The following is a 57671-nucleotide window of genomic DNA, read 5'->3' as shown; positions in this document are numbered from 1 at the left end:
GAACAAAGTTTCATTGAATCGGAACAAGCTTTAATTTTAGGGCACAGCATGCATCCTGCACCGAAAAGTCGGGTCGGTTTTGTGCATGAAGATTGGGAAAGGTATTCGCCAGAAGCCAAAGGTCTCAGCCAACTGCATTATTGGTTGGTGGCTCCAGAATATATTCAAGAAGGTTCAGCTTTAGATCAAGCTGTATCAGCGCAATTGAAAAGCGAATTGCAATGGCATTTATCAGAAACAGATCAAGCACTACTGAATGCTTATTCGCATTATAAGTTATTGCCTTTGCATCCTTGGCAAGCACGTTATTTACAGTCAAAAGCATGGTTTAAAAGTTTAAAAACCAAATTAAAAATTATCGATTTTGGCGAGAAAGGTTGGGCATTTTCCCCAACAACTTCGGTACGCACTATGGCAAGTTTTGCAGCGCCGTGGATGTTGAAACCATCACTTTCCGTGATGATCACCAATTCAATCCGAGTCAATCTTGCCAAAGAATGTCACCGTGGCGAAATGACCCATCGACTTTGGCATTCAAGCCTCGGTGAACATATTTTACAACAATGCCCAACGCTCAAAGCGGTGAATGATCCTGCTTGGATGGCATTGAGCATAGATGATGAAATCGTCGATGAAACTATTTGCATCTTCCGTGATCAGCCTTTTAGTGAAAAGCAGCAGGTGTGTTGTATTGCGTCATTGTGCCAAGATCATCCTGCACAGCCGAAAAGCCGTTTTAATGCCTTATTTGAACAAATCGCAAAACAACAACCTGAACTTGATCAAAGCGCCATTGCGATCAATTGGTTTAAACAATTCTTAGCTATCAGTCTAAAACCATTAATGTATTTGTACCATCAATACGGAATGGCCTTTGAATCACATCAGCAAAATGTCTTACTTGAGCTGGAACATGCAATGCCTAAATATCTATGGCTGCGTGACAATCAAGGCTTTTACTATATCGAAGAACTTGCAGGTGAGGTCTTAAGCGCATTTCCAGAGTTGCAAGAAAAAGCGCATGCCGTGGGTTCTAAAGCCTTTGTCGATGAGCGCTTTAGCTATTATTTCTTTGGTAATACTTTATTCGGCATCATCAATGCAATTGGTGCAACTGGATATGTCACAGAGCAAGTGTTGATATCGATATTGCAAAATGAACTGTTGGACTTACATCAGGCTTATCCAGAGAGTTCATTGATTCATTCATTACTGTATCAGCCGACCTTGCCGTATAAGGGCAATCTGTTGACACGCTTGTATGAGCTGGATGAATTGATTGCCCCAGTCGATCAGCAATCGGTTTATGTACCGTTGCCAAATCCTTTATGTGTGGAACAGAAGGATGTGCAATATGCTTGATTTTATTGGGATAGGCTTAGGGCCATTTAACCTTAGTTTGGCGAGTTTGCTACATAAGCAAAATCATTTGCAGTATCAATTTTTTGAAAAGAAACCACAGTTTGACTGGCATGCGGGTATGCAATTGCCCAATACCGTGCTGCAAGTGCCGTTTATGGCCGATCTGGTTTCCATGGTCGATCCAACCAGTCCTTTTAGTTTTTTAAACTATTTAAAGACACAGCAACGATTATATAAATTCTATTTTTTAGAACAAGCACAGATTCCTAGACGTGAATATAACCATTATTGTCAGTGGGTTGCAGACCAACTAGAGCATATTCAATATCAATCAACCGTAAAAGCCATTTATGCCCAAGAGCAAGGCTTTGAAGTCATGGTTGAGCAAGATGGACGTTTTAGACGTTATCAATGCCGAAATCTGGTCATTGGTTCGGGGAATGTTCCGCATTTACCACAGTGTCTAAAAGACATACAGCAGCAATATCCTGAGCGCTGCTTACATTCTGCAAATTATTGCAATGCAGCGTTAAATCACTTGAAAGGTAATGTGGTTGTACTGGGTTCAGGCCAGTCTTCGGCCGAAGTCTTTATGGATCTGTTTGATCGTCAATATTTGCAGGATCAGACCACAACAGCACAGTTTAAGTTACATTGGCTGACACGCTCGAGTGGGTTTTTCCCGATGGAATATGCACCACTTGGATTGGAGCATTTTAGTCCTGATTATACTGCACATTTTTATCAACTGAGCCCTGAAAATAAAGCCGAACTATTGAAGCAACAAGGCTTGTTATATAAGGGTATCAGTGCAAAAACCATCCGTGATATTTATCAAAAACTGTATCACCGGAGCATTGGGCAAAATATTCAACAGACGCATTTACATGCTCAGGTGGGTTTGGTTGCTGCTGAGCCGCATGGTGCGGGCATCCGTTTGCAGTTTCAGCATAAAGTCACGGCAGAACAATTCTATCTGGATGCGGACTTTGTCGTGGCTTCAACGGGATATCACAGTCCCGAGTGGCAATATCTCAAATATCTAAAACCACTGATTCAGTGTGATGAATTCGGTCATTGGAAAATCAGCCAGGACTACCGAGTACAGCATGACGCTGTCGGTGAAATTTTTGTTCAAAATCAGGAAATGCACAGTCACGGTGTCGGTACACCAGATTTAGGACTTGGTGCTCACCGTGCAGCGGTCATTGCCAATCAATTATTGGGTTTTAACTTATACGATTTAGGTGATCAAGCGCAAAGTTTCCAACATTTTTCACCCATTGAAAATGCTGAAATGCACAGTATGGGCATTGTAAAGAAATCAGCGCCAACCAATATCCAAAGACCATTTTTCCGTAAAAAAAACCATTGCCAACTATGCAATGAACCGCAATACAACAATGCCGAATAAGCAAGAACAGAATGCGGTTAAACTCGAGAAATTATAATGACATTTGCAAAATTACAGATAAATCAAACGCAGTGGCGCCGTGCAGGGCAAAGACTGATTGAAATGGCGATTGCTGAATTTTTATATGAAGAAATTATTCAGATTCAGCCAGTGGAAAATAACACATGGCAACTCAATCTGGATGACAAAACGTATCAATTTGAAGCGACACAGTTTCTGCTTGGGCATTGGCGTATTGTTGAAGGGAGCGTTCGCGATTTAAGTGAATCGACAGCACAGCCCGCATGGAATCTGCATGAATTTATTCGTGCTTTTTCAACTCAAGCTGAGGTGAAGCCATTTACCAAGGCTTATTTGATTAAAGAAATGAACAATACATGGTTGGCTGAAGCACATGTTTTTGATGAACAGAGATTGCTAAGTCAGGCTGTGCTGTCAGCACCGCACTATCAAATTGAAGGCATGTTGCGTGGACACCCATGGCTCATTATGAGTAAAGGCCGTATGGGTTTTGGCTATGATGATTATTTAAGCTCAGCACCAGAGGTCTCTCCAACAGTCAAAGTCTTGTGGTTAGCTGTTCATCGTGATTTAGCTGAGTTTCGTTCGACCGAGGCTTGGGATGCGCAAAGCTTATATCGCCATGAGTTGAACTCTGCCCAATTACACGATTTTCAACAGCAATTAGCGGACAATGCCTTAGATGCTGCTGAGTATTTCTTTATTCCTGTACATGCATGGCAGTGGCATCAGTGGTTAATCCCGACCTATGCCAATGAAATCGTCGATCAGCGCATTGTAGAGCTGGACATTGGACAAGATGATTATGTGCCAATGCAATCAATTCGTACCTTATGCAATACCAGTCATCCTGAACGGCATTATGTGAAGTTACCCGTCAGTATCTTTAATACGGCGGTCTATAGAGGTCTGCCTTCAAAACGAAATTTGGCTGCACCTGCGGTGACCGCTTGGCTGAAGGACATTCAACATCAAGATGTAGACCTGCAAAAAACACAGGTAGTATTTTTGGGCGAAGTTGCAAGTTTAACTTTGCAACAGCCATGTTTTGATCAGATAGACGGTGCGCCTTACCAATTTAAAGAATTGTTTGGTTGCTTATGGCGTGAAAGTGTAGAGCCTTACATCGGTGAACATCAGTTAGCGCTTTCCCAAGCAGCATTGTTGCATCGAGATCTAAATGGTCAGTCTATTTTATCCGTGTTGATTCAGGCTTCAGGTTTGACGCCTTTGCAATGGTTGAAGCGTTTTGCCGAAGTTTGTGTAACACCGTTACTGATTTGCTTATACAAATATGGTTTGGCTTTTTCTCCACACGGTGAAAACACCATGTTGATCCATGAAAATGGTTTACCGAAAAAAATGGTGCTGAAGGACTTTATTGATGATGTCAATTTAGTTGATGAAGATTTTCCAGAACTCGAAAATTTACCACCTGAAGGGCAAATTTTACTGCGTCATCCTGCTGAAGAACTTAGTCACTTTATCTTTACAGGTTTGTTCATGGTGCATTACCGCTATATCTCTAATGTCTTCCTTGAAGATTATCCACAGCATACAGAACTTGAGTTTTGGCAAACCATCTCCACCGTGATTGACGAATTTCATCAGGCACATCCTGAATTGGCAGATCGTATTGAAAAATTCAGTATGTTCCGTCCACGTTTCGAGAAAATTTGTCTGAACCGTGTTCGACTGTTTACCACCAGTTATAACGACGAAGCAGAACGACCAGTACCTGTATTTTTAGATCCTATTGCAAACCCTGTGAGTCCAAGCACTTTAAATCAGTGGGCGAAACAACAGCATACCGCCGAACAGAAAACGACAACTAATCGTATTGCGTCATAAACAGATTTTTGAGCTAAGAACAGAAAAGATTAAACAAATTTAAAGGACGACATCATGACAACGTTATCACGACAACTACCTGATTTTTATGAATACCATGAGAATGAGACGCAATACTACTTACGACAAATGCAATATCCAGAAGATATGGCTTTGGTTCATAAATGGATGCATGAACCGCATGTTATTCCACAGTGGCAGCTCAATAAGTCAGAAACTGAACTAAAAGTGTATTACGAAAAAATGCTGGCAGATGATCATCACCGAATTTTGATTGTGGGGGTAAATGGTGAAGATGTGGGCTACACAGAGATCTACGAAGGAAAACGGGATCGATTAGGTTTGTACTACGACGGTGATGAGCTTGATCTAGGTTGGCATTTGTTATTTGGTGAAAAGTCCGTTTTTGGTAAAGGCTATTTACGTCCCGTCATGCGTTTATTGAGTTTTTATATCTTTGAAAATGCTGCATCAGCCAAGATTGTGGGAGAGCCTGATCATAGTGTGAAGCCTTATGCCGTCGTAGTTGAAGACATGTGCTATGAAGCGCAGCGCCTAATCCCAATGCCTGAAAAGACCGCCATGTTGTATTACTGCTTTAGAGAAACATTTTATTCAAAATTTGGTCATTACTTAAACGACTCCAAGGCATTTCAGCATCAGCAACTAGCTAAGGCGGTGTCATGAGTTATCGCTGCACCCACATGCACATACTGGACATGCGCTTTTCAGCGCATGTTTCAGTGGAAGAGTTTGAACAATGGTTGACTCAAGTTGAGCGCTTTTTTCTGAAAAGTCAGCCCTTTGTTTTGGTTATGCAAACGGCTGAGGGAACGACTTTTCCTGAAGAATATCGGCAAATACAGGCCGTTTGGTACAAGAAGTTTAAACATCTCTTTTTTCAATATTGTTTGGGTCTGGTGCGTATTGCGCAAGATCCAGATGACTTCAAACGTTTAAATACACCCGCGCTGCATGCAGCGTGGAGTGTGCCTTATTACGTTTCATTAGAACAGTCTGATGCGCTGCAATGGGCAGTGCAGAGGTGGATATGCAACAACACTCAAGAAAATTAAATCATGCAATTTCACCATCTCAAATTTCAGTCCTGAGCTTGAGCGTCGTGATCATTTTGTACTTAGCACATGCATTGCCTTTGTATTTTTACAATGTGGCTTTGCCTGCCATTTTACGACATCAAGGGGTAGATTTACGCTGGATCGGCATGTTATCGCTGCTTTACATTCCATGGGTATTCAAGTTTTTTTGGGCGCCTTGGATCGATCAGCTCTATGTCAAAAAACTCGGTAAACGCAAAACATGGCTGTTGTTTACGCAAATCGCATTGGTACTGGGGGTACTGGTTTTAGCCTTTACGCAGTTTTCTTATGGGTTGACTTTATTTGTCATCATTGGTTTATGGATTTCAACGTTTGCGGCAACGCAAGATATTGCGATTGATGGTTATACCGTAGAGAAATTTACCGAAGGCAATTACCGTTTGGGCAGTATGGCACAAAGTATTGGGGTGGCCGTCGGGAGCATGCTCGGTGGCGCTGCGACTTTATGGATTTACCAATATTGGGGTTGGCAGTCAGCGCTCACAGCTTTAGCGCTGCTGACATTTTTAACCATGTTTGCTGTGTTTTTTATTCAAGAAGAACCACAAACTCAAATTGCCAAAGCCAAACCAAGCCTACGACAAGCGTTTAAACGACCTGCGATTCGTTGGGCCTTGCTGCTCATCGTTTGTTATCGCGTGGTGGAAGCACCCGCTATGGCAATGCTGAATCCCATGTTGATCGATCAAAAATGGTCACTGTCTCAGATCGGGGTGTTGATGTCTGTGGTCGGTGCCGGTGTCGGTCTGATTGCAGCTGTTAGTGCAGCTGTATTGCTGAAAAAAATCAAAGCGACGCAATTGTTGGTCTGGGCAGGATGGTTACGTACATTGCTATATGCCGTCATTGGGGCAGCCGTTGTATTGGAGTGGTTGAATCAATGGCATCTGCTTTTAGGTCTATTTGTCGTGTTGATGCTAGCCATTCGTTATATCGCCATGACATCACTCTATGCCTATTTCATGCAGACCAGTTCTAAAGAACAGGCAGGTACCGATTTCACCATATTAGTTTGCTTTGAATTGCTCGTCTACTTTATTGGCGGCGCATTTTCAGGCTTTCTCGCAAAATCATTAGGCTATGGACATTTTTACTTGGTATTGGCAATTGGCTCAGTAATCAGCGTCTTAATTAGTCAGCGCATTGTTTTAAAAACACAAAATTTTAAAACTCAAACACTTCCGACTCAATCGGAACTCTAAGAAATGGAAAAGAATATGAAACGTTTAGCTCTACCGATGCAACTGACGTGTCTCAGCCTTGCAATTTGCACTCAGCTTTATGCACAAGACGTCACAACGGACACAGCACAAAATACTGCAGTTGAAACACAAACTGCAGTAGCTACTAAAATGGCACCGATTGTTGTGACGGCAACTCGTTCTGCGAAAAGCATTGCAGATATTGCGGGTACGGTGTACAGCATTCCTAAAGAAGAAATTGAAAAACAAGCCAATGCAGGTAAAAGCACAGCTGATATTGTTGGTTTATTGGTGCCATCACTGACTCCATCGAGTGGTACAACGTCTAACTATGGGATGACCATGCGTGGACGTGTGGTGCAATACATGATCGATGGTGTGCCGCAAACGGGATATCGTGATGGATCTCGACAACTGGCGAGTATTAGCCCGTCGATGATTGAACGAATTGAAGTGGTCTCTGGCGCAAGTAGTATTTATGGTTCAGGTGCGACAGGCGGTATTATCAATATCATCACCAAACGAGGTGGATCTGAACCGCTGAGTTTTGAAACGAAAGTCGGTGTTACTTCTGGTAATAACTTTAAGTCTGATGCTCTGGCTTATGAAGCTGCACAAACCATGAACTTTAATCAAGGCAATTTACGCGGAACTTTAGGTGCAAGCTATACCAAACGTGGTGAAATACAAGATAGTCATGGCAACCGTATTGGACCTGAAATTGCACAAACAGACCGTCAAGATACCGACACTTTAGATCTAAATGGTCGTGTCAGTTGGAAAATTGCCGATGGTCAAACGCTGAGTTTTGGCGCGCAATATTATAATGATGAGCAAGATAGTGACTATGGCCCTGACTATGGTCCAAATTTAAATGCGCTGCGCTCACAGCCCGTGGGTGGCAAGCTGCCGTTGTCATTAAATGCGGTAAAAGGCTTACAACTTGCTGAACAACCACAAACTGAACGTTATAGCGTCAATGCACAATATGAAAATCAAGATATTTTAGGCCACCGTCTAAACGCTGAAACCTATTATCGAAATGAAAAAGCACGGTGGTTCCCATCTGCACGTCAAATGGCACCTGAACTCTTCTTGGTGTATCAGTCAGAAACCGATATCGATGTTTTAGGCGCGCGTGTTGCTCTACAAAAAGATCTTAACTTAAATGGTCGTGAACTGGGTTTAACCTATGGTGTGGACTATGAAAATGAAAAAGATCAACAAAATATCCAAATGTATGACAGCGCAACGTTTATTCAAAGTAATGGTTTGAGTTATCAGCCGTTTAACTACTATGCCTTTGGCCCAGATGTTGAAACAGAAAAACTTGGCGTATTTGCCCAAGCGCAATATGAATTAACCGACCGACTTGGCTTACAAGCAGGCATTCGCCATGAACGTGTAGAAAGCGATGTCGATTCATCTGTGCCTTATATGGAAGCAATTACTGCAGATTTAACCCCAGGTTATGTGGCGAAAACACTGAATGGCGGCAAAGTAAAACATGATGCAACGCTGTTTAATGTTGGCGCGGTGTATCACTTAACAGATGCACAGCAAGTGTTTGCTAATTTCTCACAAGGTTCAAACTTGCCCGATGTGCAACGTATGCTGCGCGATGTGCCGGCAAATTCTGTGATTAATAGCCAAACCATTGACCCGATTAAAGTCAATAACTATGAACTCGGTTGGCGTGTACAAAATGCCGGTGGTTTAAATGCAGGAGTGACAGCTTTTTATAATGACTCAGATAAAAGCCTGAAATTTGGTGCGCCGAATTACACCATTGATGTTATTGATACCGATGAACGTATCTATGGTGTCGAAGCCAATGCCAGTTATGAAGTTCAACCAAATTGGACGGTTGGCGGCACAGTTGCATATACCACGGGCCAATTTAAAAATACCCAAGGTGACTGGCAAGAATTGGATGCCATTCGTGTGGCACCTTTAAAAGGAACAGCATTTTCAGAATGGCAGTTTGATAATGACATGAGCCTACGTGTTCAAGCTTTAGCGATTGGCGGTACAGACAAAGCCCAAAAAGATGCTATGAAATATGGATCTGCTCCAGCAGCGGCAATTAAAGGCTTTGCAACGATGGACGTGATTGCCAATGCAAAAGTAGGACCGGGTAATGTGGGCTTTGGTGTCTACAACGTGTGGAATACGGATTATAAGTCGGTGTACAGCCAGTCGGTTGAAACTGTCTATGGCCCAATTTCTAGCCTAGCTGCACAAGGTCGTACCTACGGTTTAAGTTATACAGTGAAATACTGATTTAAATCCTGAATCGTGTTTAAAGCACGGTATCGTGACTTACAAAATAGAGGTGGCTTAAGTCACCTCTATTGTTTATAACGTAGCCATTAAAAATGGATAACAAAAATAATGGATCGAAATAACAAACTGTTTATTGCTGCCAGTCTTGCCAATGGTGCAAGTTTCTCGATGATATTGCCGCTGTTGGCGCCATTGGTTCGTGAGTTAAAACTTACTGAGCTACAAGGTGGCGCGATGGTTTCCGTCGGTGCGCTGCTGATGGCTGTCGGTGCCATTTACATTTCAAAAAATCAATCTAAGTTTTCGATTTATCAACTCTTGAGTATCGGTTTTGTGGGCATGGCTGTGACATGGGGGCTATTTACAGCCGTGTTGATGTATGGCCTTACTGTTCATATAGGGATGTTGCTGCTATTTAGTTTATTAATGTTGTCACGCGCAGCGACTGGGGTATTTATGGCGATGCCACAGATTGCCTTGCAAACTTATGTGATGACCCGTTTTAGCAATGAGCAGCAGCGTTCACAAGCAATGTCAAAATTCGGTGCATTAAATAGTGCAGGCGTGATCATTGGTCCATTTCTAACAACCTTGCTGCTGGGCTTCGGTGGAATCATGACGCCGCTGTGGGCTGCAATCATTATTTTAGCGTTGATTTCTGTGGTCTTGGTGTTCAGCTTTGACCGACATACAGAACAGCATAGCGTTGAAAAGCCAGTGACAGCTAAGAATGAGATACCATCTACGGATTTGAGCATTCAGCAATGCTATCCATGGTTAATGTTGGGATTCAGTCTCTATCTTGCCATCGTGACCGTAAATTTAACGGCCGGGTTTTATATTCAAGACCGCTTTAATATGACTGCTGCAGAAGGCGCAGTGCATTTTGCAGAATGTTCTCTCGTCGTAGGTATTGCTTTGGTGATTATGCAAACGCTGATTTCTAAGTATTTAAATTGGTCCGTATATCGCTTACTGTGGGTTGGGCTGTTTAGCATGGCAGCAGCCTTGCTGATTTCGGTTTTCACCACTGAATTACAGATATTTCAAGCTACATATCTTTTATATGGTATATCGGTTGCATGTTTAATCCCTGCATTTACAACGGGTGCAGCGCAAACGGCGCCCAGTGCGTTACAGACTAAGGTGGCAAGTTGGTGTACAGCCACTCAGGCTTTGAGCTTTGTTGTCGGGCCACTGATTAGCACGGGTTTATACCAGTGGCACAAAGAATTTCCGTATTATTTTTTATTTTTAGTGATGCTTGGTCTGATCGTATTCTTTTTATTTCAAACCAAAATTCAAACCGTGAAGCGAGTAACTGAGTGAAATTGCAGTGAATTGTATATTTACAGCAATAGATCACTGTGTAGACCGTACCATCCTGACAACAGTGGGTTTTGATTACATGATGTTACTTGATTGGTGATTGATCTTACAAAATAGATGTTTAGAGCAAGCACTTTGATTAAAAAATAATCACAATTGTTTCATTAATTCTCAAAGTACTGAATCAATAGTTTTCTCCGTTATTCTTTTCACATAAAAAATAACGGAGGTTAAATGCTTAAATTTAATAATGATTTGGTTCTGGGCGCCATTTTTGATATGGATGGAACAATGTTTGATACTGAACGTTTACGGTTTCAAACATTGAAACAGGCATCTCTTGAATTGACCGGTGTTGAGTTTTCCGAATCTTATCTGATGAATTGTTTGGGGCTAAGTGCACAAAGCGCGCATCGATTGGCCCAAGCCGAATATGATGAAAATATTCCATACGCAGATATTCGCAAACGCGCAGATGAATTAGAGCTGGAGCATGTTCGCCAGTTTGGTGTACCGATCAAAAAAGGCTTGGTTCAAGTATTAGAACGCTTACGCAAGTCAGGACTGAGGATGGCCGTGGCAACATCGAGTCGCCGTGCAATCGCAGAAGAATATCTAATCAATGCCAATGTGTATAAGTTCTTTGATGTCTTAGTCTGTGGCGATGAAGTTGAAAATGGTAAGCCACATCCTGAAATATTTATGCGTGCTGCCGCAAAGCTGAATTTAAATCCTGCTGATTGTTTGATGTTTGAAGACTCGGAAAATGGTGTGACTTCGGCCTTTGACGCTGGCGGTATTACCGTACTGTTTAAAGATATTAAATCGCCCAATCAAAACATGCTGTCCAAAGCCAAATATTATTATGAATGTATGTATGACTGTTTGACGGAACTTGACCCGTTCACTGCGCATTTAGAGATGCCGCATGTGCAAGAGGCTTTTCCACAAACCCTTAATCAGCTCACTGTTGGTATTCATGGTTTTGGGGCGATTGGTGGTGGTTATTTAGCACAAATTTTGTCGCATTGGGATGGTTATACACGCCCGAAAAAAATTTATGCATCGACTCGTAACCCTTTATATCGCTCTGCGGTCAATGCATTTGGTACCTATTGTATTCGCTATGGTCAATTGTCTTATGACGAACGCATTGAAAACATGGCAGTCATTGATGCTGAAAATATTCAGCAGATGCAAGAGATGTACACAGAGTCAAGTTTGGTTGCCATCTGTTTGCCTGAAAAAGCGATTGCAGAAGAGGCCAAAACCATTGCACAAGGCCTGTATGCACGACATATTGCACATGATGAGAAAGCCATCGAACCTCTAACGATGCTGATCATTTTGAACAAAGTCGGAGCAAAACAATTATTAATGTCACATTTAAAACAGGCTTTAACTGAGCTTGCTGGAGCGGTTGTTGCAGAGAAAATCATGCAACAACACTATTTTTGCGATACCGTGGTCAACCGCATGGTATCTAAGTTGAGTGACCAAAATTTATATCGTCAGCTCCGTATAAAATATAATATTTTCAAACAATTTCAATTAGATGAAGTTGAAGTGGATGCTCAATTAGACTTAGAAGATGCGACGAAATTAAATCCTGATCAGGAGCGTCAAGCTACTTTATATGTTGAGGATATGCGACGCAATTTTCACCCAAGTCATATATTGCAAAGCATGGATTTAATTTTATTCAATGCTGAAGCTGACATGCCGATCTATGTGGAAAATAACAGTCCTTTGTTAGAAAAAATGCGTCAAATGATTTTGGTCGATCATATTGAAGATATCCAGTTAATTAAAAATCGCTTATGGAATGGCGTACATGCCATGTTGGCTTGGCAATCTGCACTGTTCAATCATCAAACCATAGGTGTGGCACTTGCAGATCATCGTGTTGATCAATTTATGCATGAACTCATTGACGAGGTGCAGGCTGGTTTAGCACTGCGCTTACCAAATCGTGCTTTTGATTTAACACGACTGGCAGAAAGCTTTATAAACTCTTGTGAACATGCGTATAAAGATCCATGTGCGCGCGTGGCACGAGATCCTTTACGCAAACTTGCATTTAATGAACGAGTGTTGGGCTCGTTGGCAACCAACTTAAAATGTGGACTGGATACAACACATCTACAGCAAGGGATTGTCTATGGTTTGATGTATGCCGTGAGTGTTAATCAATGTTCGATGGATCAGGCTATCAACTTTATCCAGTTGCAATTTTCAGAACTGAAAAAGACAAACGAGCTTGAACAACTGGAACGTATTGAACAGATTGAGGCCAATGTAATGATACAGTTGCAGCATTTTTCTGATCAGTTCACAGAGCAGTTTACATCTTGGAAAAACCATGCTGTAACGCAAGATCAGAAAGATACTGCGAAATTTGCCTAAAAATATAATGCTTATCTGTGCGCAATATATATTGAATCAAAATGCTGAGTATGACTCGGCATTTTTTTTCTTAAATAGAGGTCTTAGATGAATGAATTTCAGTTCTAACTGAATATTACTAAATCAAAATTGGGTAAAGTCTGTTTTGATTCATGCTTTAATAAAGCAGATTGAATTTAAAGTGATTTATCTGTGTTTCTAAAACCTTCAACGCAAGTCGTACCGACGCTCAATCAGGATTATCCCGATTGGCATCAAGGTCGTCAGCACTATGCTTTGTGGTATCTAGAAATACAGGATCCTAAATTATTGGAATATCTCACAGCACTTCGAGCGCAGTTTTCAGATCTTTTATACACGCCGAATACGCGCCAATTTCATATCACCGTGTTTATTTGTGGTTTTTTTGAAGAGCTGAATAAAACCCAATTAATCGATCATTCTGAACAACGATGGAATGATAATTTCTCAGCAGATGAGTTGGCACTGCATCAACAACAACTTCGACAGTTATCGCTATCTAATATTCGGCTACGTACAGGTCAGATCCATAGCTTTCAAAGCGCACTGTTTATTGAAATTTTGGATTTAGATCGTAAGTTTGATCATCTACGTCAAGCTTTCAATGTAAGCTCGAATGAAATTGCACCGATCGAATATTGTCCGCATATCACATTGGGCTTGTATAAACAGGCATGGAATAGCGATGATATTTTTGAAAGAATCCAACAAGTTGAACAGCACTGCTTTGATTTTGAAAGCGAGCAACTGACTTTTGGTCATTATCAGGCTCAAGTACTACAAGGGGCATTAAGTCCTTATTATCAACATCAGTTTAGACAAAATATAGAGATGGCACAGTCATGATTCATTTCATTTTGGGTGGGGCGCGTTCAGGTAAGAGTCGACTTGCAGAACAAAAAGCCAAAGAAAGTGCTCAAGCCGTCATCTATGTGGCGACAGCACAAGCCTATGATGATGAAATGCAGGAGCGAATTCAGCATCATCAAGCAGACCGACCTGAACATTGGGGGCTGATTGAAGAGCCTCTATATTTAGCCGATCGCTTAGTTGAAATAGACCAAGCTCATCAAACCATTCTTATCGATTGTTTAACGCTGTGGATGAGTAATTTATTGATGCATGAACAAGCAGACTTTCAACAGCAACAATGCCAAAAATTACTTAAGGTGCTGCCGACATTAAAGTCAGACATTATTTTAGTCAGTAACGAAACTGGACTAGGCGTTGTTCCCATGGGACAAATCAGTCGAAAATTCGTCGATGAATCTGGGCGCTTACATCAACAAATTGGTCAAATTGCTGACCATGTGGTGTTTTGTGTTGCAGGTTTTCCAATAATCTTAAAAGGAGATAAAGCATGAACTGGTGGCAAGAACCCTGTCAAAATCCGAGTATCGAAGCTAAGCAACAGGCGGTAAAACACCAGTTACAGCTAACTAAACCTACGGGCTCACTTTCAGAACTTGAAAATGTAGCGGTGCAACTTGCATCATTACAAAACACAGATCAGCCCAATATCGATTTCCCATGGATCACCATCTTTGCAGGTGATCATGGCGTGATGGAAGAAAATATTTCGGCCTATCCTCAAGCTGTCACACGCCAAATGCTACAAAACTTCACGACCGGTGGTGCATGTATTAGTGTCATTGCACGTGAGTATCAAGCCAAACTACAAGTGATTGACTGTGGTTCGGTAGGTGAAGCCTATGAATATGCAGGGGTAGAGCGCTACTGTATTGCAGCGGGTACAGCAAATTTTGCTAAAACTGTTGCGATGAGCGAATCACAATGTATTGAAGCGATGAATCTCGGCCGTAAAAGTGTTGAAGATGCTATCGCTGCAGGTGCGTCTATTTATGTCGCAGGGGAAATGGGCATTGGCAATACCTGTTCTGCTTCTGCTGTTGCATGTTTTTTATTTAATGAGCCGGCCGAAAAACTGACAGGTGTTGGTACAGGTATTCGTGCTGAACAATTGGCACATAAGAAACAAGTGATTGATCAGGCCTTGGCTTTACATCAGGACTATGTCGGCCAAGATGTCTTTAAAGCTCTATGTGCTGTAGGTGGTTTGGAAATTGCCGCGATGGTTGGAGCATACATTCGCTGTGCGCAATTGGGTTTGGCAATGGTCGTGGATGGATTTATTAGTACAGTTTCGGCCTTGGTTGCTATTCGTTTAAATCCTGCGGTGCGTGATTGGATGCTCTTTGGTCATCAATCGGCTGAATATGGGCACCAACGTTTACTTCAAGCCCTTGAAGCTGAACCACTCTTAAAGTTGAATTTACGTTTAGGTGAAGGCAGCGGTGCCGGTGCGGCCTTGGGTTTAATTCGTTTGGCATGTCGCTTACATAATAACATGGCGACTTTCGCACAAGCTGCTGTGATTGGTGAAAAAGTTTAAATGGAACATTTCCGTTTAGATATATTGCGTCATGGTGAGACTGAACTGAGCCATACCTTACGTGGCTCTACAGATGATGCTTTGACGCAAAAAGGTTGGCAGCAGATGCAGCAGACCATAGATGAAGCATTAGACGGTACGTATACATACGGTTTAGCGAGCTGGGATGTCATCATCACTTCTGACTTACAGCGTTGCCGTTTATTTGCTTTGGAACTGTCTCAACAGCTTGAACGTCCAATGTTTGAAAATGCGAAGTTTCAAGAAATGCATTTTGGTGACTGGGAAGCAGTATCAACCAAGCATATCTATGAAAACACCCCAGAGTTACTCGCACAGTTTTGGCAAAGTCCAAGTACATTTACGCCACCGAATGCAGAAAGTCTTCAGCAATTTCAACAACGGATATTAAGCGGTCTAGATGAGCTAGTTTTGCAGGCTCAACAGCATCATTGGGACCGCGTTTTATTGGTTTCCCATGGTGGTGTGATTAAATTATTAAAATGTATGGCACAGCAAAGTCATTTAGATGATTTATTAAAAATGACTGCCGAATTGGGACAATTAAATTCATTCATTGTGAAAAATCGTGCAAATATTCGTATTTTGGAGCAAAGTGAATGACACCTTTTTGGATTGCTCTCCAGTTTCTCACGACTTTCCCGATTCAACTCAAAGTGATGCCATCGAAACAGCAAAATGGACAGTCTTTGCTGTTTTATCCAGCGGTGGGATTGTTGATTGGCGGCATTCTTGCCTTGCTTGCTTTCACATTTCACAGCCTGCCGATCATCTTACTTAGCAGTATTTTGCTTGTGGTCTGGATTTGGCTCACAGGTGGTTTACATCTAGATGGTTTAGCAGATACGGCAGATGCGTGGGTCGGTGGCTTTGGTGATGCCGAGCGTACACTTAAAATCATGAAAGACCCTGCATGTGGGCCGATTGGTGTGTTGAGCCTCGTCGTGATTTGCTTACTCAAATGGTCGGCACTTTATGTTTTGCTACAACAGCAAATGTATTTGGCATTGATTGTATTTCTAATGTTGGGTCGTTTAGCCCCTTTATTTTTGTTTTTAACAACTCAGTATGTCCGTGAAAAAGGCTTAGGCTCATCGATAGCAGCAACTATTCCACGAAAGTCGGCATACATGATATTTACACTCTGCCTAAGTGCATGTTTGTATTTTAGCTGGCCTGGAGTTGTGAGTATATTTACGTTTATTTGTACTTTACTGTATTTACGATGGAAATTTATTCAGCGTATAGGTGGCGTGACGGGCGATACAATTGGTGCAGCGATTGAAATCACAGAGGTGTCGAGTCTTTTAGCGTTTGTCATAGCACTTCATTATGTAATTGCTTAGTTTTACAGTGAAATGACTTAACTCCTGATTTAAAAAAAGCCCAGCTAATGCACTGGGCTTTTTATTTTATCCTAATAGATAAATGACCAAATGAATAAGTGATGGCCCAAGTAATACCATAAATACTCCAGCAAGTACCATGCTCAGGCAGGCTGCAACACCTTCTTCTTTATGACGTGATAACGCCTTACTTGTACCAAATCCATGTGCAGCATTGCCAAGAGCCGCACCTTGCGCAAAGCGTGAATGCAATTTAAGCCCAGCCAAAACTAGGTCAGCCAAAGCCACGCCGGCAATCCCAGTAATCATGGTAAATAGAATCACCAATTCGACTGAACCCCCAATATTCGAGGTAAGTTCCATGGCAAAGGGGGTAGAAATGGAACGTGCCATTAAGCTATAAGACGTTTCTTGGTCAAACTGAAACAACTGTGCCAAATAAAAAGCACTGATAATTCCTGCTAACATGCCAATCACGATGCCCAAACTAATACTCAGCGCATGCTGACGGATAATTTGCCGATATTCATAGATGGGAATAGCAAAGGCCACAGTTGCCGGGCCGAGCATCCATACAATCCATTGGCTTTCTTGCATATAGGTGTCATATGAAATATGAAAGCAAAGCATGAGTATAATCAGCACAAACGGGACGAATAGTGCAGGGGAAAGAACCATATACGGTAACTTACGATGTAGCTTTTTCGCCAAAATATAACCGACAAGGGTCAGGACGAAAAACAATACAGAGATGCTGTTCAACCCAAAATCGTTCATAAGGTTTTTCCTGCTGTGTTGACATCATGATCTGTCGCAGTTTGGTGTTTCGCTTTAAGTTTTGCCTCGAGTTTAAAGCCCCAATAAACCGTAAATGCTGTAAACACCATGACACAGACGGTACCCAGTACCACGGCTAAAATTAACTGCCAGCCAGAGCTGAGTAATAAATCTTGATATTTAATTAATCCAACTACACAGGGGATAAAGAATAGAACCAGTTCAGCCAAAATAAAATCTGAGCCTTGTTTGATCCACTGCATTTTAAATAAACCACTCAACAATGCGGCTAAAAGGAGCAATAAACCAATCACGCCAGCAGAGATCGGCAAGTTAAACCAAGATTGAATGCAAGAGCCGATCCACCAGATCAATATCAATAAACTTAGCTGCGCTAAAGTCTTGAGAAACTGGGTAATTTTGGAAGAAGATTGTGGAAGCGTATCCATGAGACAACAGCAGAATAGGAGATGACGCTATTTTAAAAGTGCATACCCTGTATAATTATGAATAATTAATTATTAATTATGCTTATATGGAATAATAATGGACATTAAAAGCCTAAAAGTCTTTGTGACCATCGTACAAAAACAGAGTTTTAGTCATGCAGCAGAAGCGCTTTTTGTCACTCAGCCGACCATTAGTAAATTAATTCGTCAGTTAGAAGATGAGATCGGCGTGCCTTTATTTCATAAAGGAGAAGCAGGTCGAAAAAGGGAAGCACAGCTCACCTATATGGGAGAGCAGATTTATCAGCATGCCTTAGTGATTTTGAACGAACAACAACGGATGCTTGATACGGTCACACAAGTGCGCGCCTTAAAACAAGGTAAATTGACCCTCGGTTTACCACCATTGGCATCGGTGCTATTTAGTCAGTTAATTGCATTGTTTCATCGAAAATATCCGAATATTGAATTGAGCTTTTTTGAGGTTGGGGCGACGGGTATTGAAAGTGCCATTTTAAAAAAACAGGTCGATGTCGGAATTATTTTGGGGCACTTGAAACCGGTGCTGAGTGGTATTCCAGTGATGGAGTCACCTTTGTGCTTATTATCCAAAAAAAACTCACAATGGCGAAAGCGAAAAACCGTTTCGTTGATTGAATTAAAAGAAGAGTCCTTTTTATTATATGATGATACCTTCACACTCAATGACATCATCATACAGGCGGCAAATTACGTCGGATTTGAGCCCAATGTGGTATGTAAAAGCAGCCAGTGGGACTTCATCGCCAAAATGGTGGATTCAAATGTTGGGATTGCACTCCTGCCTAAAATTTATTGTGAACAACTTGATGCGGTAAAATACCATGTGGCTGAATTAGAAAATCCGAACTTAGACTGGAAACTCAGCATGGCCTGGAATACCACTGTTGCCATGAGTCCCGCAACGCGTGCATGGCTAGAAATCATTGAAGACAATAAAGACAAAATACATTTTTAGTTCATTCACAGATCAAGTCGATAAATAAATGATTGGAAATGAAGGTTGATTTACGATTTGTACATCAAAGATTATTGAAAAGGATTTTGCAAAATCAACATGCATGAATTAAATTGGGTGTTGGTCGTTATTTTTGATGGTTCATAAAATGAAATGGGATGATATTGGTCAACAACCGTGTTCAATCGCTCGTGCGCTTTCTGTGCTAGGGGACCGTTGGACCATGTTGATTATCCGTAATGCATTTATGGGCATCCGACGTTTTGATGATTTTCAACAAAATTTGGGTGTGACTCGACATGTGTTATCTGACCGCCTAAAGCGTTTGGTCGAAGAAGGTATTTTGACCAAAGTTGCTTATGTCGAGCGTCAGGAACGTTTTGAATATCGACTGACTCAAAAAGGCTTAGACTTGTATCCAATTCTTCTAGCCATGACGCATTGGGCCGATCAATATATGGATCAGGGCTTGGGATCACCTGTTGAATATGTCCATCAGACATGTGGTGAAAAGTTTAAACCCGTTTTAGTGTGCTCATGTTGTGCTGAACCGATCCAAGCCAAACAGGTCAAACCGATATTTACCCAAGCCTATTACATCGCTCTCAACCAATTAAAACCTGCCTAAGCTGTTTTATGGCTTTCTTCAAGATGCTGATTTGCATCTATTTAGCCAAAATAGCCTAAGCAGTATTTAGATTACTTTAAAATTACAAACAATTTGCAGGTTTAGGGATGCCCGCTAAACGACTTAAATGTCGAGCGACCAAGCCCGTATTAAATTTGTCTTGTAATACTGCATTATTAATATCTGCACTCACGGTTTTCATTAAAAATTTAATGAGTGGGCGAGTTGCCGGCGAGTGACCAAACTGTTGATAAAACTGTCGCACAGCTTGTAAAACTTCAAAATGCCAAGGGCTTAACTCAAGTTCTAAACTTTTAGCCAGTTCTTGGGCAACAGCTTCATTCCAAATAGTGTAATCCACCAAATGGCCATCTTGGTCTAATTCAAGATTCATATTCATTCCAAAAGAGAAGATTGTAGAAATGGATCGCTTTTACTCAAATTATTTGAGTGAAATACATCGTTTAAATCTAAGGCATAGATCAGCAAAAGCGGCATAGTCGATCACTTTCATATGACTATAATTCATACTTTTACCTAAAATCTCAGCATCATTTTCAAGTACATAACATGTGCCAAATTGCTGAATTTGTTCATCTGCAATATGTAAGACTGCTTCACCCATCAAGATAATTGCATCTTCAGGATTGATTAAACTGGCTAACTGCTGGATGTGCTGTAGGGTATTGGCATAGCTGGCTTGGACTAAATACAGCGTAGAATTTGACATCATCATTCCTCTTTTACCAATACAACACATGATCAAATTGTTGAATTAATTCAGTATTGAATTGAACAAACTCTAGTTCTTGTTCACTGTTGATCACAAAAGGATGCTGTGAATTTTTTTGTTCAATATAAATCGGGGTGAGATCGTAAAACTCAAAGCTATCAACCATGTTGGAAGCGAGTTTAAACGCATGCTTGAGCTGACTAAACTCTTGTTCTGCCTGAAGTAAGCTCAGCGCAGCATCTTTGAGCAACACTTTAACGTCACAACCGAAGGTTGCAAGCACCATGGTCGCAGAAAGACTTTCATGTACTTGTAAGTTTGCAAGATTTGCATGGGTTAAAACAACCAGTACAGATTTCACGTAATTTTCCTTTTCAATGCTACAAATGCGCGGCAATCAAAACACTTAGAATTGCAATAAGCGGTCAGCAGCTTGTACAGCATCGGCAAGTTCGCCTAGGCCCACAAGTTCAAATTGTTCAGCTAAATTATGTTGCTGAATATTGTGACGCTGTGCATTTTCCTGATCTGTGATCCCACGTGCGAGAGCTGCACTTACGCAAACAGGTAAACGAATGCCGAGTTTTTGCCATTCACTACTGAGTTTGCGTTGATCATCTGGCACCCATTGCAGGGCATTTGCGACATTTACACCATCTTGATAGAAAAAAACCCGAAAGTTTTCGCCTTTTTGCTTCAGCGCTTGGGCAAGACCCAAAGCATGCCAAGCCAATATCGAAGTGGGTGAGGAGGTAATTAGTAATAGAGTACTCATCGAAATTCACTAAATGAATAAACGGTCTAGATCGACAGTTTGTTCTGAGTTCAGAAGAAAAAGCTAGTATACAATGATTTACTCAATGATCTGAATATTTGCAAAGTTTTACTTATTTAGGCAGCGAAGTCATTGCCAATTTTTCTTCAAATATAACTTTTGGTTTATTTTGGATTCAGCCTCGAGCCATCACTTTTTCATAAATAAACTGTGCGGTTACATACTGAAAAATCTTTATATGAATAAAACGCAATTTTTGATTTTACAGAGTGCTATGATCTTTTCATTTTTTAAACCATCTCATGAATATAGAGAAATTTAATTTAAGTTTATTTAATTCAATCAATGCTTCGGACAATGCTTTAGATTTCACCATTTCTTTCGCCATATTTATAGCCAATGATCTATTTTATATCGTGATTCTTTTGATGTTTTTGGCTTGGTTTAAAGGCAATTTTGATATCAAAAAACAAATCGTTAAAGCCACTGTGTTTACAATCGTCGCATTTCTTATCAGCCAAGTGATTTCAAGTTTTTTTTACTATCCTAGACCCTTTGTCTTGGACGTTGGACGCACGATTATAGAACATTCACCGAATGGATCATTCCCGAGTGATCACATGCTGTTTTTTAGCACGATTGCATTTTCTTATATATTTTCAAAGCAAAAAACCGTCGGCTATGTATTTCTAGCATTCGCTTTTCTTGTTGCATGGTCGAGAGTCTATTTAGGTGTGCATTATCCAATGGATATGGCGGGCGCGTTGATCATCGCTGTTTTGCTTAATTTTGTCGGACTGTCTTTATGGCGAAGCTATGGTTTTCATTTGGTGAGCATGATCTTAAAAGTTTACGAGTTCCTATTCTCAGCCATGATCAAAAAAGGCTATATCCGCTAAATTAAGTTCGCCAAATATTTGCGATTTCAAAAGTTTGCTGCTGTTATAGTTACATTGCCAACATCTTGCCAGATGAATATTTATGATGATTCATCTGGCGTTCACATCCAGATCCTATACCTCAAAAAATAGTCAGACTGCTCAATTCCATTTGCTCATTCGATAAGATCATCTCTAATATTTTGTTGCTGTCTAACATGCTTCGCAATGTAACTATTATTAAATATCTTCTTCAAAAAGCCTTCAACTCAAATGCCACGAAAACTTGTGATGTCTTCTAAATGGATCGCTAGCGAGGTCATTTGTCGTAAATCAAATACAGTTAATATTCATAACTGCAACACAGTCAAAATTCCAAAGCAGTAAGATAAAACTAGAATGCTCTTGCAGATTGTTCGGCTCATGGAAAATGCTGAGGCGAGGTTTAATAATTTTGATCTGTAGAAAAGTTGGTGACGACACCAAGATGATGCCAAAGAGTTGTAAAAGCTTGATAACTATAAGGAGTATCTAAACAATGATTTTAGTGACTGGTGGTTTAGGCTTTATAGGCTCACATATAGCCTTGAGTTTAATGGCTCAAGGTCAAGAAGTCATTATTGTGGATAATTTATCCAATGCAAATTTACAAACACTTGAACGACTAGAATTTATTTCAGGCATGTATGTACCTTTTGTCAAACTCGATATTCGAAATACTCCCGCACTCAATAAAGTATTTGAACAATATACCGTCGATGCTGTCATTCATACGGCAGGCTTTAAGTCATTGGAAGAATCCGTCCTTAAACCACTTGAATACTATAATGATAATGTCAGCTGTATCATGAGTTTGCTGCGTGCCATGCAGCGAACAGGTGTACGAACACTGATCCATTTATCAAGTTTGGCGGTATATGGTCAGTCTTCGGCAGATTTAACAGAAGACACAGAAATCAATTTTACTTATCCAAATCCCTATGTGAAATCTCAACAAATGGTGGAAGAAATTATACGGGATACAGCACGTACTGATAACGAGTGGAAAATTGCGATTTTGCGTTTAGGAAACGTCGCAGGTGCATTCGAACATGCAGTTTTAGGTGAGTTTGTTGCGCCATTGCCAAAAAATATCGTGCCGCTTGCGATGCAAGTCGGGGCTTTACAACGAGATTTTATTGAACTTCGCAAACAAGCCAAAACTGAAGATGGTACTGTGGAACGGAGTTTCTTGCATGTACTCGACTGCTGTAAGGCGGTGTGGCAATGTTTAAAATGGTTGTCGCAGCAACAATTTACTTGCGAGGCCTTTAATATTTCAGGTGAGCTTGTTTCGATACAGCAACTGTTGGATACACTTTCAGAAGTGACACAGGCAGAGATTAAGACGGTCGAATCTACTTTTTACCCAAGCCATGAATATGACCAGCTTGGGGCAAGTACACAGAAAGCGAAAAGTACTTTTGATTGGCAGCCTGAACAAGATTTAAAGAAAATGCTAGAAGATGAATGGCGTTTCTATCAACAAACATTAAGAGGTAATTAACTCGTCTTGTATTCGGTAAATTTAATCGTCGTGCATGATTTTCTTTATAAAATCACGATAAAGATTATCAAATAAACCACTTATAATTGATAATGGTTATTATTTACAAATCTAAGCAAGTTACCTAAACTGTATTTATCAGCAGAATTTGATTCTGCACAGACGTTCAAGTTTATAGATAAGGATATGAGGTCATTTATGCAAACACGTATTGAACATGACACAATGGGCGATGTTGAAGTACCTAGCGATGCGATGTGGGGTGCACAAACACAGCGTAGTTTGCAAAACTTTAAAATTGGTGGTGAACGTTTACCACGTCCAATGATTCGTGCAATGGGTCTCGTGAAAAAATCAGCAGCGATTACTAACGCAGCATTGGGTCAAATCCCTCAGGAACTTTCTGGTTATATCGTCAATGCAGCCGAAGAAGTGATCTCAGGTCAATGGGATGCACAATTTCCACTGGTAGTTTGGCAAACTGGTTCAGGTACGCAAAGTAATATGAACTGTAATGAGGTAATTGCCAATATTGCCAATCAAAAACTAGGCAATCCATTGGGTTCACAAAAACCTGTCCATCCCAATGATCATGTAAATCGTGCTCAATCGACCAATGATTCGTTCCCAACTGCAATCCATGTGGCTGCAAGTTTACAAATCAATGAGCTTTTAATTCCTGCAGTAACAAAACTGCGTAATACCTTAGAAGCTAAATCTAACGATTTTAAAGATATTGTTAAAATTGGCCGTACACATTTACAGGATGCAACGCCTTTAACATTAGGCCAAGAGTTTAGCGGCTATGTTTCACAGCTCGATCATGGTTTGAAGCGTTTAAATCAAGCTTTAGAAGGACTGTATGAATTACCACTAGGTGGTACAGCGGTCGGTACAGGACTGAATGCACATCCTGAATATGCTGTAAAAGCAGCAGCAGAAATTGCGAAACAAACAGGACTACCATTTGTCACTGCACCCAATAAATTTGAAGCACTTGCAGGACGTGATGCAGCTGTATTTGCGTCGGGTGCGTTAAAAACACTTGCTGCAAGTTTAAATAAAATCGCTAATGATGTGCGTTGGTTAGCCAGTGGCCCTCGCTGTGGTTTTGGTGAGCTACGCATTCCAGAAAATGAACCAGGCTCAAGCATCATGCCAGGGAAGGTCAATCCAACTCAAAGTGAAGCCATGACGATGGTGGTTGCTCAAGTACTTGGAAATGACACAACCATTAATGTTGCTGGGGCATCGGGTAACTTTGAATTAAACGTGTTTATGCCTGTTATTGCCTTTAACTTATTGCAATCTATTCAACTCCTCGGCGATGCATGTAATAGCTTTAATGACCACTGTGCAGTAGGCATTGAGCCAAACCGTGAAAAAATCGACCATTTCTTACATGATTCATTAATGTTAGTTACGGCACTCAATCCTGTAATTGGTTATGAAAATGCTGCAAAAGTTGCTAAAACTGCATATAAGGAAGGAAAAACCTTAAAACAAGTTGCGGTAGAACTCGGTTTAGTCACTGCTGAGCAATTTGATGAAGTGGTTCGTCCTGAGCAAATGGTTTCACCAAATACCAAATAAATTTTTTGAGATCATTCATCTAGAGTGTTTGAAAATAAAAAGAGAAGCTAACTCATACTTAGCTTCTCTTTTTATTGGATATATGATTGCTTTATTTTTCAGCTGGATTCTACCTAATACAGATTCTTTGGATTCATATTCATCTTGAAATGTATGTATAGAAACCAGACGATTTATTAAAAATAGGGGAACGAACAAAATGAAGAAAGGCCTGATGATGAAGCGAGTAATTCATTGGATTGTGCTTTGAATTCATTGGCACACTTGTTAAAATGCCTTTCTTTTTCTGTTTTCGTTGCTATTTGACATTTGTTTGAATAAATATTTGCAAGACAGTGTTTTATTTAAGGATTTCCCCCAATGCTCACCATCTATTTGACAGATGTCCAAAAGAACGTTCAATTTAAAGACTATCCGGGCGAGCATCCTGTTAAATTTGTTTTGAATTTTAAAAAGATTTTCCCAAGTGTTATGGAGCTTTTGCTACCAGTTTTGCCTGAAAATGAAAATCTAGAAGAAATGAGCTGGGAATCAACAACGACAGATTTTGAAAAATTTAAATTGCTACTCAGTGGTTGGGGCGTAATCGAACTTCGTTTGAATGCTATTGCGCAATATAAAGACCGTGCTTATGCAGATAACTTGGTAAAAAAAGCACAGCAAAAACGTAAAGAATATAAAAAAGCACAGTCAAAATTACAAACCGTTGAACTTGATTATTTATTCATGCACGAAGTTCATGGTTTGATTGATGCAGAGTTGGTTGAGTTAGGTGAAAAATTCTATCTACCGACGTTACGTGAGCTTTGGAAAAACCAAGTGTCAGCGAATGTACTAGAAGCAAAATTCTAAACGTCAAAAAGTTAGTCGAAAAATCCTCCGCTTAGGAGGATTTTTTATATGTACAGCAGAACTTCAGATTTACTTCGACAAGTGACTGTTTCATAGTGACCCATCAAGCAAGAGAAGCATTCCAACATTTGGAAAGTCGCGATACTTATCATTCCAAATGTTTCTGACTCATCTGCACATTTTATTTTAAAGGACCATTTTATATGTCAAATCAGTTTATTGACCTGATAAGCAAACGTCGCACTATTTATGCTATTGGGGACAATGTAAGCCAAAGCACAGAATATTTAACTGATTTGATCCAAACAGCGATTAAACAAAGCCCGTCTTCATTTAACTCACAATCTTCTCGTGCTGTTATTTTATTTAATGGTGAAAGCGAAAAATTTTGGGGCTTAGTCGCTGACAAATTAAAATCTTATGCAAAAGATGAAGAAATTGCTGCGAAGACCACGGATAAAATGGCAAGTTTTGCAGCAGGTTTGGGTACAGTTTTGTTCTTTGAAGATTTGGATGTGGTCAGTGGTCTACAAGCACAGTTTCCGACTTATGCAGAAAACTTTCCGATTTGGACCGAACATTCAACTGCCATTGCCCAATTTGCGACTTGGACCGCATTGCACACCGAAGGTTTAGGCGCATCATTACAGCATTACAACCCAATTGTGGATGAACAAGCGCATGCTGAATGGGACATTCCTGCGCATTGGAAACTTCGTGCTCAATTGGTTTTTGGTTCAGTGGAAGGTGAAGCGAAAGAAAAAGGCTATATGGATGATGCCGCTCGTTTTAAAGTCTTCCAATAATTGCGGTGTATAGCACTCAATTTTGATAAATAAGGAACGAAATCTAAGTTCCTTTTTTTATTGCAGTTTTATTGAAATAGATAGGGTTGGACAAGATTTTCATCCGTGAAAACCTTGTCCAGATTAGCCCATTGAGGACTGAGCTAAACGGGTGACTAGAACCAACTTTCTTGCATGTTGAGGCAAGTATCATCAAGTTCTAGCAATAACTTGGCTTGGTGCTCTATTTCAGGTAATTCCCAGTGGATAAAATATTGCGCGGCTTGTAATTTACCGGCTAAGAATTGTTGATCTTCAGCTAAATCTGAATGTTCAAATTTCACAAGGGCTTGATTGGCCATTTCAAGCCATAGCCATGAAATGATGACTTTGCCCATCATGTCTAGATACAACGCAGAATTACCCAGTGCCTGATCGACACGACCTTGAGCGAGGACTTGTCCCAAACTTTGTGTGGTTTTCTTCACCGTGCTTAAATGCGCTGAAAAAATTGCTGCAAGCGCTTGCGTTTTAGGATGTTGAGCTTGATCAATCGTATTTTGCATACGTTGTAATAACAGCATCAAACCTTTGCTGTTGTGCTGCCAAAGCTTACGACCCAACAAATCCAACGATTGAATCCCAAATGTTCCTTCATGGATCGGATTTAAGCGGTTGTCGCGATAGCATTGTTCAAGCGGATATTCACGGGTATAGCCAGCGCCACCTAAAACTTGGATGGCTAAATCATTGGCTTTTGGTCCATAGGCAGAAGGGAATGATTTGACAACAGGGATAATTAAATCTAATAACAGCGCACTGTCTTCATTGTTAGCGGCTTGATGTTCATCAATTAAACGTGCAGCAAACAAACATAACGCAAGTGCGCCTTCCACATAAGATTTTTGTGCCAAAAGCATCCGTTTAACATCTGTATGTTGAATAATATTGACAGGTTTTGCGGCAGGATTTTTATCTGAAACTAAGCGGCCTTGTGGACGGTTTTTGGCATATTCGAGCGACTCTAAATAGCCACGGTATCCAATCATGGCTGCACCTAAGCCGACACCGACTCGTGCTTCATTCATCATCTTAAACATATATTTAAGACCAGCACCTGCTTCACCAATCAGATAGCCTGTACATTGGTCTTTTTCACCAAAACTCAGTATTGTCGATGTTGTACCTCGATAGCCCATTTTATGTAATAAGCCGGCCAGTTGAACGTCATTGGCGCCTGCAAGTGAACCATCGCTTAGGGTTTTAAACTTCGGAACAATAAACAGCGATATACCTTTCACGCCCTGAGGTGCATCTTGGATGCGAGCAAGGACCAAATGCACGATATTTTCAGTGATGTCTTGGTCACCCCCTGAAATAAACATCTTTTGGCCTTTGATGAGGTATGTTCCATTGGCTTGCGGTATGGCTTTTGTGGACAAATCACCTAAAGATGAACCCACATCAGGTTCAGTCATGGCCATCGTTCCTGCAAAACGACCACTAAACATATGTGGTACAAACATATCTTTTTGTTCAGTCGTACCGAAAGCTTGAATTACATTTGCAGCTGCAGCGGTTAGAAATGAATAAGCCACTGATGAAGGATTTGCTGACATGAAATAAGCATTTGCAGCCATGTTGATCAAAGTCGGAAGTTGCATACCGCCTGCATCATAATCATGCTGCGCACAAAGCAAGCCGGCATCTGCAAATTGCTTCCATGCCGTTTTGACTTCTGCAATGGTTTTAACCTGTTGACCATCAAACGTAGGTTCGTTTTGATCGGCTGTTGCGTTATGGGGTGCAAAAAAGTCTTGAGCAATACCTTGTGCAGTTTCTAGGATGCTTTTGAAGGTTTCAGCATCATGTTCAGCAAAACGTGGGTAATGCGTTAAGTCTTGCGCTTTAAACACATCAAATAGCAAAAAATTTAAATCTTTGTCATTGATTAACTGCGCCATTGCTCAATCTCTAATCGGGTTGAATTTTATGCCTTAAGCCTAGCAGTTGATTTTTAGATATAGAATTGTCAATAATGACACTTAATAAGTTAAAAATGACATTTTGATAATTTGAACTTTAAATGAAGAAAATCATAATTTTAGCATTTGATGGCGCTTTAGCTTCCGCGATTACTGGGGTCATTGATTTATTTGCAATGGCGGGGGTCAGTTGGAACCGGATCCAAAAACAAAATGTGCAGCGGCTATTTCAGGTCAAAATTGCCTCACAACATGGTCAAGCTGTGCAAAGTATCAATGGCATCAAGCTTTATGCAGATTTAGCATTTTCTGAAATAACAGATGCAGATGTCATCATTGTACCAACTATTGGGGCGCCGATCTTAGATGTTTTAGCGCAAAACTCAGCACTGATCGAGTTATTAAAAACTCGGCAATTGCAAAGCGGACTGATCGCAGGAAATTGTACGGGTAATTTTTTTCTGGCAGAAGCCGGGCTTTTAGATGGCAAGCAGGCAACGACGCATTGGGGCTTTCAGCAAATGTTTCGTGAACGCTATCCTTTGGTGAAACTGAATGCAGATCAGCTCATTAGCCATGACCAAAATATCTATTGTGCAGGCGGCGGCTTAGCATGGTTTGATTTGGGACTACACCTAATAGAACGTTTTTATGGTTTTGAAACGGCAATCCATACGGCAAAATCATTTGTATTGGATTATCGTCGTGATAGTCAGTTGTCCTATTCTTTATTGAAAATATCTAAACCGCATCAGGATGGTTTGGTGCAAAAAGTTCAAGATTGGTTGGAACAGCATTATCATGAAAATATTGTCTTAGATGAACTTGCGGCGCAGTTTAATGTCACAACGAGGACATTGATTCGACATTTTAAAACGGCTTTGGATATTCCTCCGAATCAGTACTTACAATCAATACGGATAGAAGCTGCACGAAAGCGTTTAGAAGAAACGGGACATGCTTTAGATCTGATTATGCGAGAGGTCGGCTATAGTGACCCAAGCTCATTTCGACGGTTATTTCAAAAAAAAACGGGGCTGAGCCCCTTAGAATATCGTCGACGTTTCAGCCGACGATTTGATGTTTAGTTATAGTTTAAGCGGTTCGAACGGTATAACGACCATGTAAAATGTAGTAGGCACCAATACATGCAAAGGCAGCAAATGCGCTATACAAATACAATTGTGAATAGCCAATATGGTCGAGCAATTTACCGATAAAGTATGGTCCAAAGCCTAAGCCGGCATCCAAAAAGATAAAGAAAGTCGAAGTGGCAAAGCCCATACGTTCAAGCGGAGCACTTTTTACTGCAACTGTTTGGCAGACCGACTGAATATTGCCATAACCGAGTCCAAGTAGGCCTGCACAAAGTAAAAGCATCCATGAACTCTGAGTGATGCTGAGTAATACCAATGCCACGCCCATAATCACAAAAGCAGGGTAGATCACTACATTTTCACCTTTATGGTCCATCAAAGGGCCTGTAAATGGGCGAGAAATTAAGATCGCAATGGCATACATCAAAAAGAAAAACGAGGCTGTTTCAACCAAATCGATTTCATTGGCATAGAAGTTAATGAAAGATAAAACACCTGAATAGCAGATTGAAGCGAAAAGCATGATGAATGATATCGGTAATGCTTTCGGTTCTACAAATTGAGCAATCCAACTTGGTTTTTTGACGGCTTCAACAGTATCAAGAGGTTTAGTGATTTTGGGTAAATCGGGCACTTGAATCAGCAAGGCAACCAATAGGCAGCTCAATGCGATAATCGTAGAAACGATAAAAATCGCATGATAACCAATATGTAACATCATCCAAATGGCAAGAAATGGCCCAATAGCCGTACCTAACGTACTACTCATGCTGTAGTAGCCAATGCCTTCACCGCGACGTGTCGCTGGTAAGATTTGGGCAATTAAGGTACCCAGCACTGTTGATGCCATACCCATCATAAAGCCATGCATAAAGCGTATGAATAGCAACATGCCGACGCCAAACTGAATGAAGTAAAAACCAGAAAAGACTAAAAAGCCAATTAAACCAACGATCAGTGTTGTTTTACGACCAAAACGCTCTAGGAACTTACCCACCAATAAACGCCCGACCAATGTGCCGACAATGAACAAGCCTGAAACTAAACCTGCTTGGGCTGTAGTCGCACCCAATTCAGCAACCGCATAGCCCACGATCACCACAACCAAGAGATAAAAGGTTAAAACCAATTGGAAGTTAATGGCGCTGACTAAAATAAAATTTCGAGTCCAAAGTGGTGCTTTATCTTGCATGATCATCACCTACAGTGCTTTGTTCAAGTTCTTGCATGACACGGTGTAAAATTTGAATGGAGTGTTGGATATCTTGGCTGGCTAATGGCGCAATCAGGCGCTGCTCAAAGGCATCTATGTCTTTTGCACATTGCTGAAATAACTCACGTCCAGTCTCGCTGAGCATCATTTTCTTTTGCCGTTTATCGTCAGTTTGCACATGTGCCAAAATATCCATCTGAGCAAGAATTTTGACACGCTTAGTGATGGATGGCTTGGATACATTTAAATATTCTGCCATTTCAATAGAAGTACAAGCGTTTTTTTCACGGATGACAAACATGACTTGCCAAAGTGAATAGTTCAATTGATAGGGCAGTAAAATCGTGTTGATTTCATCACTCATCAGACGCGCACAGCGCAGAAGTGAAGAGCGGAAACCTAATGAGGCATTCATGATAGTTAACTAGGGTAACTAAATTATCGCAACTTTACGCCTAATTTATTTTGAATTCAAGTGAACAACTTAAAGCAAAAAATAATAGGTATAAAAAACCTGTGCGCACACAGGTTTTCTTGCATAACATTTCATTTAAAGCTTATCGTTCAATGCATATCGTTGAATTGATACCTTAAACAATACGTGTTTATTCTACAGAAGCTTCTGCAGCTGCAATTGCTGCATCTTCTGCTGAGCTGTCTGCATTTTCTGAGATTTCTACACTTTCACCATCTGCATAAGCAAGTTCTTCACCTTCTGATTCAGCTTGCTCTAAATAAGCCGCAAGTTGTTCATCTGTTAATTCAGGTTCACCTTCAGACATCATCGCTTGTTCTTGTAATTGTGCTTGTTCTAAATTACTCATCATACTTTGCATATTGAACATCAATGGAATCATGACCAATAAATAAACAATCATCAGGATTAGATACAATGACCCAATAACTTTCTCTGTTTGTTCCGTTGGACGCTTAATGCCATATTTATTTTCACCTTCGGTGCCTTTTGCCGCCATCACATAAATGCTAAAGATGGTACCGACCAGTGGGATGAGAAAAATTAAACAGAGCCAACCGCTTTTATTTAGATCATGTAAACGACGAATCGTAATGCAGATCATTGCGACAAACATTGCAACGATAGAAACGACAATCAGTGCGATTGCACTGAGTCCTAAGAATGAATTAAAAAGTGCTTCAATACTACGTTCTGCTGAATTGAAAAATGCAAAAAGACCTAGCGCGACGCTGATGCCCAATAGGCAGGTATAAATCATACTAATGATAAATAACCACGCTAAATAGGACAGACGGCCAAAACGTCCCTCAGGAGACAGTGGATGATCGGCTTTTTGAATTTGAGGCTGAATATTTTGATCTTGTTGAAACGGATTCAATTCGCTTGAAGTAAGTTCAGTCATTATTATTCCAATTTTAATTATCTAATTTATTTTCTATGCCACAAAGGGCAGCATTATTGTATAGCGAAGTAAAAAAAGGTCAAATATTAGACATGGCTAAGTCATCAAATATTCCTTAACCATGCTGTAATGTGGTCTGTTATTTATGTAATTTACGATACTCTTTAGGGCGCATTGGACGACTGGCTTTCCACAAACCTTTCTTTTGTTTACGTGCTTTGCTTTGTAAATTCATCATATAGTTCAAATGCTTTTGGTCACGGATGTATTCTTCATATACCCATGCAGCCCCACGTTTTACCATCTCTTCATTCATACATTTACGATAGCGATAAATGACCCCAACGCAGCGGCCATAACGGTCTACATCAGTGATTTTTACGCGAACAAATTTCTTGTAAACCATAGATTTGATCAGGCGGGCTGACTCTTTACCGTAGGCTTGTGTCGATTCTGGCGCATCCACATAAGCAAAGCGAAGTTTGGTTTTAGAACGTCTTAGATTCATCCGATAGCAGGTGAGGGTATCTCCATCACTAATATCGGATACACGGCAGAGGTACGATTTTCCTTTCTTAAAAGGTTGGAAAAAATCCTTTAAGAAAATGGTGACTTTGTAAAGAACATAGACTGTGATCAAGCACAGTACTGCACCTAAAGCCATGAGCCAATTCGCGGAGAGATTTGAAAGCATACATAATGATATGAACGAGGTCATATCGCATAAAAACAGGAGTTTAGATTTTATAAGAACTCATGATTTATGGCTGTCGAATAAACCGACGGTCAGTTAAAAATACCTTAAATAATCAGTATTTGATCTATAAATATACAGCAAGTTTCATCACGCAAAATTCAATCTAAATCCATGTAAATAGCCTAAGCAAAGTGATATCCCATTTAAAAATAGCCTAAGCAAAAATTTTAGAAATTTCGCTTCGCAAAAAAACATGCCGGGAATTTAATTCCAAATCATTATGCCAATACATCCCTAGTTTAATTTTCGGCAAGTTTACAGGTACATCAAAAATATTCAGTTCGGGAGCAACCTGTAAATGCGTCAAAATATTTTGTGGAATCGTCAATATTGCCTTAGGTTGCTGTGCCAAAATTTGTAACGCTGTAGAGTAATGCTGACAGCGTAAAAAAATCTCTCTGGAGTGTTTTTTACGGGTTAAATAAATATCCTCGACTAATACACCTGCACGTCGGGAAGAAACCCCAATGTGAGGAGCAGAAAGATAAATATGTTCATCCATCATTGGATGTTGACTACAAACCACGAATTGGTCTTCAACCAAGGTTTGAAAATTAATCTTTTCACCAAAGTTTTGCTCAAGGTCAATCGCAAAATCAATTTGCTGTGCAGCAAGGTCAGCCACAATGGTTTTACGGTCTAATTTAATACTGGAAAATTGGATCTGAAACTGCTGCTGTTGAAAGTGTTCAACTAACTTAGGAAAAATAATCGGTTCAATTTCATCATGTACCGCAATTTTTAGGCTCTGCACCATCGACGGAGTAAATTGTTGTTTTTGGATAGAAATGCTTTGAATCGCAATAAGCGCATTTTTAATTACTGGATAGATCTGCTCGGCAAATGGGGTCGGAAGCATTTTCGCCCCAGCACGTACAAATAAGTCATCTTGTAAATGTTGTCTTAAACGTTGAAGTGCATGACTCGCTGCAGACTGAGTAATACACAAAATTTGTGCTGCTTTTGAAATGCTTTTTTGTTCATAAATTGCGATATACAGCGGATATAAATTGATATCCATACGGTGAAAAACACCCATATCGATGACGGTATTTTTATGAATACTATTCATGTTCATCTATTGAATTAAATCATTTTGTTCATATTAGATTTCAGGTTATGGTGTTGTAAAGCGTAAAGAACAGAATATTTAAAGGATGTTGTCATGTTTGAACTTTCAGCACGTGCACAAGATTATATTGAAAGAACAAAAAAATTTATTAAAGATGAAATTGAGCCTGTAGAAACTGAGTTTTGGGCAGAAGTTCATGAGTTGAATCAAGGTGGTGATTGGACCAAATGGCAATGGCCGGCACAGTTAGAGGTCTTAAAAGATAAAGCCAAAGCTGCAGGCTTATGGAATATGTTTTTACCATGTGCTGAACTTGGACAAGGTTTATCTGTACAAGAATATGCACACATCGCAGAACTTTCAGGCCGTAGCTTACTTGCACCTACAGTATTCAATTGCAATGCACCAGACAGCGGCAATATGGAAGTGATTTGGCGTTATGGTACCGAAGAACAAAAGCAGCAATGGTTAACACCATTACTAGACGGCAAAATCCGTTCGGTATTTTGTATGACAGAACCTGCTGTTGCTTCAAGTGATGCCACCAATATGGAAGCTACGGCTGTCGTTGAAGGTGACGAAATTGTATTGAATGGCCGTAAGTGGTGGTCTTCAGGTTTAGGTGATCCTAATGCTAAAATCATTATTTTTATGGCGCATACACCAGATGAAAGCAAAGACCGTCATCATCAGCATTCAATGGTTTTAGTACCAGTTGAAACTGCTGGAGTGAAAATCGAACGTATGCTTCCAGTCTTTGGTGATTATGATGCACCACATGGACATGGTGAAATTAGCTTCACAAATGTACGTGTTCCTGTTGCAAACTTTATTGGCGGTGCAGGTCAAGGTTTTGAAATTGCACAAGGTCGTTTAGGCCCAGGCCGTATTCATCACTGTATGCGTTGTATTGGTGCTGCCGAAAAATCGCTAGAACTGATGATTGACCGTGGTATGAGCCGTACTGCTTTTGGTAAAGAAATCTTAAAACTCGGTGGAAATTTAGAACGCGTAGCAGAAGCACGTGTTGCGATTGATCAGGCACGTTTACTGACCCTTTATGCAGCATATAAAATGGATACTCTTGGGAATATGGCTGCATTAACCGAGATTTCTGCCATTAAAGTGGTCGCGCCGAGTGTCTTAGAAAAAGTTGTTGATATGGCGATTCAAATCCACGGCGGTGCTGGGGTTTCTAGAGATACACCGCTCACAGGTTTCTTTGCGCAAGCACGTTCACTGCGTCTAGCTGATGGCCCTGATGAAGTACATAAAGGCATGATTGCTAAATTAGAATTGGCTAAGCGCGGTTACAGCAGCCGTCGTAAAAAATAAACAAGTTGTAGTCACATATTTGGCATGGCAACCCCGAGTTGTCCATGCTATAAAACTATAGAAAATTATATTTTTATCATCATGATAGATTCAAGTTTAGGAAGAAAAGCATGTCAGTGATTGATGTAGGCGGTTCAGTTCGTGAGGGTGAAGAACTGGATGTACGTGCCGTAGGCAATTGGTTGATTGAACATGGCGTTGAAATAGAAGGGCCTGTTGAAGTCACTCAATATTCAGGTGGCGCATCAAATTGGACTTATCGCTTAAAATACGACAATGCTGATTTAATCTTACGTCGTCCACCGAAAGGTACCAAAGCCAAGTCTGCACATGATATGGCACGTGAATTTAACGTACAGAAAGCATTATCTGAATTTTATCCTGTACTCCCTGAAATGGTGGCGCTATGTCAGGATGAATCAGTTATTGGCTGTGATTTCTACGTGATGAAGCGCGTAGAAGGCATCATTCCACGTGCAAACTTACCCAAAGAATTAAATTTTGATGAAAGCCAAGTTCGAGCGTTATGTACCAACGTCATCGACAAGTTAATTGAACTGCATCAAGTGCCATATGAAGGCACAGCTTTAGAAAAAATAGGCAAGGGCGACGGCTACTGTCGTCGTCAAGTGGAAGGTTGGGACGCACGCTATGAAAAAGCCAAAACCTTAAATGTTCCTTCTTTTAAATATGTCCGTAATTGGCTCAAAGACAATATTCCTGCTGACTCTAAAACCTGTGTAATTCATAACGATTGGCGTTTTGACAACGTCATTTTAGATCCAAATGATCCTACCCAAGTGATTGGCGTATTGGATTGGGAAATGGCAACGCTTGGCGATCCACTGATGGACTTAGGTTCAGCTTTAGCGTATTGGGTTGAAAGTGGCGATAACGCAATTTTTAAAGCGACTCGACGCCAGCCGACTAACTTGAAAGGTATGTTTAGTCGTAAAGAAGTCGTTGAATATTACTTAGAAAAAACTGGTCTACAAACAGACAACTGGACATTTTATGAAGTGTTCGGCATTTTCCGTTTAGCCGTGATCGCACAGCAAATTTATTACCGCTTTTACCACAAACAAACCAATAATCCGGCATTCAAAGATTTTTGGATTGTGATCCATGCTTTACATATTCGTGCCTTAAAACTTATTGGTTTGCAAAAACTTGAAGCCAATGATGTGGCACAAAAATATATTGAAAAAATGAAGGATATTTTAGGGAAATGACCACGATATATTTAATTCGGCACGGTCAGGCTTCTTTTGGTGCAGAAAGCTATGACAAGCTTTCTCCCAATGGTGAGCTACAGGCTAAGGTGCTGGGACAGTATTTCGACCGTATTTTAAAAGAAAGTCCTTATGTGGTTGCGGGCTCAATGCAACGTCATCAACAAACAGCCAATCTTGCATTGGCTGAATGCTTTCCAGAAGCACAAGTTGATACAGATAACGCGTGGAATGAATTTAATCATCAGCAAGTTTTTGCTCAATATGAACCTCGATTTAACCAGCCGCATTTATTAAAAGAAGATGTATCTAAGCATGAAAACCCGCGTGCTTATTTATCTAAAATTTTTGAAGGTGCCATTGAACGTTGGACAGGCGGAGAATTTCATCATGAATATGATGAATCTTGGCCACATTTTAAAAGTCGAGTCGAAACAGCGCTAGAAAAGTTATGCACTCAACTGGCTGAAACCAAACCGCGTTATGCCGTTGTGTTTAGTTCAGGTGGAGTGATCTCCGTTGCAGTCGGTAAAATTTTAGGGCTGAGTCCTGAAAAAACATTTGCACTTAATTGGGCCATTGCCAATACCAGTATGACAACACTACGTTTGGTTGGAAATGAGCCGCAATTACTCAGTTTAAATGAACATCATTTTATAAAAGCAGTTGATCCAAATTTATTGACTTGGATCTAAGATAAACAAAGGAATTATCATGGCTAAAACAATTTTAATTACAGGTGCAAGCTCAGGGATTGGTGCAGGAATGGCACGTGAGTTTGCGCAAAAAGGCTACAACTTAGCCATTTGTGCACGTCGTTTAGAGCGTCTAGAAACACTAAAACAGGAATTGGAAAGCCAATATGGCATCAAAGTCATTGCGAAAACCCTCGATGTCACAAATTATGATCAAGTGTTTGAAGTGTTCCGTGCCTTTAAAGCAGATTTTGGCAGTATTGACCGTGTTATTGTCAACGCAGGTGTTGGTGAAGGTCGTCGTATTGGTAAAGGTAATTTTGAAATTAACCGTGCGACAGTTGAAACCAACTTTATCTCTGCTTTGGCGCAATGCGAAGCTGCAGTTGAAATTTTCCGTAGCCAAAATGCAGGGCATTTGGTGGTGATTTCGTCGATGAGTGCTATGCGTGGTATGCCTAAACATTTAACGGCTTATGGTGCAAGTAAAGCAGGTGTTGCTGCTCTAGCTGAAGGTATTCGTGCAGAGCTGATTGATACCCCAATTAAAGTGACGACTATTTTCCCTGGTTATATTCGTACGGAGATCAATGAAGGTGCGAAAAAACTGCCATTTGAAGTCGATGAAAAAACGGGTTCACATCTTTTAGCAAAAGCCATTGAGAAAGCACCGGTTAAAGCCTATGTACCACAATGGCCGTGGTTGCCTCTAGGTCTTGCGATGAAAGTATTGCCGTTGAAGATCGTGAATAAATTAGGTTAAACCTTTATGTAATAATAAAGCTCCAATATTGGGGCTTTTTTATTCTCAAATAATATTCGCCATCCTCTGTAGGTTAAAAAGGAATACATAAAACCTGTGATGAAAAGACATTAAAAGCAGCCGATTTTGCAAAGAAAAAATGGAGTAATTACTCAGATTATTTATAAATAAGATATTGAAAATAAATAAAATGTTGAATATTTGAACAGACGATGATTTGTTCTCAAAATAGCGATTTCCTTTTTTTTAATTTGCTTTAATGTACAACTGTTCATTAATTTTTAGGTTTGTACTATGTCTATGTCTTCCGATATGACAGATCAACAGCGAATTAACAAAGTCAGAACTGTCGTAACGAAAGCTGGTGAAGACTTACGTCAGCAATATCCCATTTTAAAACATCAAAACTTTATAGGCGCAGCCATCCTTATTTTTGCGCTACTGGGAATGTTGGGTTCAGCTTGGGCGTTTGCTGTTGGCATTTTACCGGCATGGGCTTGTGTGATTTTGGTGGCGATGTTTGCTTCACTGACACATGAATTAGAACATGACCTGATTCATTATATGTATTTTAAAAAGACGCCGTGGGCTCATCATCTCATGTTGGCCTTGGTTTGGTTAGCACGTCCCAATACCATTAGTCCTTGGGCACGTCGTCGTTTGCACCTCAACCACCATAAGTATTCAGGTTCAGAATATGACTTGGAAGAACGGGGCATCAGTAATGGCATGCCTTGGGGATTACGCCGAATATTGGTCATTAGCGATCAATTGATGACGGTGTATTTGCGCCCATTTCAAATGTTCAAGATGATTAGGACATTCATTGAAAAACAACCTGAAAAAGAACGTAAAACTGCATTCTTCTCTCAACTGACTGGATTTTTCCCTTTAAGTTTTGTTTATTACGGCATTTGGTATGTATTTGTCATTTATCATGTGGTGAATGGTATTGCTCCAATGTTAGGGCAAAGTATTAGTTGGTCAGTTAATTTAGTGAAGTTAATTCCAACGATTAATTTTCTAGCTGTGGTTTGGATTATCCCGAACTTTATACGCTCTTTTTGCTTACAATTTATCAGCTCAAATATGCATTATTATGGTGATATTGACCCACGCGATGTCATTAAACAAACTCAGGTGTTAAATCCGTGGTGGTTGTTCCCAATGCAATTGTTTTGCTTTAACTTCGGTTCGACCCATGCCATTCACCATTTTGTGGTCAAAGAGCCGTTTTATATTCGTCATCTAACCGCAAAAACTGCACACCAAGTCATGCGTGAGGTTGGTGTACGTTTCAATGATTTTGGAACCTTTAAACGCATAAATCGCTGGAATTAAATCAGTACTAGCTTCAAAAAAAGCCCTCAATTGAGGGCTTTTTTATGATCGAAACTTTTATAAATTACTTGTGTGCAAAAAAATGCTTGAGCGCATCTTGCAAGGCAACTTGCCATACCGCGTAGGAATGTCCGCCGATATATGATTGGTAATGCACATCATGACCTTTATTTTTTAAATCGGCTGCAACAATAGGTGAAGTCTCTAAAATACTCAGTTCATTATTATTGCGTGAGCTTTCATAACTATTGGCAGTAATAAACCAATGCTGTTTAGGTTGTGAGGTTTTATCACGAATGATTTTACTCATGCCATTTGGGAGGTCTGTCGGCGCATTTTGCCACCAAAATGACCCAGATAACGGTACGACATGACTAATTTGATTTGGATTTTCTAAGGCTAAATAAGCTGAACTTAAACCGCCAAGACTTGACCCAAGTAGTACCGTTTTCTTCGAATCGACTTTTGCAGGTGCATTTTTTTGAATCCAAGGCATCAGTTCAGCACTAAAAAATGCTGAAAATTTTATATTTGGTGTTAATTCTTTAGGTCGTTCCTGATCGTTCGGTGGAGAAACAAAAATGGCTTGAATTGGCGGTAACTGACCTTGCTCAACTAATATATCTAATGCCTTTGGCACATTCAGCAACTCGTTATATTGCTGAGCATCAAAAAATATAGCGGTGATATAGCTTTGATTTTTCTTAGCTTTAGATTGGTAAATTTGGATTTTACGTGAGTTATTCAAAATTTTGCTGTCTAGAACAAACTCTTGTAATTGGGGCTGTTTCACATTTGGATATTGTTTTGAATCAATAAAAGGCGGGGCATCTTTAAGCGCCACTAAATTTTCATTACGCAAGCCTGACGTGTCATCACTTGCGAGATAAGTCTTTTTATTGAAAGGATCAATCCGTTGTACCTGTATCACAGCACGACGCTGCATTCTTGATTCTTTAAGTTTAGGATTCAGATGCGGACAATAATTTGACAGATAGCCTTCTAAGTTCGGTAAATCGACAGCAAAGCTATAACTGCCAATATAACGATGATCAATAATCGATTCTTTAAACCAAATATCGGTATTTGGTAGGCGTGTTAACCATTCATGGTCATTACTTGGGCCACCAATAAGGCGAACATTATGCTGCGCACCTTTCCATAAAAAAATTATACGGTCATGTTTTTCATCATAGTTTTCAATGATTGGTGTACCCATAAGCTCTACACGCTTCCAAAAATCTTCGAGAATTTGAGCATGTTGTTTTGGATTTTGATCTAACTGATGTTGTAGGTTTAATAATATTTGGCTTCGCGCTTTAACATCTTCACATGCAGCAGCATAGGGGAAATGTTTTTTTCTATTGTATCGGTTAAAGCGGGTGAATTTTGAGTTTGGGCAAAAGCAGAAGAAACAGCAATGCTAATAGAGCAAGCTAAAAAAAGTGGGGAAAGTTTTTTCATTGAAATAATAAAATAGGTAGGATGAAAACCAATAAATGATAATCATTATTAATATAAAAAACTAGCAATATGCCGCAGAATGATGCTTTTAACAAAAGAAAATGTAGAAAAATAACAATAGAGTCAATGCTTTGTTTCTTAAACTATTTAAAATAATGAAGACGACAAGCTTTAATTCATTACCCAAATATTATGCTACTCAAAGTATCAACACTGCTGCTGTTACCTGCGTTACTGATCCAAGGTTACCGTGTGAAAAAAAATACCCCACGTTTAGCAGAACCGATGGGAGAACGTTGTGGGATGAGTGGTCAGGGTAATCGACCATTATCGCTATTAATACTAGGTGATTCAGCAGCAGCAGGTGTCGGCGTCGAGCATCAGTCAGATGCGCTATTGGGACAATTGCTTAAAATTTTATCGCCTGATTATCAAGTTCACTTTTGCCTTGAAGCCACAACGGGGCTTAACAGCCAGCAAATCATCAATGCTTTGGATAATGTCACAACGCAGAACTTTGATGTCGTGATCAGCTCTGTTGGTGTCAATGATGTCACAGCATTAAAACAACCAGACCAGTGGTTGAAGCTCCAGCAGCGTTTATATCAAACTGTCGAGGAAAAGTTTCAACCACAGCTATTGATCATTTCAGGTGTGCCACCAATGGATGAGTTTCCAGCTTTACCGTTTCCATTGTCATGGCTGTTTGGACAATATTCTCAGAAGATGAATGCGCTGTTAAAAAATTTTATTAAAACAAAGCCTAATACGAGGCTAATTGAATACGATTTACAAGAATATCGTGAAAAAAATTTACAAATGGCAAAAGACGGCTTTCACCCGAGCAAAGAAATTTATCAGTTATGGGCTGAAAAAATAGCAAAACAAATCACTGAACAATTTTCATAGACATTTTATGATTCAACCACTGGGCGAAGTTAAATTTACATGAGCAAAGATATTTCAGGCGTGAATCCGCAAATCGAAACACATCCTTTAGCGCCATTTTTGCCATCAAATGGGAAACTCTTGATGTTAGGGAGTTTTCCACCTCCAAAAACCCGCTGGAAGATGGATTTTTATTATCCAAATTTTCAAAATGACATGTGGAAAATCTTTGGCCTATGTTTTTTTCAGGATAAAAATCATTTTCTCAATCTAGAGAGCAAGACTTTTAAAGAACAGCTCATTCGAGATTTTTTAAATGAAAAAGGTATAGGCATTTTTGATACTGCCTATCAAGTGATTCGTTTGAAAGGTAATGCATCAGACAAGTTTTTACAGATTTATCAGCCAACCGATATTGCGAAGTTACTCACGCAGATGCCGAATTGCCGCAGTATTATGACGACGGGAGACAAGGCGACTGATACGTTGATGCTCTCGATGCCAGAAAATACTGAAAAACCACGCATTGGGCATGCTGTTCGTACCGAATTTGCAGGCAGAGATTTGACTTTATACCGTATGCCGTCATCATCTAGAGCTTATCCACTAGCATTGGAAAAAAAAGCCGAAGCGTATAGTAAATTATTTAAAGAAATTGACTTACTATAAGAAAGCTTTGGTGTAATCTTTTATCAATGGTTGCTTTCCTTAGAAAGATGATTTAGGCATCATTGCAGGATATTGTACCCATTTGAAGTCATGTACAGAAAAATCACGCACTTGATGAAAATTATTCCAAATTAGGCGGCTACCTTTAGTCCATTTTAATGCCTTAATTCTTTGTTGAACCAAAGCGAATTCTGTTTCACTTGCTGGCCGTAACTCACCAATTTCAGCATATAGGCGTATCCCTGGATATTCTTGAAATTGACCATTGATTAATGATTTTAGCCAAAAGGCTTTGCTGCTATTTATCGCTTGTATGCAGGCTTTTGGATTCATTGTTAAATTATCCCGCAGTGACGCTGAATAAGTATCAAAGAAGAAACCTGAAAAGGTTGATTCATGTAAAAATAAAGTGCCAATTGGGGTGATTGTTGGTTGGTAATTTTGATCAACCGTAGCAATCGAGCAATGCATAGACGCACGTTGGGCATTTGCAACGACTTTACGAATTTGAGTCCAATTCTGATGATTCATGATTTTGCCTTTTTTATTATTGTCTATGCATATCACTCTATCAGAGTTTTTCACTATTTTTGTGCTAAACAATGGCAATAAACTGGTCATTCATGCCACTGTATTTGCTTTAAAATTAGGCAATTTAAAAAATATTTAAGCGTACTTTTTAGCTAGAACAACACAGCTCACTACAGCTAAAGATACCGCAATCATCAGTAGGCTAATCTGTTCATTTAATAATACGGCGCACAGCATAAGGCCAATAAAGGGCTGTACTAGCTGGATTTGACCGACTTTGGCAATTCCACCCAAAGCTAAGCCTTTGTACCAAAAAAAGAAGCCGATTAACATGCTGAACAATGACACATACGCTAAGCCAATATATGCGCTGAGAGGAATATGTTGAAAATCGTTTGGGAAATAGAGCCAGCAGAGTGGCAGCATCAGTGGCAAAGCAATGATTAAAGCCCAGCAAATGACCTGCCATCCACCTAAAGCTCTAGACAGTACGCCACCTTCGGCATAGCCCAATCCGCAGAGCAGAACAGCAATAATCATATAGATGTCACCGAGAGAAATTCCTTTAACACCAGATTGATGTAGCATGAAAAAGATGACTAAAGCACTGCCTGCACTTGCAAACAGCCAAAAGGCATTTTTAGGGATTTCTTTGGCACGTAGCACTGCAAAAAAAGCCGTGGCCAATGGTAGTAAAGCTACAAAAATTAAAGAGTGAGCCGCAGTTTCTGTTTGTAAAGCCAGTGCCGTAAATAATGGAAAACCAATGACAACACCTGTTGAAACAATACATAAGGATTTAATTTGCAGCATAGATGGCTTAGGCTGCTTTAAAACGAATAAAAGTATCAATGCTAAAATAGCTGCAATACAGGCGCGAGCGCGTGTCAGAAATTCGGGGCTAAAGCCTTGAACGGCAACACGGGTTGCAGGCATAGAACCTGCAAAAATAACAACGCCAATAAAACCGTTGAGCCAGCCCTGATGAACTTCTTTGAGGTCAAATTGCATGTTCATTCCATATTTTTGGTCTAAAGATATGTAATAAAATTTATACCGTACTGTATGACTGAAATAGATACAGTCAAATACAATTAAAAAGAACTGTTATGGATAAAATACCCATACAATTTGCATCTATAGCCATCTTTGAATAAGCTGTAAAGCCAAGATTTAGAACGATTAATAGACTGAACTGTCAGTTAATAAGTTCAAAGTGTGTCGTAATATTTCACTAAAACTGCATGAATAAGGAAATGAAAAGATGACAAAAATCGAATGGGTCATGCAGCAAGTCCAAACACTGATCGATCAGAAACAGCTTTCTGAAGGCTGCCGCATTCCTTCGGTACGTCAATTTTCCCAACAGTTGGGCTGTTCGGTTTCAACTGTTGTAGAAGCCTATGCACGGTTGGTCAGTAGCGGTGTATTGGAGTCAAGAATTGGAGCTGGCTATTATGTCTGCAAACGTTCTACTGCAAATGTTTTATTAAGTGAGCATGCTATTGAATATAACCGAGAGGTCGATCCGTTGTGGATTTCACGCCAATCGCTAGATGCTCATGAAGGTATGCTGATTCCCGGTTGCGGCTGGCTGCCAAAAGAATGGATGCCAGAGCAGACTTTACGTAAAGCCTTAAAAACGGCTGCTAAATCTGATAGCAGTTTCTTAATAGATTATTCGGCGCCACACGGTCATACAAATTTACGCCGCTATATTGCTCGTAAAGGTGAGGTTTATGATGTAATGCTTAATTTGAAGCAGATTTTCATTAGTGATTCTGCAACACATTCTATTGATCTGATTTTTCGGCATTTACTTAAAACTGGTGATACGGTTCTGATCGATGATCCATGTTACTTTAATTTTAGGGCACTGATTAAGGCACATGGGCTGAATTGCATTACATTACCGTATGGCAAAAATGGTCCAGATGTAGAAGTATTTAAGCAAGTGCTGCAGTTTCAGCCCAAAATCTATTTAACCAACTCAGGCATACACAACCCAACTGGTGCAGCACTTTCTATGCAAACGGCATTTGAAATTGCTAAATTGGCAGAGCAAAGTGGGTTAATCATCGTTGAAGATGATATTTTTGCCGAATTTGAGTATCTACATGCGCCACGTTATTTAACTTTATTGGGTTTAAAGCAGGTAATTCAAATTGGCAGTTTTACCAAAACGCTTTCTGCTGCGGTGCGCTGTGGTTATATCATTGCTCACGAATCAATAATTGATCAGCTGATTGATTTGAATATTGCAACTCATTTTAATACCAGTCATTTAAATGCAGAGATTATTTATCAAGCCCTTATGGACAGTAGTTATATAAGGCATATTGAATGGGTCAAAAAACAGCTACAAAAACATATGATGGATGCCGTAAAGAAACTTGCAGCTCTAGACATTCATCCAGTCGTTATGCCCAAAGCTGGCATTTTTTTATGGTGTCAATTACCTGCAAATATTGATGCAGCACAACTATCAAAAAGCTGTTTGACGCAAGGTATCATTCTTGCACCAGGCAATTCATTCAGCTCAGCACAGAACGCAGGGCAATACATGCGTTTTAATGTCGCGCAGTGCATCGACAAAAAAGTATTTGATGTTTTGCAGCAGTGTCTGAATGAGCTGAAATTGCAAGATACAGCTTAACTAAAAAATGATGCAGATTTCAGGTCTGTGATTGATTACCTTTTTTCAGGCCAAACAGTTTTTCAGGCGAGGTATTTAGCCATCATACTCAACATAATCCCAAAGGTTTAATCGCGCTTTAATTTCTTTGCGAATATTAGGCAGCATAGGCAGTAATGTGCCATCAATCCATAAACTCAGTGTCTGGGATGAAACTTTTTTGTTTGCATCATCTACAATTTGCGCACCTCTCACGATCACCAAAGTTTCTTCGCTAGCTGCAGTTTCAATGCCTTTAAATAAAAGCTGTAATTCATGACCTGTATCTTGAATTAACCATTCCAACTCAATTTGGATATTGTGATTAGATTTAAGCACAGCTTGGCCTTCAATCATGTCATTGTCAGATAAGCAGTCATGCTCAACCCGAACTTTCGACAAAAACCATTCTTGATGTCCAAGTTCAGGAAGTGTCGTAAAAGGCGTTAAAATATCACTTAAATTAAATTGGCGGCTTAAATCAAAAAATTGCATTAGAAAACTTTAGGAGGAGATAAAACAAAATAAGAGGTGGATGTTAAAGCATCATCAAGTGTGAGTAAAACCTTTGCTTTTATTGAGATATTTTATGTATAAATAGCATTCAGTCTATCTAAATTAAGTCTAAGAAAATGAATTGCGAAAATAATATTCACATAAATGATGTGCACAGCCCCATAGACTTAAAAGATCCAATCGAAGCTAAACAATGGGCTGCTGAAGTCAATCTTAAACGTCCATGGCGTTATGACATCTTTCAAATGTATGTTGACTCTATTTTGGCTTTCAACCCGAATGCGCACGTGCTTGAACTCGGTTCAGGCCCAGGCTATTTGGCTGAGTTTTTAATCAATCATTGTCCAAATATTCACTACACTGCATTTGATTTTTCCGAAGCTATGCATGACTTGGCAAAAGAAAAACTAAGTGCAGCGCAACGCTTAAAATGTAATTTTATAACAGGGGATTTTAAACAATCTAATTGGGAAGAGTCACTTCAGTTTAATCAAAACAGCACCTTTGATGTGATTATTATTCATCAGGCCTTACATGAATTGAGACATAAGGCGTATGCAGCAGAGTTTCATCGGACTGTAAAAACGTTGTTAAATACACAAGGCGTGTATTTTGTATGTGATCATTTATATGCACCACATGCACAGCAAAATCATGAGTTGTATATGTCAGTTGAGGAACATTTAGCCGCGCTGAAAGCAGCCAAATATGGGCAAGTGGAATTTCTTGGCGAAATCAATGGCTTGGTTGTTTTCAAAAGCCAGCACTCATATTAACGAGACTGACTAAGACCGTTTTTGACTTGATCGAACTTATCAGATTATTTCAATAAATAGCCTCGACGAGGGCAATTCAATCATTTATCAGTACGTTGTCATTACATCATCCATTCAATCGGGAGGTATGACACTGCTTTTATACTAAATCGTTGGAATCGAGTTGTTTCAGGTTCATGGGTATAGGTTTTGGTTTTTCCATTTTTTTGATGCTCTAACCAAATGATTTCGCCGTTTTCATCCAGTTTTAATTCATACGCAATTTGCGGTAAATATTGGTTTAATGCGGCAGAAATATCGTTTTGTAATCGATCAGACTTAACGACAAGGCCAACTTCCGAATTTAAATTTGCGGAACGTGGATCAAAGTTAAATGATCCAATAAACACCATTCCGTCGATATCGAAAAATTTTGCATGCAAACTAGAGGCATTTTTGCCTTTTGCAGGGATGATATTTCCAGTTATGACCTCATACCATGTGCGTTTTGAACGCTCTATATAAGGTTTAAATTCATATAGTTTCACGCCATTTTCAAGTAAATCTTTGCGATATTTTTGATAAAACGCATGAACGACAGCGACGTCATTGGCTAAAAATGAATTGGTTAACACACGGACTTCTACATTTTTGCCTGCAAGACCCGTCAAAAAGTCAGTTCCTTGTTGCGTGGGAACAAAATAAGCTGAAACCAATTCCATACGTTCCTTGGGCTGTCCCATCAAAGTAGAAAATTGGTTATAAATTAATTCTTGCTCTTTAGCCTCACCACGAATTTTATTCGGACTATCCGCAATGAAATGTGCTTCGGCCCAATTCACCGGTATTAGTTTAAGCTGAGCCGCCAGTTGTTGCTGTGCATAGTTAATGCGCTGTTGATCTTTAGTCAACGTTGTAGAGTTTTCTTGGTATTGTTGTCTTAATTGACTTAATTCTTCTTTTGTACCTGCACCAATCCATTGCTGAACAGAATAACTTAAATCATCATTCCAAAAGTTCAAAAACACCTGATTGGCTTGTTGAATGGCTTCGCCATAGAAAAGGATATCCAAATCTGTAAATTGAAAACTTTCACTGGCATCAAAATATTCATTACTGATGTTACGACCACCAGTTACGCCCATAAAACCATCGGCAATAATTAATTTATTATGCATACGCTGGTTAATGTGCTTTAAGCGAAATGCATAATCAATGACACGTAAATTTCTGAATTTATAGGGATTAAACAGTTTGATTGAAATGTTGGGATGAGCTGAAAGGGATTGTAAGGTCGGATCGAGTTTCGTCCCGTTTTGATCATCAATTAGTAGCCTGACTGTTACCCCACGGTCAGCGGCATGCAGTAATTCTTGAAACATCAGATGCCCAATAGCATCATTTTCCCAAATATAATATTGCAAATCGATGGTGTATTTTGCATTTCGAATCAAATGTAGGCGAGAAGCAATGCTTAAGAAGGCATCATCTAATGCTAAATAAGCCGTTTGTTTTTGTTGTAATTTTTCTAAGTCTGTAGCTGACGTAATCCATTTGTCTGCATGCGATTGTATAGGGACATCTTTTTTTGACTGATTGCTAGGTAAGCTGCATCCAGTTAATAGGCTGATCGAAACAGTTAAACCGACAGTACAACTTATTTCACGTAATTGTATCATTCGAATAGCATTAATCATTCCTTAAAAAATTCATCATAACATCATGTTTTAAGGTTGTATCTAGGCTTAAAAAGAGGTTACTGTAGCTCATCTGTTACTATAAGCCATACAGGATGTTTTTAGACATGAAATCACGTGCAGCCGTTGCTTTTGGACCGGGTCAGCCTTTAGAAATTGTTGAAATTGATGTGGCACCACCTAAAGCTGGTGAGGTTTTAGTCAAAATTAGCCATACAGGTGTGTGTCATACAGATGCATTTACATTGTCGGGTGATGATCCTGAAGGCGTATTTCCAGCAATTTTAGGGCATGAAGGTGCAGGTGTTGTGGTTGAAGTCGGTGAAGGTGTGACTTCAGTGCAACCAGGTGATCATGTTATTCCACTTTATACCGCAGAATGTGGTGAATGTTTATTCTGTCAATCGGGTAAAACAAATCTTTGTGTATCTGTACGAGCGACACAAGGGAAAGGTTTAATGCCGGATGGCACAACACGTTTTTCGTATAATGGTCAGCCGATTTATCACTATATGGGCTGTTCAACATTCTCTGAATATACTGTGGTTGCAGAAGTGTCTTTGGCAAAAATTAACCCTGAAGCGAACCACGAACATGTATGTTTGTTGGGTTGCGGCGTAACAACAGGCCTTGGTGCAGTTAAAAATACCGCTAAAGTTCAGGAAGGTGACTCAGTTGCAGTCTTTGGTTTAGGTGGTATTGGTTTGGCTGTGGTACAAGGTGCTAAAAAAGCCAAAGCAGGTCGTATCATTGCCGTAGATACCAATCCTGACAAATTCAAACTGGCTGAAGAATTTGGCGCTACAGATTTTGTTAATCCAAAAGATTATGAACGTCCTGTACAGGAAGTGATTGTAGAAATGACGGGCTGGGGCGTCGACCATTCATTTGAATGTATTGGCAATACCAATGTGATGCGCTCTGCTTTGGAATGTGCTCACCGTGGTTGGGGTCAATCTGTGATTATTGGTGTGGCAGGTGCAGGTCAAGAAATTTCAACCCGTCCATTCCAATTGGTTACTGGTCGTACTTGGAAAGGCACTGCATTCGGTGGTGTTAAAGGTCGTTCACAATTACCGGGTATGGTAGAAGAAGCCATGTCAGGTGAGATCAAACTTGAACCATTCGTGACCCATACCATGGGGTTGGATAAAATCAATGAAGCGTTTGATTTAATGCATGAAGGTAAATCAATTCGCTCTGTTGTGCATTTTGAAGACTAAACATTGATTTAAATATTATTGATTTATCTACTAATCATTAAATATTAATGCGTTAACTTTCACTGTTTTAAAAACTAGGCTTTGGCCTAGTTTTTTTTATTTGTGTTGTTACGACAAATCAGAACTTCAAATTTGGATTTGCAAAAAGTGACAGATTGTTAGACATAAAATGATAAAAAATGCCAAATGATAGATTTTGTCCCGAATTCACATGGTGGGGAATTAGCACTAAACTTAATGTAAGCATAATTTAAAAAACAAATGTATATTAATGCATTATCCGAGGCAAAAAATGACAACTACAAGTTACAAGCCTGAGTGGATTCGGGAAGATTTTATTGATTTTATTGCAGAAAAATTTGATGCAATTTGGGCCTACAAACGTGTAAAAGCACAATTAGTCAAATCACGTTGTGTGGGGATCGGGTTTTATGAACTGAGTTTTTTAGCGAATCAAAATTTTAAAGCAGCAAACTATCGACCAGGCCAATGTGTTCTGGTGACAGTTGTCAAAGATGGTGTACGTCATCAACGTAGCTATAGCATCGTCGAAATCAATACATCAGGTCATGTGGTGATTGCCGTCAAACAACAAGGCAAAGTGTCCAACTGCCTGACGCAATTAAAAACAGGTGATGTTGTTGAATTATCCCAACCGCAAGGTGTGTTTGGTCTAAAGCTAAATTCGGATCGCCCAATTTTACTGCTTGCTTCAGGGAGTGGTATTACCTCAATCATGGCTTTGTTTAAACAAGCCATTCAGCTTGGACGTACAGTTGACCTGATTTACTTCAATCGAGATGATGCTTATTTGGATGAATTGATTCAACTAGCGAAGCAATCTAACCATGTACATTTACATGCGATTAATACGCTGAAAACCAAATTGCATATCTCACCAGAGGTGCTAAATCACATGGTTCCTGATTTTAAGCTGCGAGATTGCTATGCCTGTGGTGCAACGCCAATGATGCAAAGCATTGAGCAACTGTATCGTGAGTTCAAGCTTTCAGATTATTTATACACTGAATATTTTCAAATGATTGCTGATGATTCAGTACCTGCTCAACCTGTCACTTTTAGTTTAGCCCAGCAAGATTTTTTAGCAGAAGGTAACTTACTTGAAAGTGCTGAAAAAGCCGGTTTAAAACCTGCGCATGGCTGTCGGATGGGTATTTGTAATACCTGTTCGTGTACCAAATTACAGGGTTCAGTGAAAAACTTACTCACTGGCGAAATTGATCATGCGAATAACACACAAATCAAGTTATGTGTCTCTCAGGCAATTTCACCCGTACGCATTCAACTCTAACCCAAGCCGCATAAAAACAAATCAGGGGCGTCATCATGAATCAATCGATATATATTAGTCCGAATAGTAAGTCACGTTATTTATCACCCGAACAAACTGCTGAATTTGGCGAAAAAGTTGAGCAAATTCGCCGTGAAATCATCCAGAGTGTGGGTGAAAAAGATGCAGCGTATATTTATAAAATTCGCAATTTTGTCCGTTATAGCGAGATCGCATCTCGTGGCATGTTGATGTTTGCAGGCTGGATTCCACCAGTGTGGTTACTCGGCACAGGCCTATTGGGTATTTCTAAAATCGTAGAGAACATGGAACTCGGACACAATGTGATGCATGGTCAGTTTGATTGGTTAAATGACCCGAGTTTAAATGGTGCTAATTATGATTGGGATACCATTGCCACGGGCCAAGACTGGAAATATACCCATAACTATGTGCATCACACCTATACCAATATTGTCGGTATGGACCATGATGTCGGCTATGGTTTAATTCGTGTGAGTGAATCGCAAAAGTGGGAGCCACGTTTTCTTTTTAATATCCCACTGGCTGCCCAACTCATGGTTTTCTTTGAGTGGTATGTCGGCATTCAACGTTTACATTTAGAAGATGTTATCGCGTATAAAACCAAAACTTGGAAAGATGTATGGCATGAAGCGGCCGATGTACGTCAGAAAATTAAGCGCCAAGTGATTAAAGATTATGTGTTTTTCCCGCTTATTGCAGGTCCCAATGCAATTCCTGTATTTGCAGGAAATGCTGTAGCCAACGTGATTCGTAGCTTATGGGCTTCCGCTGTCATCTTTAATGGACATTTTACTGAAGATGCGGAAAACTTTGAGATGGACAATACCGAAAATGAAACTCGAGCAGAATGGTATCTCCGTCAAATTCGTGGCTCAAGTAATTTTAGTGGAACGCAATGGTTACATATACTCAGTGGTAATTTGAGTCACCAAATTGAACACCATTTATTTCCAGATATGCCTGCGAATCGCTATGCAGAAGCCGCACCTAAAATTAAAGCACTTTGTGAGGAATATAGTATTCACTATAACGAAGCCAGTTTTATCAAACAGTTTGCTAGCGTTTGGGTTCGCCTCGCGAAATGCTCAGTGCCGAATGACTGGAGAGCCGAAATCAAGGAACGTTCAGCATCACTTCAACAGCATGTTAAACAAAAAATCATGAAGAAAATCGGGCGTTAAAACACAGTATTGTTTAGCAATATTGTCCTAAGAGATCTTAAATTAGAAGCTGAAGCTACGTATTAACATCAGAAACGCAATTTGATTCAAATAAAAGAACGATACACGGTAACGTCATCTGCAACTGTTTGAGACAGGACTACTTCTCATCAAAAATGCTTTTGCGATACTTTGAATAATTTGACGCTAGTGAACGAGTTTTGTCGGTGAGGTGCATTGCACTGCAAGATGGTTTCCTTGCGAAGCTTTGCTTCTCATTTTGCCTAATGAGAAACATCGTTTCGTAAGAGCACCTCCAGCCGAAGGCTAATCTCTTTATCTAAACCCTAGATGTAAGACTCCGTCGAATAGACTGAAAAAGCATTTTAAAAATGCGAAATTACTTTTACGTGCGTAATATCAGTTAAATAAGAACGATTTCTAAAGCAGCAAATTCGCCAAAGTAGCGTTCATCTACTTTGGCTTTTTTAGATCTTTCTAAAGAGTAAGAGCTATTCAACTAATTGGACGCTACTCTGAATGCCACAAGATTCTACAAAATAAGCATCATGTGAAACGAGGATCACCGCACCTGTATAATGCTGAATGGCTTGAGCCAATAACATTCTAGACTCTATATCTAAGTGATTTTCAGGTTCATCTAACAATAAAAGCTCAATATTCGGTGTTAAATAATTTAAGCCTAACAAGGTCACTTTTAAACGCTCACCACCACTTAAACAGTGAAATGGCAGTTCCGCTTTTTGACCACGGATTCTAAGTTGACCGAGTTGATTACGCCATTCCGTTGACGAAACCTCAGGATTAAACTTTGCCAAATTGTCCAAAACACTCAGTTCAGGTGATAAATTACTCAAGTTTTGATCTAAATACAGGGTATGCACAGACAAAAACGTTTCATGGCTAGACTGTGATGTGGTCTGACTCAGATACTTTAGAAATGTAGATTTACCAATACCATTTTTTCCTTTTAAATGAATTTTTTCACCTGCCTGTAAGGCCAAGTCAAAAGGCTGGTGCTGAGATATTTTGCTATGAAAATGTTTAACTCTTAAGATTTCTCCAGTTTTTTCAGCGCGATGTTGAAAAACAAATTGCTGCTCTTTGACATGCTCAAGTTGTTGCTGTGATTGAAGCAGTTGGGTTCTCTTTTCTTCCAATTGCTTCTGCTGTTGTGTTTGAACTGTTGCGAGGTTTTGACCGGCTTGTTCCTTTTTAAAATCGAGTAACACTTTGGCTTGGGAGCCCGACTTGCGTAGTGCATGACTTTGTTGTTCTCGTTTTTGTGCTTTCATTTGTGTTTCGTGTTGCTGTAATTTGAGCTGTTTTAACTCACGTTTATGCTGTAAAGCATTACGTTGTAAGGCTTTATTTTGCAGATCATTTTGTTGAACGTAGTCTTCATAGTTACAAGTAACATGCGTGACTCCAAACTCATTTAAAGCGTAGATATGCTCTACATGTTGCAGCAACTCTCGATCATGACTGACAAAAAATGCACCGGCAGGATGGTTTTTTAAGCGATCGATGAGCCATAAACGTGAAGATACATCTAAATGATTACTTGGCTCATCCAAAAGCAAATAATGGTCGGGTTTTAAAAATAATGCACACAATGCCAATTTGGTTTTTTGACCTTCACTCAGCTGAGCGACTGGGAAATTTAAATCTGTTGGAAGTGAAGCCTGCTTAAGTTGTTGCTGCCAAAGTGTAGGAAGGTGCCACTGGTTTTCAGTCAGCTCAAAGTCTTCAAAACTGGCATTGCCTATTTCGATACGTTGAAATGCGTCATATAAATTTTCCACACCGAGTGCAGAAGCAATCGTGTCAGCTTCTAGTCGAGTAAATTGTGATAAATAGGCATGTGGTACATTCCATGAAATTTCCCCTTCGTATGGGAGATCTTTCAGATTTTGCTGATGTAAAATTTTAAGGATGCAGGACTTTCCTAAACCATTGCGACCAATACATGCCGAAAGCTGTTGTTGATTGAGGTTAAATTTCAGGTTTTTAAAAAGTGTTTTGGATGGAAATTCCAAACTTAATTGGGAAATTGTACAAGCTGTTTGAGTCATAGATGCACCTTGCGATAGCAAAGATGCGCAATACAAATAACTAATTTTATTCTATAAAAAAGACAATATTTGAGAAAATGCAGTCGAAGTCATTAGCCATGTGTTCGCACATCAAAAAAATGGATTTGATGATGAAAAAAACAGGGCTTACTTCATTGGCAAATACTCGAATTAAAAATAAATGGAAAAAAGCTTAAGACAGCCTAATGTTGTGCAGTCTAATAAATGTTTATTTATTAATCAATACATCAAATTTTAAAAGTAGGTCGCAATAATTGAAAGTAGAGTTATTTAATACAACAAAATAGCAAAAAACTATTGTCAAACTGCTGAATACAGCGTATTTTAATTTTCAGACAGATACTTTTTGATGAAATCAAGATGTTAAAGCAACCTTTAATCTCAAACGCATATTATTACTTTTGGCAGTTTAGATAATTGCCTGAACGCGTTCGGGCATGAAAAAGGTTGCCCACCAAGTTTATACCTGATCGGCAACCCTGATCAGGTTTTTTTATGTCTTGATTTTTATAATATTTTTGGAGAAATCTCATGTTTACAGTAAAAAATTCATATTTTAGCAACGGTTATTGGTTTTACTTTAGTCAGTCTATGTCTAAAGCCTTGAAGTCCCAAAGTCCCATAACGCTCAGATAAAAGATCGGACTGTTTGTGTACACAGTCCAAAGGAATAAAACCAATGAATGCGCTAAATACAGCTTTACAACAAACTCAAAATTCAGAAATTCAACAGAAATCTACGCAGTCGAAAGAAATACTTTTGAGCTTGCCTCATCAACTGAAACAACAATTACCTTTATCTGCTCAATCAGCGGAACAAATTGCTGCACATCGTGTAACGATTCAAAATATTTTGACGGGTCAAGATCCGCGTCTAATGATTATTACAGGCCCATGTTCAATTCATGATCCAATTGCTGCTTTGGAATATGCCGAAAAATTAAAACAATTACAGACACAAGTTTCAGATCAAATTTTTCTTGTGATGCGCGCATACATTGAGAAACCACGAACTACAGTGGGCTGGAAAGGCTATATGTATGACCCAAGTTTAGATGGTTCATCTAATATGCAGTTGGGCTTAGAAAAATCACGTGAGCTGTACTTACAAATTATTGAAATGGGTTTGCCGATCGCCTCTGAAATTTTAAGCCCAATGGCGACGGGTTATTTTGATGACCTTTTGGCTTGGGGTGCAATCGGTGCGCGTACCAGCGAATCACAAATTCATCGTGAAATCTCAAGTCATATGCCATACAGCATCGGTTTCAAAAACGGTACAGATGGCTCAATCCAAATTGCTCTAGATGCTATTCAATCTGCTTCGCATCCACACCAGTTTTTAGGTATGAGTCAAACTGGCTTACCGTGTGTTTTAGAATCTGTTGGCAACCCGCAAGCACATTTGATTTTACGTGGCTCCAATACAGGTCCAAATTATAGTTTGGCTGAAATAGACAAAATTCGCAGTAAAGTAAAAGGCGATTTACCAGCTTTAGTGATCGATTGTAGTCATGGTAATAGCCATAAAGACCCAATGAAGCAACCTGAAGTATTACGCACAATTGTTGCGGAGCGTGAGCATACCCAAGTGCGTGGTGTGATGTTGGAAAGTCATTTAGTGGATGGTAATCAAAAAATTAGTTGTGACATGACTTATGGTCAATCTGTAACAGATGGATGCTTAGGTTGGGACAAAACCATTGATTTGATTCAACAGGTTGCGAATGAACTTCGTGCATCACAAATCAAACGTAGTGCTTAACAATCCAGAGCATACTCAGTCTGAATTGATTTAGCCCAAAGCCTTAGAACATTGATTGTTCTAAGGCTTTTATTTTGAAATTTACTTTATTGTTTACTGCGATATAAAAATTGAAAAATGGCATATTTCCTAGAATATATACTGATAATTCAGTATTTTATGTTTGAGTGAATCACACTTTTTATGCACAATAATATCTAAGCCCAATACAGCGCCTGAAATAATGACAATCTGTGCTTGGGTGTTTGAAATTTTATATTGGGGAAGTTGATGTACACTGCTGAATTGTTGGAAGAAGCACGCCGTTTTATGTTCCACATGTTAACCAAAGTGGTTGAATATGGGGGTTCTGATTTATTTATTACGGCAGATTTTCCACCAAGTATTAAACATCAAGGCATGATGAAACTCTTTGGGCAGCAAGAACTTGATGCTGAGAAAACAAAGCTTTTCGCCTATAGTTTGATGAATGAGAAGCAGCGCAAAGAGTTTGAAACAGAACTAGAATGTAACTTTGCGATTAGTGTGCCAAACGTTTCGCGTTTTCGTGTCAATGTATTTCAGCAACAGTTACATGTGGGTATGGTCATTCGTACCATTACGGCAGAAATTCCAAATTTTGAAAAGCTTAAATAACCGGCTTCGCTTAAGCACGTGATTATGGAAAAACGTGGTTTAGTTTTAGTGGTTGGAGGTACAGGTTCAGGAAAATCAACCTCTTTAGCGGCGCTGATTGATTATCGAAATGAAAATAGTGCAGGCCATATCATCACTGTTGAAGACCCAGTGGAATATGTTCATAAACATAAAAAATCCATGATTACACATCGTGAAGTCGGTGTAGACAGTCATTCGTGGCATAACGCCTTAAAAAACACTCTAAGACAAGCGCCAGATGTGATTTTAATCGGTGAAATTCGTGACACCGAAACCATGGAACATGCGATTGCCTTTGCTGAAACAGGGCATTTATGTGTAAGCGTCCGCTGAACACACCTTCTGAATTCATCCTATAAGCCTTAATTTAGTCCCCACTTAGAAACAAGTGGGGACTTAAATTTATGACTACAAATAATCAGACATCCATCGCATCTCTTGCGAAAAAACGAAGAACATACAGTGCTGAATTTAAACAGCAGATCGTTCAGGCTTGTAAAGCACCGGACGTTTCAATTGCTTCAGTCGCTTTGCAACATGGATT

At 39.7% G+C, this 57671-nt stretch carries 54 protein-coding genes and 1 pseudogene (1 of these 55 running past the window's edge); 37 read left to right on the top strand and 18 right to left on the bottom strand.

The window, feature by feature from the left end; translation table 11 throughout:
• The 14 genes from FTU83_RS08145 to FTU83_RS08080 form a co-directional block, all read left to right on the top strand.
• On the top strand, positions 1 to 1362 hold the 3' portion of the coding sequence (locus FTU83_RS08145) for an IucA/IucC family siderophore biosynthesis protein (protein ID WP_180106058.1). 423 nt of this gene lie to the left of the window's left edge; 1362 of the gene's 1785 nt are visible here — the last part of the coding sequence; its start codon lies beyond the left edge, outside the window; it ends in the stop codon at positions 1360 to 1362.
• Complete coding sequence (locus FTU83_RS08140; RefSeq protein WP_180106057.1) at positions 1355 to 2776, top strand: lysine N(6)-hydroxylase/L-ornithine N(5)-oxygenase family protein; 1422 nt, start codon at positions 1355 to 1357, stop codon at positions 2774 to 2776. Before FTU83_RS08145 ends, FTU83_RS08140 begins: the two co-directional genes overlap by 8 nt.
• A 36-nt stretch (positions 2777 to 2812) precedes the next feature.
• Complete coding sequence (locus FTU83_RS08135) at positions 2813 to 4648, top strand: IucA/IucC family siderophore biosynthesis protein (protein ID WP_180106056.1); 1836 nt, start codon at positions 2813 to 2815, stop codon at positions 4646 to 4648.
• A gap of 54 nt (positions 4649 to 4702) precedes the next feature.
• A complete protein-coding gene (locus tag FTU83_RS08130; RefSeq protein ID WP_168378659.1) occupies positions 4703 to 5335 on the top strand; it encodes a GNAT family N-acetyltransferase in 633 nt (210 codons plus the stop codon).
• Positions 5332 to 5724 carry a hypothetical protein gene (locus FTU83_RS08125; RefSeq protein WP_180054873.1) on the top strand — a complete coding sequence of 131 codons (393 nt, stop codon included), beginning with the start codon at positions 5332 to 5334 and terminating at the stop codon, positions 5722 to 5724. The genes FTU83_RS08130 and FTU83_RS08125 overlap by 4 nt, the downstream gene beginning before the upstream one ends.
• Positions 5700 to 6971, top strand: coding sequence for an MFS transporter (locus FTU83_RS08120; protein WP_257222552.1), 1272 nt, complete (start codon positions 5700 to 5702; stop codon positions 6969 to 6971). Before FTU83_RS08125 ends, FTU83_RS08120 begins: the two co-directional genes overlap by 25 nt.
• Before the next feature lie 15 nt (positions 6972 to 6986).
• The gene (locus FTU83_RS08115) at positions 6987 to 9254 is read left to right on the top strand and encodes a TonB-dependent receptor (RefSeq protein WP_180040291.1); all 2268 of its coding nucleotides are present in this window, start codon (positions 6987 to 6989) and stop codon (positions 9252 to 9254) included.
• A gap of 111 nt (positions 9255 to 9365) precedes the next feature.
• Positions 9366 to 10586 carry an MFS transporter gene (locus FTU83_RS08110; protein WP_180026282.1) on the top strand — a complete coding sequence of 407 codons (1221 nt, stop codon included), beginning with the start codon at positions 9366 to 9368 and terminating at the stop codon, positions 10584 to 10586.
• A gap of 234 nt (positions 10587 to 10820) precedes the next feature.
• Positions 10821 to 12992 (top strand): bifunctional mannitol-1-phosphate dehydrogenase/phosphatase, encoded by a 2172-nt coding sequence (mtlD, locus tag FTU83_RS08105; protein ID WP_180106054.1) that lies wholly within the window; start codon positions 10821 to 10823, stop codon positions 12990 to 12992.
• A 192-nt stretch (positions 12993 to 13184) separates the two neighbouring features.
• Positions 13185 to 13859 (top strand): 2'-5' RNA ligase family protein, encoded by a 675-nt coding sequence (locus FTU83_RS08100; protein ID WP_180106053.1) that lies wholly within the window; start codon positions 13185 to 13187, stop codon positions 13857 to 13859.
• Entirely contained in the window at positions 13856 to 14377 is a 522-nt protein-coding gene (cobU, locus tag FTU83_RS08095) for a bifunctional adenosylcobinamide kinase/adenosylcobinamide-phosphate guanylyltransferase (RefSeq protein ID WP_180106052.1), read from the top strand. The genes FTU83_RS08100 and cobU overlap by 4 nt, the downstream gene beginning before the upstream one ends.
• A complete protein-coding gene (gene cobT, locus FTU83_RS08090; protein ID WP_180106051.1) occupies positions 14374 to 15426 on the top strand; it encodes a nicotinate-nucleotide--dimethylbenzimidazole phosphoribosyltransferase in 1053 nt (350 codons plus the stop codon). Before cobU ends, cobT begins: the two co-directional genes overlap by 4 nt.
• Positions 15427 to 16050 (top strand): histidine phosphatase family protein, encoded by a 624-nt coding sequence (locus FTU83_RS08085; protein ID WP_180106050.1) that lies wholly within the window; start codon positions 15427 to 15429, stop codon positions 16048 to 16050. It begins immediately after the preceding gene.
• The gene (locus tag FTU83_RS08080) at positions 16047 to 16793 is read left to right on the top strand and encodes an adenosylcobinamide-GDP ribazoletransferase (protein ID WP_180106049.1); all 747 of its coding nucleotides are present in this window, start codon (positions 16047 to 16049) and stop codon (positions 16791 to 16793) included. The genes FTU83_RS08085 and FTU83_RS08080 overlap by 4 nt, the downstream gene beginning before the upstream one ends.
• Before the next feature lie 66 nt (positions 16794 to 16859).
• Here FTU83_RS08080 and FTU83_RS08075 read toward each other — a convergent pair whose 3' ends face one another.
• Both FTU83_RS08075 and FTU83_RS08070 read right to left on the bottom strand, forming a co-directional pair.
• Positions 16860 to 17570, bottom strand: a complete 711-nt coding sequence (locus FTU83_RS08075; RefSeq protein WP_171262654.1) for an LrgB family protein — start codon at positions 17568 to 17570, stop codon at positions 16860 to 16862.
• A complete protein-coding gene (locus FTU83_RS08070; RefSeq protein WP_180106048.1) occupies positions 17567 to 18019 on the bottom strand; it encodes a CidA/LrgA family protein in 453 nt (150 codons plus the stop codon). Before FTU83_RS08070 ends, FTU83_RS08075 begins: the two co-directional genes overlap by 4 nt.
• Positions 18020 to 18116: 97 nt before the next feature.
• On the opposite strand from FTU83_RS08070, the gene FTU83_RS08065 reads away from it, so the two are divergent.
• Both FTU83_RS08065 and FTU83_RS08060 read left to right on the top strand, forming a co-directional pair.
• Entirely contained in the window at positions 18117 to 19016 is a 900-nt protein-coding gene (locus FTU83_RS08065) for a LysR family transcriptional regulator (RefSeq protein WP_168378649.1), read from the top strand.
• Between the two features lie 148 nt (positions 19017 to 19164).
• Entirely contained in the window at positions 19165 to 19644 is a 480-nt protein-coding gene (locus FTU83_RS08060) for a helix-turn-helix domain-containing protein (protein ID WP_180106047.1), read from the top strand.
• Positions 19645 to 19726: 82 nt separating this feature from the next.
• Here the strand turns inward: FTU83_RS08060 and FTU83_RS08055 are convergent, their stop codons facing one another.
• From FTU83_RS08055 to tusD, 4 genes are read right to left on the bottom strand one after another with little or no spacing between them, the layout of a single operon-like run.
• Positions 19727 to 20038 (bottom strand): TusE/DsrC/DsvC family sulfur relay protein, encoded by a 312-nt coding sequence (locus tag FTU83_RS08055; protein ID WP_111884335.1) that lies wholly within the window; start codon positions 20036 to 20038, stop codon positions 19727 to 19729.
• Between the two features lie 48 nt (positions 20039 to 20086).
• Positions 20087 to 20374, bottom strand: a complete 288-nt coding sequence (locus FTU83_RS08050) for a DsrH/TusB family sulfur metabolism protein (RefSeq protein ID WP_078190986.1) — start codon at positions 20372 to 20374, stop codon at positions 20087 to 20089.
• 13 nt (positions 20375 to 20387) lie between these two features.
• Positions 20388 to 20738 carry a hypothetical protein gene (locus FTU83_RS08045; RefSeq protein ID WP_168378646.1) on the bottom strand — a complete coding sequence of 117 codons (351 nt, stop codon included), beginning with the start codon at positions 20736 to 20738 and terminating at the stop codon, positions 20388 to 20390.
• Positions 20739 to 20783: 45 nt separating this feature from the next.
• The gene (gene tusD / locus FTU83_RS08040) at positions 20784 to 21152 is read right to left on the bottom strand and encodes a sulfurtransferase complex subunit TusD (RefSeq protein WP_078190984.1); all 369 of its coding nucleotides are present in this window, start codon (positions 21150 to 21152) and stop codon (positions 20784 to 20786) included.
• Between the two features lie 302 nt (positions 21153 to 21454).
• On the opposite strand from tusD, the gene FTU83_RS08035 reads away from it, so the two are divergent.
• The 5 genes from FTU83_RS08035 to FTU83_RS08015 all read left to right on the top strand — a co-directional run bounded on the left by FTU83_RS08035 (position 21455) and on the right by FTU83_RS08015 (position 26827).
• A complete protein-coding gene (locus FTU83_RS08035) occupies positions 21455 to 22051 on the top strand; it encodes a phosphatase PAP2 family protein (RefSeq protein WP_180054847.1) in 597 nt (198 codons plus the stop codon).
• 517 nt (positions 22052 to 22568) lie between these two features.
• On the top strand, positions 22569 to 23576 hold the full coding sequence (locus FTU83_RS08030; protein ID WP_180106046.1) for an SDR family NAD(P)-dependent oxidoreductase: 1008 nt from the start codon (positions 22569 to 22571) through the stop codon (positions 23574 to 23576).
• A 198-nt stretch (positions 23577 to 23774) separates the two neighbouring features.
• Positions 23775 to 25169, top strand: a complete 1395-nt coding sequence (fumC, locus tag FTU83_RS08025; RefSeq protein ID WP_180106045.1) for a class II fumarate hydratase — start codon at positions 23775 to 23777, stop codon at positions 25167 to 25169.
• 360 nt (positions 25170 to 25529) lie between these two features.
• Positions 25530 to 26021, top strand: coding sequence for a hypothetical protein (locus FTU83_RS08020; protein WP_078193829.1), 492 nt, complete (start codon positions 25530 to 25532; stop codon positions 26019 to 26021).
• Positions 26022 to 26224: 203 nt separating this feature from the next.
• On the top strand, positions 26225 to 26827 hold the full coding sequence (locus FTU83_RS08015; protein WP_180106044.1) for a nitroreductase family protein: 603 nt from the start codon (positions 26225 to 26227) through the stop codon (positions 26825 to 26827).
• Between the two features lie 155 nt (positions 26828 to 26982).
• Here the strand turns inward: FTU83_RS08015 and FTU83_RS08010 are convergent, their stop codons facing one another.
• A complete protein-coding gene (locus tag FTU83_RS08010; RefSeq protein ID WP_180106043.1) occupies positions 26983 to 28770 on the bottom strand; it encodes an acyl-CoA dehydrogenase in 1788 nt (595 codons plus the stop codon).
• A 122-nt stretch (positions 28771 to 28892) separates the two neighbouring features.
• Here FTU83_RS08010 and FTU83_RS08005 point away from each other — a divergent pair, with 122 nt between their 5' ends.
• Positions 28893 to 29879: a GlxA family transcriptional regulator gene (locus FTU83_RS08005; protein ID WP_180106042.1), complete on the top strand. Its 987-nt coding sequence runs from the start codon at positions 28893 to 28895 to the stop codon at positions 29877 to 29879.
• A 7-nt stretch (positions 29880 to 29886) separates the two neighbouring features.
• On the opposite strand, the gene FTU83_RS08000 is transcribed toward FTU83_RS08005, so the two are convergent.
• The 5 genes from FTU83_RS08000 to FTU83_RS07980 all read right to left on the bottom strand — a co-directional run bounded on the left by FTU83_RS08000 (position 29887) and on the right by FTU83_RS07980 (position 34309).
• The gene (locus FTU83_RS08000; protein ID WP_180106041.1) at positions 29887 to 31086 is read right to left on the bottom strand and encodes an MFS transporter; all 1200 of its coding nucleotides are present in this window, start codon (positions 31084 to 31086) and stop codon (positions 29887 to 29889) included.
• Positions 31070 to 31519: a MarR family winged helix-turn-helix transcriptional regulator gene (locus tag FTU83_RS07995; protein WP_373685246.1), complete on the bottom strand. Its 450-nt coding sequence runs from the start codon at positions 31517 to 31519 to the stop codon at positions 31070 to 31072. The genes FTU83_RS08000 and FTU83_RS07995 overlap by 17 nt, the downstream gene beginning before the upstream one ends.
• Before the next feature lie 187 nt (positions 31520 to 31706).
• Entirely contained in the window at positions 31707 to 32480 is a 774-nt protein-coding gene (locus FTU83_RS07990) for a DUF805 domain-containing protein (RefSeq protein WP_180021740.1), read from the bottom strand.
• A gap of 139 nt (positions 32481 to 32619) precedes the next feature.
• Positions 32620 to 33174 carry a thermonuclease family protein gene (locus FTU83_RS07985; protein ID WP_078190973.1) on the bottom strand — a complete coding sequence of 185 codons (555 nt, stop codon included), beginning with the start codon at positions 33172 to 33174 and terminating at the stop codon, positions 32620 to 32622.
• Positions 33175 to 33391: 217 nt separating this feature from the next.
• Complete coding sequence (locus FTU83_RS07980) at positions 33392 to 34309, bottom strand: LysR family transcriptional regulator (protein WP_180106039.1); 918 nt, start codon at positions 34307 to 34309, stop codon at positions 33392 to 33394.
• A gap of 93 nt (positions 34310 to 34402) precedes the next feature.
• Here FTU83_RS07980 and FTU83_RS07975 point away from each other — a divergent pair, with 93 nt between their 5' ends.
• From FTU83_RS07975 to FTU83_RS07955, 5 genes are all read left to right on the top strand, one after another.
• Complete coding sequence (locus FTU83_RS07975) at positions 34403 to 35644, top strand: acyl-CoA dehydrogenase family protein (RefSeq protein WP_180106038.1); 1242 nt, start codon at positions 34403 to 34405, stop codon at positions 35642 to 35644.
• Positions 35645 to 35754: 110 nt separating this feature from the next.
• The gene (locus tag FTU83_RS07970) at positions 35755 to 36876 is read left to right on the top strand and encodes a phosphotransferase family protein (protein ID WP_168377545.1); all 1122 of its coding nucleotides are present in this window, start codon (positions 35755 to 35757) and stop codon (positions 36874 to 36876) included.
• The gene (locus FTU83_RS07965) at positions 36873 to 37571 is read left to right on the top strand and encodes a histidine phosphatase family protein (RefSeq protein ID WP_078193820.1); all 699 of its coding nucleotides are present in this window, start codon (positions 36873 to 36875) and stop codon (positions 37569 to 37571) included. The genes FTU83_RS07970 and FTU83_RS07965 overlap by 4 nt, the downstream gene beginning before the upstream one ends.
• A gap of 19 nt (positions 37572 to 37590) precedes the next feature.
• Positions 37591 to 38334 carry an SDR family oxidoreductase gene (locus FTU83_RS07960; RefSeq protein WP_078190968.1) on the top strand — a complete coding sequence of 248 codons (744 nt, stop codon included), beginning with the start codon at positions 37591 to 37593 and terminating at the stop codon, positions 38332 to 38334.
• A gap of 294 nt (positions 38335 to 38628) precedes the next feature.
• Positions 38629 to 39675, top strand: coding sequence for a fatty acid desaturase (locus tag FTU83_RS07955; protein WP_180011456.1), 1047 nt, complete (start codon positions 38629 to 38631; stop codon positions 39673 to 39675).
• 64 nt (positions 39676 to 39739) lie between these two features.
• On the opposite strand, the gene FTU83_RS07950 is transcribed toward FTU83_RS07955, so the two are convergent.
• Positions 39740 to 40894: an alpha/beta hydrolase-fold protein gene (locus FTU83_RS07950; protein ID WP_257222551.1), complete on the bottom strand. Its 1155-nt coding sequence runs from the start codon at positions 40892 to 40894 to the stop codon at positions 39740 to 39742.
• A 437-nt stretch (positions 40895 to 41331) separates the two neighbouring features.
• Here FTU83_RS07950 and FTU83_RS07945 point away from each other — a divergent pair, with 437 nt between their 5' ends.
• Positions 41332 to 42048: an SGNH/GDSL hydrolase family protein gene (locus tag FTU83_RS07945; RefSeq protein WP_180073904.1), complete on the top strand. Its 717-nt coding sequence runs from the start codon at positions 41332 to 41334 to the stop codon at positions 42046 to 42048.
• A 39-nt stretch (positions 42049 to 42087) separates the two neighbouring features.
• Entirely contained in the window at positions 42088 to 42696 is a 609-nt protein-coding gene (locus FTU83_RS07940; RefSeq protein ID WP_180007796.1) for a uracil-DNA glycosylase family protein, read from the top strand.
• 39 nt (positions 42697 to 42735) lie between these two features.
• Here the strand turns inward: FTU83_RS07940 and FTU83_RS07935 are convergent, their stop codons facing one another.
• Positions 42736 to 43230, bottom strand: a complete 495-nt coding sequence (locus tag FTU83_RS07935; RefSeq protein ID WP_180007801.1) for a pyridoxamine 5'-phosphate oxidase family protein — start codon at positions 43228 to 43230, stop codon at positions 42736 to 42738.
• A gap of 132 nt (positions 43231 to 43362) precedes the next feature.
• Positions 43363 to 44238 (bottom strand): DMT family transporter, encoded by an 876-nt coding sequence (locus FTU83_RS07930; protein ID WP_180106037.1) that lies wholly within the window; start codon positions 44236 to 44238, stop codon positions 43363 to 43365.
• A 253-nt stretch (positions 44239 to 44491) separates the two neighbouring features.
• Here FTU83_RS07930 and FTU83_RS07925 point away from each other — a divergent pair, with 253 nt between their 5' ends.
• A complete protein-coding gene (locus tag FTU83_RS07925; RefSeq protein WP_180040324.1) occupies positions 44492 to 45883 on the top strand; it encodes a PLP-dependent aminotransferase family protein in 1392 nt (463 codons plus the stop codon).
• 75 nt (positions 45884 to 45958) lie between these two features.
• On the opposite strand, the gene FTU83_RS07920 is transcribed toward FTU83_RS07925, so the two are convergent.
• Positions 45959 to 46396 (bottom strand): hypothetical protein, encoded by a 438-nt coding sequence (locus FTU83_RS07920; protein ID WP_180106036.1) that lies wholly within the window; start codon positions 46394 to 46396, stop codon positions 45959 to 45961.
• Positions 46397 to 46533: 137 nt separating this feature from the next.
• On the opposite strand from FTU83_RS07920, the gene FTU83_RS07915 reads away from it, so the two are divergent.
• Complete coding sequence (locus tag FTU83_RS07915) at positions 46534 to 47193, top strand: class I SAM-dependent methyltransferase (protein ID WP_218945783.1); 660 nt, start codon at positions 46534 to 46536, stop codon at positions 47191 to 47193.
• Between the two features lie 101 nt (positions 47194 to 47294).
• Here FTU83_RS07915 and FTU83_RS07910 read toward each other — a convergent pair whose 3' ends face one another.
• The gene (locus tag FTU83_RS07910) at positions 47295 to 48851 is read right to left on the bottom strand and encodes a phospholipase D family protein (protein ID WP_180106035.1); all 1557 of its coding nucleotides are present in this window, start codon (positions 48849 to 48851) and stop codon (positions 47295 to 47297) included.
• Positions 48852 to 48976: 125 nt separating this feature from the next.
• On the opposite strand from FTU83_RS07910, the gene FTU83_RS07905 reads away from it, so the two are divergent.
• The 3 genes from FTU83_RS07905 (at position 48977) to FTU83_RS07895 (ending at position 52609) form a co-directional block, all read left to right on the top strand.
• Entirely contained in the window at positions 48977 to 50092 is a 1116-nt protein-coding gene (locus tag FTU83_RS07905) for an S-(hydroxymethyl)glutathione dehydrogenase/class III alcohol dehydrogenase (RefSeq protein WP_180040330.1), read from the top strand.
• Between the two features lie 292 nt (positions 50093 to 50384).
• On the top strand, positions 50385 to 51404 hold the full coding sequence (locus FTU83_RS07900) for a flavin reductase family protein (RefSeq protein WP_180106034.1): 1020 nt from the start codon (positions 50385 to 50387) through the stop codon (positions 51402 to 51404).
• A 35-nt stretch (positions 51405 to 51439) separates the two neighbouring features.
• On the top strand, positions 51440 to 52609 hold the full coding sequence (locus tag FTU83_RS07895; RefSeq protein ID WP_180106033.1) for an acyl-CoA desaturase: 1170 nt from the start codon (positions 51440 to 51442) through the stop codon (positions 52607 to 52609).
• 491 nt (positions 52610 to 53100) lie between these two features.
• On the opposite strand, the gene FTU83_RS07890 is transcribed toward FTU83_RS07895, so the two are convergent.
• Positions 53101 to 54684: an ATP-binding cassette domain-containing protein gene (locus FTU83_RS07890; RefSeq protein ID WP_180106032.1), complete on the bottom strand. Its 1584-nt coding sequence runs from the start codon at positions 54682 to 54684 to the stop codon at positions 53101 to 53103.
• Positions 54685 to 55384: 700 nt separating this feature from the next.
• On the opposite strand from FTU83_RS07890, the gene FTU83_RS07885 reads away from it, so the two are divergent.
• The 3 genes and pseudogenes from FTU83_RS07885 to FTU83_RS07875 form a co-directional block, all read left to right on the top strand.
• Positions 55385 to 56470 carry a 3-deoxy-7-phosphoheptulonate synthase gene (locus tag FTU83_RS07885; RefSeq protein WP_180054815.1) on the top strand — a complete coding sequence of 362 codons (1086 nt, stop codon included), beginning with the start codon at positions 55385 to 55387 and terminating at the stop codon, positions 56468 to 56470.
• A gap of 270 nt (positions 56471 to 56740) precedes the next feature.
• Positions 56741 to 57448 (top strand): annotated as a pseudogene (locus tag FTU83_RS07880) (ATPase, T2SS/T4P/T4SS family); the annotation flags it as partial.
• A gap of 83 nt (positions 57449 to 57531) precedes the next feature.
• On the top strand, positions 57532 to 57671 hold a 140-nt coding region (locus tag FTU83_RS07875), incomplete at its 3' end, for a transposase (protein ID WP_151813106.1).

It is taken from the genome of Acinetobacter sp. YH12152 (assembly GCF_013418285.1).
Classification (GTDB): domain Bacteria; phylum Pseudomonadota; class Gammaproteobacteria; order Pseudomonadales; family Moraxellaceae; genus Acinetobacter; species Acinetobacter amyesii.
The sequence above is the reverse complement of the archived record's forward strand: the minus strand, read 5'-3'. Positions and strand labels throughout refer to the sequence as shown.

Excerpts from the sequence above, each read along its gene's own strand:
- FTU83_RS08140 (WP_180106057.1), top strand. The coding sequence starts at position 1,355 with ATGCTTGATTTTATTGGGATAGGCTTAGGGCCATTTAACCTTAGTTTG.
- FTU83_RS08135 (WP_180106056.1), top strand. The coding sequence starts at position 2,813 with ATGACATTTGCAAAATTACAGATAAATCAAACGCAGTGGCGCCGTGCA.
- FTU83_RS08130 (WP_168378659.1), top strand. The coding sequence starts at position 4,703 with ATGACAACGTTATCACGACAACTACCTGATTTTTATGAATACCATGAG.
- FTU83_RS08125 (WP_180054873.1), top strand. The coding sequence starts at position 5,332 with ATGAGTTATCGCTGCACCCACATGCACATACTGGACATGCGCTTTTCA.
- FTU83_RS08120 (WP_257222552.1), top strand. The coding sequence starts at position 5,700 with ATGCAACAACACTCAAGAAAATTAAATCATGCAATTTCACCATCTCAA.
- FTU83_RS08115 (WP_180040291.1), top strand. The coding sequence starts at position 6,987 with ATGAAACGTTTAGCTCTACCGATGCAACTGACGTGTCTCAGCCTTGCA.
- FTU83_RS08110 (WP_180026282.1), top strand. The coding sequence starts at position 9,366 with ATGGATCGAAATAACAAACTGTTTATTGCTGCCAGTCTTGCCAATGGT.
- mtlD (WP_180106054.1), top strand. The coding sequence starts at position 10,821 with ATGCTTAAATTTAATAATGATTTGGTTCTGGGCGCCATTTTTGATATG.
- cobU (WP_180106052.1), top strand. The coding sequence starts at position 13,856 with ATGATTCATTTCATTTTGGGTGGGGCGCGTTCAGGTAAGAGTCGACTT.
- cobT (WP_180106051.1), top strand. The coding sequence starts at position 14,374 with ATGAACTGGTGGCAAGAACCCTGTCAAAATCCGAGTATCGAAGCTAAG.
- FTU83_RS08085 (WP_180106050.1), top strand. The coding sequence starts at position 15,427 with ATGGAACATTTCCGTTTAGATATATTGCGTCATGGTGAGACTGAACTG.
- FTU83_RS08080 (WP_180106049.1), top strand. The coding sequence starts at position 16,047 with ATGACACCTTTTTGGATTGCTCTCCAGTTTCTCACGACTTTCCCGATT.
- FTU83_RS08075 (WP_171262654.1), bottom strand. The coding sequence starts at position 17,570 with ATGAACGATTTTGGGTTGAACAGCATCTCTGTATTGTTTTTCGTCCTG.
- FTU83_RS08070 (WP_180106048.1), bottom strand. The coding sequence starts at position 18,019 with ATGGATACGCTTCCACAATCTTCTTCCAAAATTACCCAGTTTCTCAAG.
- FTU83_RS08065 (WP_168378649.1), top strand. The coding sequence starts at position 18,117 with ATGGACATTAAAAGCCTAAAAGTCTTTGTGACCATCGTACAAAAACAG.
- FTU83_RS08060 (WP_180106047.1), top strand. The coding sequence starts at position 19,165 with ATGAAATGGGATGATATTGGTCAACAACCGTGTTCAATCGCTCGTGCG.
- FTU83_RS08055 (WP_111884335.1), bottom strand. The coding sequence starts at position 20,038 with ATGAATCTTGAATTAGACCAAGATGGCCATTTGGTGGATTACACTATT.
- FTU83_RS08050 (WP_078190986.1), bottom strand. The coding sequence starts at position 20,374 with ATGTCAAATTCTACGCTGTATTTAGTCCAAGCCAGCTATGCCAATACC.
- tusD (WP_078190984.1), bottom strand. The coding sequence starts at position 21,152 with ATGAGTACTCTATTACTAATTACCTCCTCACCCACTTCGATATTGGCT.
- FTU83_RS08035 (WP_180054847.1), top strand. The coding sequence starts at position 21,455 with ATGAATATAGAGAAATTTAATTTAAGTTTATTTAATTCAATCAATGCT.
- FTU83_RS08030 (WP_180106046.1), top strand. The coding sequence starts at position 22,569 with ATGATTTTAGTGACTGGTGGTTTAGGCTTTATAGGCTCACATATAGCC.
- fumC (WP_180106045.1), top strand. The coding sequence starts at position 23,775 with ATGCAAACACGTATTGAACATGACACAATGGGCGATGTTGAAGTACCT.
- FTU83_RS08020 (WP_078193829.1), top strand. The coding sequence starts at position 25,530 with ATGCTCACCATCTATTTGACAGATGTCCAAAAGAACGTTCAATTTAAA.
- FTU83_RS08015 (WP_180106044.1), top strand. The coding sequence starts at position 26,225 with ATGTCAAATCAGTTTATTGACCTGATAAGCAAACGTCGCACTATTTAT.
- FTU83_RS08010 (WP_180106043.1), bottom strand. The coding sequence starts at position 28,770 with ATGGCGCAGTTAATCAATGACAAAGATTTAAATTTTTTGCTATTTGAT.
- FTU83_RS08005 (WP_180106042.1), top strand. The coding sequence starts at position 28,893 with ATGAAGAAAATCATAATTTTAGCATTTGATGGCGCTTTAGCTTCCGCG.
- FTU83_RS08000 (WP_180106041.1), bottom strand. The coding sequence starts at position 31,086 with ATGATCATGCAAGATAAAGCACCACTTTGGACTCGAAATTTTATTTTA.
- FTU83_RS07990 (WP_180021740.1), bottom strand. The coding sequence starts at position 32,480 with ATGACTGAACTTACTTCAAGCGAATTGAATCCGTTTCAACAAGATCAA.
- FTU83_RS07985 (WP_078190973.1), bottom strand. The coding sequence starts at position 33,174 with ATGCTTTCAAATCTCTCCGCGAATTGGCTCATGGCTTTAGGTGCAGTA.
- FTU83_RS07980 (WP_180106039.1), bottom strand. The coding sequence starts at position 34,309 with ATGAATAGTATTCATAAAAATACCGTCATCGATATGGGTGTTTTTCAC.
- FTU83_RS07975 (WP_180106038.1), top strand. The coding sequence starts at position 34,403 with ATGTTTGAACTTTCAGCACGTGCACAAGATTATATTGAAAGAACAAAA.
- FTU83_RS07970 (WP_168377545.1), top strand. The coding sequence starts at position 35,755 with ATGTCAGTGATTGATGTAGGCGGTTCAGTTCGTGAGGGTGAAGAACTG.
- FTU83_RS07965 (WP_078193820.1), top strand. The coding sequence starts at position 36,873 with ATGACCACGATATATTTAATTCGGCACGGTCAGGCTTCTTTTGGTGCA.
- FTU83_RS07960 (WP_078190968.1), top strand. The coding sequence starts at position 37,591 with ATGGCTAAAACAATTTTAATTACAGGTGCAAGCTCAGGGATTGGTGCA.
- FTU83_RS07955 (WP_180011456.1), top strand. The coding sequence starts at position 38,629 with ATGTCTATGTCTTCCGATATGACAGATCAACAGCGAATTAACAAAGTC.
- FTU83_RS07950 (WP_257222551.1), bottom strand. The coding sequence starts at position 40,894 with ATGGGTACACCAATCATTGAAAACTATGATGAAAAACATGACCGTATA.
- FTU83_RS07945 (WP_180073904.1), top strand. The coding sequence starts at position 41,332 with ATGCTACTCAAAGTATCAACACTGCTGCTGTTACCTGCGTTACTGATC.
- FTU83_RS07940 (WP_180007796.1), top strand. The coding sequence starts at position 42,088 with ATGAGCAAAGATATTTCAGGCGTGAATCCGCAAATCGAAACACATCCT.
- FTU83_RS07930 (WP_180106037.1), bottom strand. The coding sequence starts at position 44,238 with ATGCAATTTGACCTCAAAGAAGTTCATCAGGGCTGGCTCAACGGTTTT.
- FTU83_RS07925 (WP_180040324.1), top strand. The coding sequence starts at position 44,492 with ATGACAAAAATCGAATGGGTCATGCAGCAAGTCCAAACACTGATCGAT.
- FTU83_RS07920 (WP_180106036.1), bottom strand. The coding sequence starts at position 46,396 with ATGCAATTTTTTGATTTAAGCCGCCAATTTAATTTAAGTGATATTTTA.
- FTU83_RS07915 (WP_218945783.1), top strand. The coding sequence starts at position 46,534 with ATGAATTGCGAAAATAATATTCACATAAATGATGTGCACAGCCCCATA.
- FTU83_RS07910 (WP_180106035.1), bottom strand. The coding sequence starts at position 48,851 with ATGATACAATTACGTGAAATAAGTTGTACTGTCGGTTTAACTGTTTCG.
- FTU83_RS07905 (WP_180040330.1), top strand. The coding sequence starts at position 48,977 with ATGAAATCACGTGCAGCCGTTGCTTTTGGACCGGGTCAGCCTTTAGAA.
- FTU83_RS07900 (WP_180106034.1), top strand. The coding sequence starts at position 50,385 with ATGACAACTACAAGTTACAAGCCTGAGTGGATTCGGGAAGATTTTATT.
- FTU83_RS07895 (WP_180106033.1), top strand. The coding sequence starts at position 51,440 with ATGAATCAATCGATATATATTAGTCCGAATAGTAAGTCACGTTATTTA.
- FTU83_RS07890 (WP_180106032.1), bottom strand. The coding sequence starts at position 54,684 with ATGACTCAAACAGCTTGTACAATTTCCCAATTAAGTTTGGAATTTCCA.
- FTU83_RS07885 (WP_180054815.1), top strand. The coding sequence starts at position 55,385 with ATGAATGCGCTAAATACAGCTTTACAACAAACTCAAAATTCAGAAATT.